Below are 44431 nucleotides of genomic sequence, written 5' to 3'. Positions count from 1 at the left end.
GTCGATCTGGTCGTAAGCCATAAACTGGGCGGCGCCCTTCAGCGAGAGCACCTTGGTAATTGCCGCCGTCAGCGTCGTCTTACCGTGGTCGACGTGGCCGATGGTGCCGACGTTAATATGCGGTTTCGTCCGCTCGAATTTTTGCTTGGCCATGGATTTCTTGCTCCTTAAGACAATGCGCGAAAAGATGCCGCTCGTGCCAACAGGACTGGCACGAGCAGCCGGACGAGCTTCGCGCTCAGCTCGCCGCTATAGTCGGCTGGAGCCTACGACGGGACTTGAACCCGTGACCTCGTCTTTACCAAAGACGTGCTCTACCGACTGAGCTACGTAGGCATACACGAATAGAGTTGCGCTAGCGCTTCTCTATTCGATTGTGGTGGGCCGGGCAGGATTCGAACCTGCGAAGGCGTAAGCCAGCGATTTTACAGACCGCCCCGTTTGGCCACTTCGGTACCGACCCATTTCGTTGCGATGGAGCCGACGCAGGGACTTGAACCCTGAACCGGCGGTTTACAAAACCGCTGCTCTGCCAATTGAGCTACGCCGGCGCGTACCGACAGCGTCGAGCCATCGCTCAGCGCAGTGCATTCTAGCACAATCTGCGGTTTTGTGCAAATGGGATTCGGTTCGCAGTTCCGCTGCGCTTCAACAAGGGCAAAACGCCGTTGGCGGGCCATTTGCCGGCCAGCAGCTTGTGCGCTATGATGAATTGCATCGATAAGCAAAGGGCACGGGAGCGAAGCGATGCAATGGCTGCGGCGATTGTTTGGGCAGGCGGAAGAGGCCCCTTTTCTGTTGCTGCACGCGCGCTGCGCGCGGTGTGGCGCAGTGGTGCAGACACGCATTAATCTTTACAATGATTTGTCGGTCGAATATGATGATCGCGAAGAGCCAGCCGGCTATTGGATCCGCAAGGAACTGATGGACGACCGCTGTTTCCGGCTGATGACCGCTGAGTTGCGGTTTGACCGCCGGCGCCGCCTCATGAGCCAAGAGGTTATCGGCGGTCAGATTATTACCGCTGAAGAGTATGCAGCGGCGCGAAAACAAACGAACGGTTAGCATCCTAGCTCAGCAATGACAGCCGATAAGAGCAGCAGAGCAGTCCTGCGACATTTGTCTAGCAAGCGCCAGAAACCTCACTTATGCCTCGGCTTGTCGCTGCAACAGATCGGCACGCACCGGATGGAAGATGTCAAAGAAGGTTGCATCCTCTTCCATCACTGCTTCGTGCTCGACCCCACCGGGAATATGGACAATGTCGAGTGGGCCGAGTTCACGCCATTCTTCACCTACCCGAAAGCGCAAACGTCCGGTGACGACCAACGTCATCTGCTCGTGGGGATGGCTGTGGGCCGGCGCGACCGCCCCTTTGGGCGCATCGATCCGCACCGCCATCAATTCATTGCCGGCAAATGGACGCAGTGTCATCGCACCGATCATGAAACTCTTGATATCGGCGGTCTGGGCAGTAAGCATCGCATATCTCCTTTCAAGCTGATCAATCCCATCTTACCGTTGCTGCCGCATGAACGCAAGCCGGAGCGGGCCAGCAGAGATGTTATACTGAGGGGGCAAGGCGGCGTATGGCCCTTCGCCAGAGGACGTAGCGGCGCTGTGTCCGTGCAGGGGATACGCTTTGATGACAACCTAAGGAGAACCGTATGCGCCACGAGGATGCAGGTTGGCGAGAAACGCAACGGATCCGGTTGGACGTGAATAATGTGTTCGGGCCGAACGGTCTTACTCCGGCGGAGTTGGAGGCCGCAGCGGCGCGGGCTGCCGAGGCGATCGCGGCGGTGCAGCGCCGGCGCGAGGAACTTGGTTGGCCGTTGTTACCCGAACAAGACGTAACGCCGTTCGAACAGTTTGCCGCCGCGCACCGCGACCGGATCGACACGTTTGTGGTGCTGGGAATTGGCGGCTCGGCGCTAGGCAATATCGCGGTGCAGACCGCTATCAACGGGCCGTTTTACAATCTCTTGCCGCGCGAACAGCGCGGTTGGCCGCAGTTGCTGGTGTTGGATAATTCCGACCCGGAACTGAACGCCAGCGCGCTCCGTATGCTTGATCTACGGCGCACGATGTTTAACGTGATTAGCAAGAGCGGCACCACCGCCGAGACGATGGCTTCGTTCCTGTACTTTCGGCAGGCGCTGGTTGAGACGGTTGGCGAAGAAAAGCTCGGCGATCACATCGTGCTGACTACCGACCCCAGCAGCGGTTTCTTGCGCCAGATTGGGCAACGCGAGGGGTGGACAATGTTCGACTTGCCGCCGAAAGTGGGTGGGCGCTTCTCGGTGTTGACCGCGGTTGGTTTGCTCTCGGCAGCGATGACGGGGGTCAATCTCCGTGAGCTGTTGGCCGGCGCGGCTTACGGAGGCGAACGAGCGGCTAATCCTGATCCATTGCGCAACCCGGCAGCATTGGGTGCGCTGGTCAACTACCTTTGCTTCCGCAAAGGCAAGCCGATTGTGGTGATGATGCCCTACGCCAACCGGCTACGCGATGTGGCCGATTGGTTTGCCCAGTTGTGGGCCGAGAGTTTAGGGAAAGCGGTTGACCGGCAAGGAAAGCCAGCACGAGTCGGGCAGACACCGGTCAAGGCGCTTGGCGCAACCGATCAGCATTCGCAAGTTCAGCTTTATATGGAAGGGCCATATGACAAGCTGATTAACTTCATCGCGGTCGAACGGTATGCTGACGATGCACCAATTCCGACAGCGTATGCTGATTTGGAAGGGGTGAGTTATCTGGGTGGACACACCATGGCCGAGCTGATCCAAGCCGAGCAGCAGGCCACAGCGATTGCGTTGAGCGAGGCCGGCCAGCCGAATATGACCCACATCTTCCCTGAGATCAACGCCTTTACGCTCGGCCAGTTCATCATGTTGATGGAGATGCAGACGGCGATTGCCGGCGAGTTATACGATATCAACGCCTTCGACCAGCCCGGCGTTGAGGCAGGCAAGATCAACACGTATGCGTTGTTAGGCCGGCGCGGGTTTGAAGAGCGGCGGGTCGCGATCGCGGCGCGGGCGCAAGCGTTAGATTCGCGGTGGGTGGTGTGATCGTAGAGCCGCATGGCTGTGCGGCTCCGCACGACCGTGCGGCTCCACCACCCAATCACAAGGATATGATTATGTCCACATGGTTCTCACCCCCATTGTGGGTATCATCAGCGGTATGCGCCGTGATCGGCTTGATCGGCGGCAGCGCCTTCTGGTGGGCATCACGGGCATGGAGCATCTTCATCGCCGCGTTTTTGTGGGCGCTAATCGGGACGGTGGGCACCGTAATCGGGCGCAGTGCCAGCGAACGGCTGCGCTATGGCGATTGGAAGCATGCCACCCGGCTGGCACCGGTGCAGACCATTGTGCCTATGGGCGGATTTCTGGGTGTTGCCTTACTGACCGGCGCGCCATTGAATGCCGACCAGATTGTGGTCGTGTGCGGGATTGTGCTGGCGCTGGCGGTGCTGTTTTGGATTGGGTTACCGCTCACCTCGCCGTTTCGGGAACGGAAGTAAGCGGAGCGCCAAGGTCGCAGAGCGCGCACAGACTTGAACCCCACGGCACAATGACAGCAGGGGCGACAAGGCTAGGCAGGCATCCCGCTGATAGGGAGGATTGCTGCGGGTGCATAGCGCCTTCACAATGACAAGAGACTCCCTGCGCACAAATACAGAGAGGCATCGTGATGGATCACCCACCCCCATTACCAATCTACCCTCTCACCGAATTAGCCGCCTTGCGCGCCGAATGGCGCGCTGCCGACTTGAAGGTAGTGCTAACGAATGGGGTGTTTGATCTGTTGCATATCGGTCATGTGAACTATCTAACGGCAGCGCGCGAGCTAGGTGATCGGCTGATCGTAGCGATTAACAGCGACGAATCCACCCAACAGCTCAAAGGACCGCTGCGCCCGATTGTACCGGCAGCGGAACGCGCCGCGATCATCGCTGCGTTGCGCTGCGTTGACGCAGTGACGATCTTTGCCGAACGCACTGCTGAGGCAGTGGTAGCGGCGCTCGCGCCTGATGTGTACGTGAAGGGCGGTGATTACGGGCACGGCGCTGCCATCGACGAAGCCCGCTTGCCGGAAGCGCGAATTGCACGCGAACGCGGCGGCGAGGTGCGGTTATTGCCGTTTCATGATGGTCACGCCACAACCCGGTTGATCGAACGGATTGTGGCGCGGTACGGCAGCAGGGTGTAGCGACAAATGTGGAAAGCCACGGATTGACCCGGATCGGGATGGATGTAATGTGTGATCCGTGAATATCCGTCACATCCGTGCCCATCCGTGACCCATGCACCAGCCATTAGTCACCGATCAGCACAAACTCGGAAAAGATAGGGCACAGATCAGCCAAGAACGATTTTGGCCCCCTTACCTCAACCCTATTCAGACAATCTGAATCTGCAAATTCGCTGCCCGTTCAGCAAAACGCGAAATATCAAACAGGCTTGCGTTTTGAGCTTGGCCCGATCCGTGATTACCAATGAATGTTGCAGCATCGGCGAGGCACCAGCCTAGGAACGAAACAGCCACTCCTGCAACGGTGGTAACGTTCAAACGACCACTTGGAGCAGCCATAGCGGTGAAGGTATTAGCCTGCACAATCACATTCCGGCTCAGTGTTAGGTTCGCTACTCCCTCGATAACGTTGCCATCAAGCAACAGACGCGCGCACACATCATCGTTCAAAGCAAAGGTTGCCTCACCGTCAGATTGACGCAAGATATCTTCTAATAACGCAAACCCAATGCTCAATCTAACCAGATGGTTGCTACGAAGCTGAACGGTACCCATATAGGCTGTATTGATCGCCATCCGCGAGCCGCCCGGTGCGTTGGGTTGTCGATCGAGCTGGAGCAGATTGGCGACGCGTGACGCAACCAGTTCAACCGGCGCGGGCATGCCATACAGGCTAACGACGCCGTCAATGCGATTGTGTTCGAGCACCACCATATCGTCCTCGTCGAGCAGATCGACGATCGCGCCGAGGTTCTCTTCGTCGACGGCGCGCCGCTGATGAAGCATAAGCGCGGTGCCGGGACGAGATTTGACCGCAGCGGCGCGCAGATCGAACAGGATGTCGATCAGCGCAACGGTGTTGGCTTCGGCTTGATTGAGGGCAAATTCCAGCTTGCGGAGTTGGAGGAACTCGGCAAGGGGAGATGACCCTATCATTTCCCGGAGGGGAGCTTGCAATTCGCGGAGCAAAAGCGCGCGTTGATCAAGCGTCAGTTGGGCTAGTTCCACCGCGGCCTTGACCGCCGGCTCGCGCCATTCCGGCGCAAGTGCCAATCGCTCATCGGCGAAGAGATCGGCGAGCAGCGTGATTTGGGCTTTAGCGAACAGATTGTGCAACGGCCGGAAGGTGCGCTCGGGCACTGCCGCGGTGAAGGTATTGCCGCTCAGCCGCACATCGTCGCCGCCGGTGATAGCAACGAGAGCACTGCCATCAATGAATTGCGCTTGGTTGAGCCGGCCCGGCAGAGTGAGGCCACTGATCGCGCAATCGGCAATGATCACCCGCAGGCAACGATCAAACGAGAGGGCCGCCGTCCCGGCTTCTGGGATGAAGGCGATGTCGAGCGTGAGATTACGCAGCACAACCGAATCAAGTCCGCTCAGGAATAGCGGGCCGCCGAGGCGCACACTAGTGGCCGGGCCACAGCCTTTGATTTCGAGTACGAACGGATCGTTAGCGAGCGCCGGCTCGAGACGGATACTCCCGGCAGCGTGACGGCCAGCGCGCAAGCAGAGACAGATGCGGCGTTCGCCACGAGCGAGCAGCTCTTTGAGAGCCGTTTCGAGATTGGGAAAATCGCCGCCGTCGCCGATGCTCACGCAACAGCCGCCGCCACGGGGCCGCTGGCAAAGGATGTCAAGCGCCTCTTGGACGGTGCGGGCATTGGCCAGATCGGGACACATGCCGGGATCATAGGCGACATGGCTGGCGCGGCTGAGGTTGGCGTTGAAGAAGACGCGCGGCAAGACCGGTTCGCCGGCGCTATCAAGGAACGGCTTGCCATCGATCTCGACCAAGAAGGCTTCGACACGCTGGTTCTGGACAGTGGGACCAAGTTGCCACTGGCACGCGTAAATACCGTTTGTGCCGGCAGTCACATCAACACTCTTGCCGGTGACACCGCCAGCAGAGAGCTGGCCGGCAGCAGTTTGAGGCACCATCCGAAAGCGCACGCGAGCCGTGTTCACCGGTTGCTGGCCGTTGGTAACAGCCACTTGCAGCGGTTGGGTGAGGGTCGCGCCGGGCAGCGCCTCTTGACCATCGCCACCGATGGCATAGAACTGGATCAGCTCCGTCAGAGGCGGAAAGAGCCGGCGACAATCGTTGCGTTTCGTCCATCCGCTACCATTAAAGTCGAGCAGAGCTAATTTGCAATAGGCGTGGTGGATGCCGTGCGGACGCTGCGGCACCGGTTGGTTGCCAGAGCGCGGCCACTCGATATCGCCGGTGATGGCGCGGGCCGGAATGAGCCAGTAGTCGCCGGGGCGGAACGTACCGTTCTTGAGCCGGATCTGCACCCCTTGTTCGAGGTCGGTCCACGTCGCCGCATTAGTGGTAACGATCACCTCGCCGGTATCGGCAGGCATATCCCAACGACGCAGTTTGGGGTTGGGACCGAACGTGCTATACGCGATCGTTTGCCCGCCCGGATCGATAGTGACAACATTGCCTTCAACTTGCAGCAACTTGACCAGCAGACCCGATTCGCTCCACTTGTCACGCGCATCGTCGGTTAGCTCGACCCACTGGTTGGGTGCGAGGCCCAACACCTCGTCGCGACCAATGCTAGCGACAGTCAAGCGATTGGGATTAAGCGGATCTTGCCCGATCCAGCCAACTGCTACCGAACCATTTTCGCGCGACCACTTGAGCGCGATGCGGGTAGCTGAAACGATCCGATGCACTTCAACGCGGTAGAGCTGATTTTCTAGCCCGCGAAAGCCGGCTTGGGCCGGTACGACGCAGGGATCATTGACGGCCGGATCAGGCTCGGCGCGGGCTTCGAGCATGCCGCTGCTCCCGACCAGTAACGCATCCCACGCCGCATTGGGCGAGGCGCAATCGAGGGTGGCACCGGGATCGCCGACGCGCAACAGCTTAACCTGTGCCATCACCTGCAAGCGGGTCGTGGTGTCGGGACCGCCGAGGGCAACTTCGCGGAGGTTGGCGTCTTCGAGCGCGGTCACGTGGCGCTCCCAGACATCAAGGTAGGCAAGGTAAACCCCGGCAGGCAGCGTTGCATTGGCGGCCAAACTAGCCACCTGCGTTAGGGTTGTGACGGGCAGATCAGGTTGAGCGGTGATAGCGACCGTCTGCTCGTTCTCGACGCGGATGCCGGCGACGTAGTAGCGACCGGCGGTGATGTTGAGCATGCTGCCGGCGACAACAATGTCGAAGCCGGCTTGGCCCTGCGGGCCACCACACAGACCGATCAAATCAGCGCGAGCCACGCGCTCATCGTTGAGTTCGATCGCGATTTGCTCGTTCCAATCAGCATCGAGGGCGACACGCCCCTGTTGGTTGAGCACGCTACTGTAGTGTCTCGTGCGGTCGAATGTCCATCGGGTGAAATCACCGCGCATACAAAGCTCCTTTAGGGTAGAGGCACAAACGAGGCAGAGAGGCAAAGCGGGCAACGGCGCGAAGGGTGATAACGTAACGGTGCAAAGGGCGCAGAGGGTTTTGTTGGGTGATAAAAGAAGCCATACTCACACCTTTACGGTTTCACATCGTTAGCCTGAAATGGCGGCGCAGTCTGGCGTCACGAGGTGAACAAGACTCCGGCTTCAAGGCCCACCCGCAGGTACTCGGTAAGGGCAAGGCGCACGTTGGCGAGACGTTGGGTCTGTTGCACGAGATGAAATACACCTAATTCACCGCCGTCTTCAGTGCCTTGGGTGATGGCAGTGGGGCACGAGTGAGCCAGTTGCATGTAGGCAGGATGGCCGAACTGGGTGCTGGTGCAGGAGGGTGTAACTGAGAGGATCACGGCATTGCGCTGGGCGGCGGTGAGGGCAGCGATGGGCCGGTTACGAGCAGCGGCGAATGCAGCGAGGGCGAGATCGGGTTGGCAGCGAAAGCGGCGCGGCACCCGCGAGCCTGCGGCAAGGAAGCTGAAGCGGGTGCAACCGATCTGGTGGCGTGCAACCAGCACGCGACCGAACATGATGCTTTCAGAGATGAGATCGATCTGGCGCACGCGGACTTCACCGCGCACTGTGCAGCGAATAACACTTGCCGGTGGCCCAATCCTCTCGCCATTGGAGGCCGCGCAGGCGGGTACGGCCGGCGCGAAGGCGTCGAGGATTGAATCGCTGGCCATCAGACCGTCCGAATCTTCCGCCAGATGCACCGCGCCACTGATGCTCCGGGCCAGTTCGAGGCGCAGATCAGGATTGGGCGCGGCAGCGTGGATGCTGGGCCGGTTGGGAAACTGGGGGCTACCGGTAACGTCGAGGCGCCAGCCGGGCACGAGGGTGCAATGGCGGATGACCAACCGTTCGAGGCTACCGGCGGCTAGATCGATCCCGCCCTCGATCCAGCAGCCATCGAGCGTGAGTGACGCCCGATCGCCGTTACCGGTGACGCGCAGGTGATCGGCGAGGCGGATGAGCGGACGCCGGCCATCGGCGGCTTGAATCACGAGCGCCCGGCCGGGGGTCATGGTGATCGCTAGATCTTCGGCGTAGGTGGCACTGTCGAGTACGGTGATCACGCCGGTGGTCACAGATGAAGCTTGCCACGCCGCAATGGCCGCGGAAAGCGTGGTATGATCGCCGCCGCTCCGTTGGGCAACGGTGAGGGCAAGATCGTTAGGAGCAGCAATGGCGAGCGTTGCGCGGCGGGAACAGGGACCACCACCAATGTCAGCAGAGAAGCCGTAGGTGTAACTGACTATCAGATCAGAAGGCACGACGCCAGCGGGGAAGGCAAGCCGGCCACGCTGCGGATCAACCGCGACGCGGATTGGCAGCGACTGGCCAGCGTAGGTCTTGCTGGTTGGCGGGTGCCGCCAATCACCGAGATCGCAGATCAGGATCTCGGCGGCGGGGATCGGGACAAACTGGCCGGTACCGTCGGGAACGGCGATCTGGAAGGCAGGACGGGCAGGATCGAGATAGATGCTCTTTACTGGATGACCGGCGGCAATGCCGGCGCGCACCGCTTCGAGATCGTCGTACAATGCACGGCGACGCAATGGCAAAGGGAGATCGGGTTCGACGGCAAGCTGGGTAATTTCGATTTCGGTGCGTGGACGATTAAAGAGCGGAATGTCGTTGCCGAGCGGGCTAAAGAAGTAACGGCCATCGGGCGGATCGCTGGCCGGCTGGGGCGAGACGCCTTGCACAACATACGGTTGGAGTCGGCAGACAAACAGACCAACGTTAGAGATGTTGTAGCGACCGCGACCAGAAGCGATCCGACGCACTTCAGCGGTATGGTTGACGGTTTCGAGCGGGCCGCCAGTCAATGCGAGCGCGTTCGCGTTGCGCAACGAGGCGGTGGCCGGGCTATGCAGACGCACGTGGTTGAGATGCTGGGTGGTTGCCAGCCGCTCGAAATACTCAACAACGCGGCAAGGCCACCCGGTAACATCGCGGGCCAACTGTTTGAGCACCGGCGCAGTGCCTTTGCGGCGGCGGTAGCGCAGGGTATTGGCAACATAAGCGCGCTGGCTGAAATCGACCACTTCAGACAACTGGCGCAAATGGCGCACACCGAGCAGATCGCCAATGTAGGGAACCACCCACTCGGCGCAAGTCTCGATGAACCAGTCCGCGTATAGATCGGCAATATCGGTTTCGATCCGGGCCAACTCCTCACCGATGATTGTAAGCAGCGCGCGTAGCGGCTCGCCGCGCTCGGCATCACGGGCGCGGTAGAGGGCCGGCAGGAGTTCATACAGACGGTCGCGGGGCGATGGGTTCATAGGATTCCTTTGGGGGATTCACCCCCAGACCCTCTCTCCCACGGGGTGGAAGGAGAGGCACTGCTGAGCCAGCGGATCAGATAATACCGGCACTCATAGCGACACCACCTCAACAGCATGCATCACCAACTCGATTCCGGCTGGATCGAGCAGCAGCAACTCGGCTGGGATAATGGCATGGCCCGCAGGGCGCGCTGGCGAGGCGGCCAGCAAGGTGGGATGCGAACCGGTGCGCCCGCTGGCATAGGCCAGTTGGTCGAGATCGATAGCAATCACCCCGGCCACTGGCTGCATCACGGCGATCACTTCAGCGGCAGTGACCGGTTGGGCAAAATCGCGCTGGGTGAAGGAGAAGGCCGCGAACAGGGCTTGCGCGATAGCCGCTTCCACATCGTGAGCGAGATAGCGCGCGTCGTGACGAACGGTCGCCTTGAGCCGAAAGGTCAGCGGGATGAAACTGGCGAGTTCGACGGTCACCGTAGGATCGCGCACGGCATCGATCGCGTTCCGCAGACTGGCGAAAAGCGGATCGGATGGCGCAATCGGGTTGCCGCTGGCGCTGGCGACGGTAAGATGGACAACAAGTTGCTCGCTGCGGCGAAACGCTTGCGCCTGCGCCTTGCCGATGCCGGCGAAAGCCTCAGCAAAATCGGTAAAATCCTGCAACGAGACGATGCGATCGAGGGTCGATACCGTCTGCGGCGCGTTAGTGCGCGCGCTATCGAGCGTCTCGGGGTCTGCAGCCCCGCCGGCAGCGAGCGGGTTGGTCACACTGCGCGCGCCGGGAGGGCGGGTTTTGAGCAGGGCAAGCGCGCCGGCGCCCACTTCACTAGCCATACCGATCCCGAAGCGATAGGTCGCGGTGACATTTTCGGCGCCGGTTGGCAGGCGCGCACCATGCATACCATCGCCGAACTGGATGGTCGCCGAACTATCGTCGTTAAGGCGCACGATGTAGGCTTCGTCGTGAGGGCCGGCGAGATAGAGCGACGGCACTTCGCGCCATGCCACACCATTGACGCGCACGGTGAGAGTCGAGACGACACCAGACGGTGTACTGGCCGAGATGAAGGTCAACAGTGACTTCTTGAGCGTAAAGCAGTGACTTCTTGAGCGTAAAGCGTTGATGGGTCTGACTACCATCACCACTGCCGATCGGGGTCAGCGGCACGGTTTCGCCGTGGGTTGCGACCACGACGTTGGCGTAGATTAGCGTGGTCGAACGGATGAAGCGCGTTGCGCCCAACCCCTGATCGCGCAATACGATGGTGGTAAAGCCGGGATTGGAGTAAACTGCCTCGATGAAGACAACCACTGAGAGGGGCTGTTCGTCATCCTCGTTAACCTTACCGCTAACGATCAACGGCTGGCCCTTGACCAAATCTCGCACCGCCCCGGCAATCTCGATCTGATTGCCGGTGACCGGATCGGGAATTGGCTCTTCGGCCAGCGGCAACGGCTCGCTCTCGGCCAACACCACTGTCTCGCGGCGCTGAAAGCGGGCGATATTCTCATCTGTATCGACGGTCACGCGGGTGACCTGCCCAGAAAGACCAAAATTGGCGACGCCAACCGTCTCGTTGCGAGTAACGCGGTAAAGTTCGGCGTAGCCGGGAGTAAGCAGTGCCAACCAACTCCCCGCCACGATCTTGGGATAGGCAGCATCGAGTTCGATCTGACGTTGGCGACCATCAATCGCAAAGCCGGGCCACTCGTTCGACGCCCTAGCACCACCATACGCTCGCTGCACCTCTGCCGACATCAACCGCCAATCAGGGGCATTGAAGCCAAAGCGACGCGCGCTGCGGCGCAACGCAAAGGCCTGCGGCTGAGCCGCCGGCAGCATAGACGGGCGGTTCGAGCCGAGGCCGGGTTCCCATGTGACGACGGTATAGCCCCCGGTAGCGTCAGGATAGGTCTTGACCGACAGCACGCGGCGCAGGTCCCAACGTTCGTTGCCGGGATCGCGCTCGCGTTCGGCGCCAACCAGCAGCAGATAATCACCCACCTGCAAGCGCGTCTCGACGCCAGCCAAATAGAGCGTCGTCGCCCCCTTGCTCAGGTCTTGGGGCCGAGTTGGGCGCGGGCGCAGCGCATTCCACGCCTTGCGTGCGACAAACTCGACGTTAGTCTCGAAGGTCTGTGGCAGCTCGCCCTGTTTGGCCGGGATGCTCTGGACTTGGGTACCGGCAGGAATAACCGTCTGCGCTGGCGAGGCAGACGTATCGTCGAGGGTAAAAGCAAGATAGACCGAGGCCGCTACACCGGGTTTGAGTTCGTAGCCGATCGCGCGAGCCAACTGCAAGACTGAGAAGCGTTCGGTCGCGGTGCGGAGAAAGCCCTCGTTGGCGATCCGTTCTTGATAGAAGGTCAGCACATCAGCCAGCGTCGCGGCAGCGTCGAGCAAGGCGAGCGAAGGATCGGCGGCGGCGCGAGTAGCCAGCGCGGCGAGCGGACGCTGGCCGGTCGAGGTCACCTGTTGCGATAAGCGCGCCGCCATTCGGCGCAGAAACGAGCGGTGCGCGCCGAGCCGGTAGCGCAGTGCAGGTTGGCCGGGCGGGTTGGCATGCGGCGAGGGTGATGGCTCACGCTCGTCGCAACCGCACGGGGATGGTTTGGGATTGGTCATGAGCCGCCCTCCATAATGAACTCGATCCGGCCATGTTCAGGCCGGTTGGGGTTGTTATCACAGCGGATAATCTCGCGCTGGCCAACGTCAAGCTGGCCATTGGCCAACTCGCCGCGCGGCATTTTCCCCCAGCGCTGGAAACGTACCCGCGTTCCCGCTGTATCGATCCAGCGCACGCCGGGAATGGCCATCGCGGTGGCGATAAGGTGGCTAAGGTAGAGGGATTGGCCAAAGGTGAAGTTGTCGGGATGGAAGAACTGACGGGTACTGAAGCGTTCGAGCAGCGCAGCCTTGACATTGGCGGCGAAATAGCCAGCCTCGACGCAGACAACAAACGCCAGATCAAGCGGCACATAGATCGGCCCGTCAATCTCGATATCTTGCCCGGCCATGCGGTAACGTTCAAGGAAAGCGCGCAACTCAGTTTCAAACGCCGCATCAACCGGCAAGCCGCTACGCCGGTCAATGGTGATAAAAATCGTGTACCAGCTTCCCGTCCAACGGCGGGTAGCAACCGCGCGCTGCACGGATGGATGGCGTTCGGCCATTGTTGCGTAATCAGCGGGCGTCACTGCCCGTTCTTGGCGGCGAAAGGCGTGCGGCGCATACTGGCGAATCGCCTCAGGCGACTCTGGATCGCTCCCACCGAGGGCCGGCAGTGGGTTCCGCACACCGCGAATGCCGCTCTCGTTGGTAACGATGTGCGCCAGCGCATCAGCGCCGATATTGCCGGCTGACCCGCCGCCCACCCGATAGCGCGCCGCCAACGCCTCGCCTGCCGCCGGCGCGCGCCCAGTACGACCGTCGCCAAAGCGCAGGTACAAGCGACCGTCGTTCTCAAGTTCACCGACAAATTCGGGTTGGAAGCGATTACTGCTAAGTAGATCAGGCACGGGTCGCCACAAACCAGAGGCACTCGTGAGTGCGACGACGGGCAGAGTCCGCCCGGGTTCGGCGGAGCTCACCAACCGTGAGGCCGGGGTTGTGCGATCGACTGGCTCGAATGGCGCGGCAAAGGTCACGCCAACTTGCGCCAACGCGGGTCGGTAGCGAAGCGGATCGACCACCGGCGGCAACGTCTCGGCAGGGAGGGTCGCGCCGTGATCGGCCAGCACAATATTACCGAGCGCCACGCTCGCCGCTTGGCGCAGCTCACCACTCTCATCACGATCATCAGGCGGCACAGAGACAACGGTCAAATCGAGGATAAAAGGCAACGCATCGTCATCCATCCACTCGATTTCGGTCACAGCTAGCGGGTTGTTAGATGGCGGATCGGCAAACTGACCGCCGAGTGGATCGGTCGTCGCGATGACACGGGTCAGGCGCACAGCGTAGCGGCGAGTTGGATCAGCATCGGCGCGATAGCCGGTTTGCGGGTGGCGTTGCTCGATAAAAACCAGCACATCGCCGGGGCGAAGCGTGGCGCTGAGATCGCCGCGTAGCGTAGCGCGGGTACTGCCGGCAGGCAGACAACACTCTTCATCGCCCCAGAGGTAGAAGTCGATCTGGTTAAGCGCCGGATCAAGGTGCGCGCGATGCATTGTCTCAAAGACGAGCGGCTGCTGTTGGCGAGCAAGGGCCAGTTCGGTTGAGTTAGGCAGCAAACGGAGCGGCGCACCACCCACCTTGGTGAGCATGGGGGTACGGGCCGACAGCGTGAACGGTGCATCAACCTGCACCTGTACCCACACCCGCGCATTCGCGCCATCGTGGGGCGCATAATCGAGCAGGCGCGCATGGCGGCGCAACGACACCCGGCGGCGAGCTGTGCCGAGGTAGGCTTCAGTGGCGACTGCATCTTGATAGTAGCTGAGATAATCGCCAATGTAGGCCAACCCCTCAACAATCGCCACGCCGAGATCGGCCGGATTGCGTTCGCGCCAATCGGGTGAGACGGTCGCAAGCCGGTCGAAGAGCAATTGGCGCAAACTGGCGTAATCGCGGGCCAGATAATCGATTGGCGGCGACTCATCACTCTCTGGCGGGCAATCAACAGCCGGAGCGCAATCAAATTCGCTCGGACACTCAACCTTGAACGAGAACTCAATGCTGCTGAGGATGGGATCAAAGCCGGCGGGCGGGATCGGATCGGTGGGCGAACGGACAAGGCGCAGCGTGTAGGCTGAAAAGTCACCGGCCTGATTGACCCGCACCACTAAGGTGCGATCAGCCGCAGCCAGACCGTTGTAAAATGTCCGCTCGGCATTGGTGATACGCCCGGCGGCAATATCGGCGGGGCCGGCATCGGCGGCGCGCAAGACCCAGATCGCTTGAATGCCAGCGACACGCACACCGCCGGTTATCTGCACATTGGCCACGCTGAGACCCAACGGTGCCGACTTGATCATCTGCACCAGCAGCGTCTGTTGCGGTGGCGCGCCAGCCGGAGCGTCGCGGTCGAGCACTTCGAGCAGATCGATCCCGTTGAGCGGGATCGCAGCAGTACTCAGCACTTGTGCCCGGCGCGGATTTGCGCAGCGGAATTGGATACTCATAGCGTTACCCTGTTATGCTGTGGCGCTCTCACCCCGTCCCTCTCCTCGCAGAGCAGGGAGAGGGGGAATAGCCTTTTTCCCGGCCAGAGAGCTGCCCTCGCTGTGACCATCGTTCAACTTGCCAGTTCAACCACCCGGCGCTGCTGAGTACGCTGCACCACATACTGCACCGTCACCCGCAACGTTGCCTCCTCGGCCTCGATCGTTACCGACTCAACCCGGATCAACTCGCCGAGATACTCTTGCAACGCGCCTTGCACCAAAAACTCCAGCGCTGCGGCCAGTTCGGGGCTATTCGGCGCAAAGAGCAACTGGCGCAAACCAGCACCGAAACGAGGTCGGTTCACCCGCTCGCCGGGAGCAGTGAAGAGCAATTGTTCGATCATTTGGCGAATGTGGGCCTCGTCATCGGCGCGCGCCGTGCGCCCGCCACCGTCAATCGCATAAGGAAACGCGATCTGCATCATTGCCCCCTGACCCGGATCTGGGTCATCACAACATTGACCGGCGTGCCATTTGGCACACAGGTAGCTTGGCTATCTTGCAACAACACAGGTTGCCCGCCGGCACGCACCCGAGTCGCGCCCGTCGTCCATTGAGCGGTTACGCAAGGCATCGGATTCGTGCCGGTAGTGAAAGGGCAACCGGCAACTGTATGCGGCGCGCTGAGCGTCACCACCGGTTGGCCACCCACCCGCACCCGTGGATTGGGCGCAGTGGCTTGGGCCTGACCGCCATGCGCACAAAGGATAGTCGCGCCAACGTGGAGCAGAAAGCCGGCCATCACGTCACCTCCAACGCACCGTCGTTGAGCGAAATCTGCGGCCCGCTCAGCTTGATCGAACCGCCTTGGCCGTTATTAATCTCGATACCTGTCGCGGTAATCGCAATCTTGGCCCCGGTCGCCGTCTCTATCGTAATCCCGCCAACTCCCGGCAGTTCGTTGATCGTGATCGTGCTGGTATTCGTCTTGAGCACCTTCATCTCAGCGACTGCCGGCGCAGCCGGCGCTTCACCGGTGCCCCAGAAACAACCGCTCCAGATCGGATAATCGGGATCGCCGCCTTCAAACTCAACCCAAACATTAGCGCCGGTGGGCGGGATGAGGAACAAACCCACGCCATTGCCGGCAAAGGGCACGCACGGCATCGCCCAACTAGCCCGGCCCTCACCAAGCACGGCGGGCACGCTTACTTGTACGCGGCCCTGTTGCAACGGATCGAGATTATGCTCGACTTTACCGCGATACTTCCCGAAAAACTGGCTCATGGCAACACCACCGGTACCGTTGAACCCAGCCCCTCACGGGTAAGGGTAAAGTTCTGTTTGAACCCGTCACGGCTAATTTGATGCTTCACCTGTTTGACGTAGTAGAGACCATCGTAACTAAAGCCGGCACCGCGCAGACCAACCAACCCGCGCGCCTGCAAAAGGCTGCCGTAGCGTGCAGTATCGAGTTCACCTTCAACGGTCAGCACATCGCTAGAGGCGTCGGTGGCGGCTTGCGCTTGGGCCAGCGCCTGCATCGCATTCAGGCCGGCGCCGCGAAAGATCGTGCTGCGGGCAAACGACCCTAGCGCCGGCAGGCTGGCGAGCGGCGGGCGAAGACTGGCGAACGAGCGCACCGGAATGTTTTGGCCGGTCGTGCGATCTTGCACCTGCCCGGCCAGCGTGGTCGCGGTGAGCGGATCGTGCTGGAAGTTGATCGAAGTAGCATTCGTGGCCGGCCCCATATTGACGGTCAGCGCCCGTTGCGGCACCCCGATGCGCACTGGCGGCCCCCAGTAGGCAGTGTTAGTGAGCGGCGCAGGACCGGGAGCGACGTAGAAGACGTAAGCAAAGCGTTCGGCCATTTGGCGCAGATAAGCCAGATCGGTCGCCTGTTGCACCGGTGTGCGCTCGATTGGCAACGGCATATCAACGGTTGGCGGCGGAATGACCAGCGGAATGAGACCATACTGGGCATAGCTGGCGATAATCTTGAGCGCGATCACCGCTTCGGATTGGGCTGGATGCTCAACCGACTTCTCTTCCCGATCCATCGCTACACTCACATCCTCGCCGGTGATGGTTAGAGTCGCCGAACCGGGTTGGTCGCCGGGTTGCAGTTGCTGGTTGGTAATCAGACCATCCATCACCACCTGCGGCAACGCGCCAAACCAGACAATGAGCACCACCCGATTGCCGACACGCAACAGCGGCCCAGCGAGCAAGGCATAATCGAGCAGATCGCCACGTTCGCGGCCAAGTTGAAAGACCATCTGAAACCCAGAGCGCCCCTCGTCGCGGTGCGTCACCTCGGCGCTGGCGAGTGCAGCGAGCAGCGATGGCGGCGCCGGCACAGGAATGGTCGGGCCGATCAAGATGGTCAAGCGAGTACTGAGCAGGGTCATTGCGTTCTACCCTTCAAAGGTTGGCACTGCTATCCGCAGCAACTGACCAATCTCAGCGGTGAGATCAAACGGATTCATAGCGTCGTTGGCGTCGCAGATGCGCCAAAACTGTTCGGAGTCGCCAAACGCACGATCTGCGATCAGGTCGAGCCGGTCGCCGCCGGTGACTTCGACGTCGGCCAGCAACGGCATCGCGGCGCCGGCAGGCAACAATCGGCGCCGCAGATAGACAATCTGGCGACCATCGGCAGTCGTGAGGGTAGCGGTTGCGATCCGGTAGTAGCGGCTATTAGGATGCAGCACAGCAGTGCCCCTTTCGTGCAGGTGAGCAGTTACAGCAACTTCGCCCCGGCACCGGCAGCGTCGAGCGAGCCGGTGCGGGCAATGGCCGCCATCGTTTCTTTGACGATCTGGTGGGCGAGGAAGAGATGATAGCCGGGGTTGGCTGCCGGCAGGTCGTTGTAGCTCAGTACACGCAGCCCAAGCGACACCTTAGCCCGGATTGGGTTAAGCTGCGGATCATACGCCTCTTCGGTAATGCTGAACTCGGTCAGGCGCACCGGCAGCACCCGCTTTGGCCCCCAGATAAAGAGCGTAAAAGGCGCTTGCGGCGGCAGAATCTCGATTGTGCCGGCGTTGAGTAGGGCAGTATTGGCGATCACTAGCGCGCTCTTAGGATAGATCAACACCTCGAGCGCCGCCAGTTGCGGATGCAAGCCGATGGCCGCCACACCTTGTTCAAGCTGGTCGGTAGCATCGAGTTCGCTATCGAGCTTGATCGTCTCGACCGGTGCGCCCTTGATACGCAGCGCATCAGCCCCCTCGCCGCCGGTTTGCGCTTCGAGCGTGCGCGACAACGTATCGGGGTTGTATTGGAAGACAATCACCGCCGGCTTGGGGTTGGGCAGATCGAAACTGACCAGTGCGCCTTTGAGCAGGCGGGGTGAACGGGGAAACGTGGTCATAGAGTCTCCTCGGCCAACTACGGGCAGCGCAACACTGCGCCGCGAAACGGATCGATTGCATCTTGGGCCGTCTGCGCATCGGCTTGCCATTGCTGTTGCAATGCGGCGACGCGCTCCTGCGCCTGTTGCATCGCATCGCCGGCATCGCTGCCGGTGACGGTGAAGTTCACGCTGCGAAAGCGCTGCTCGAGCGTCGCCCGCCATTGTTGACCAATCCGGCGATGTTCGGCCTCGTGCGCGTCGAGCGTGGCGCGCATCGCGTTCCACGCTGCTACCTCAGCGGCACGGTTGGAGCGTTCGGTCGGGTTCCATTCCGGGCGATCAATCGGGCAATCGACCATCACCGTCGCAGTAGGCATGCCGCGCGCTGTTATCCGCACTTGTCCATTGCGCAGGGTCTCGCTACGGGTCTGCACACCGCCGGTGAAGGCGTAGGTGCAGCGGGTTTCAGCCCACTCCGGGGCATACGGCGAATTGGCGTCCAGCCAATCAACCACCTCGTTGCAGCGCAACGATCCGGGCACACGGTAGCACTGGAGCAGTGGTTGGGCTGGCACGGGCAACGGGCGCAGCGGGCCAAGCACAGGCGCGCCGGCTGTGGCCCGTTGGTCAGCCTCGGCTTCGAGCGCAGCGGCGCTGCGCCCCTGCGCGCCTTCGGCCTGTTGTACGACATGCGCCAGTTCGTGCGCCAGCAGGCGTTGCCCGGCAGCGGTGTACGGCGCGTACTGACCGGCGCCGAAGTGGATGTGCTGGCCAACGGTATACGCCGCTGCGCCGAGGTGGGCCGCCAGCGCCGCCGAAGCAGCATCGCGATAGATGCGCACATCGCGCAGGTCATAGCCGAAACGCGGCTCGAAGCGCGCGCGGGTGGCAGGGTCGAGAGAGTGGGGAACGCGACTCACACTGGCTCGCAGCGGTTGATCAAGGTGGGATTGGAGTTGGTGAATAAGTGTGGGCATACGCCTATCCTCTAGAAGATTCTTCATCACGTTGGATAAAGAGATCGCGCGATCTCTCCGGCTGTCCACCGCCAACTAACCCTTCGCGCCGCGCTTGGCCGATGGTAAAAGCCAAACGCTGGCGTGGATCGAACGTCTGCTGAAAGATGACTTGATCACGGCCATCGCTAGTACGACGACCAACCGTTGCTGTGATCGCTTGAGGGATGCGTTCAAAGACCGGCGCCACAGTGAGTTGCTGCAACGGTGTCAAACTGCTAATCCCGGTTTCGCTCATCAAACGTGCAAACGCATTGCCGCCGTAACTAGCATTAATATCGGCGTAGATCGCCTCACCGACATCAACGTGCGTCTGCACTCGTGCTTCAAAAGCACTAAACCAACTGCGATTCATCCGCGCTTCCATCGGCACTAAGTTACGCCAACTACCATCGCCGCCATAGCGACTAGCAATGAGGTGACCAGCATCAAAACTGGCATTGATGGTGACACCTTGGGTTTGCAAATCGGTAATTGCTCGATTAAGCGGCCTTGACACACGGGCTTGATCTTCAGGTTCACGGTGCGCTTTCTTACCAAGCCAGCCATGCGCGCGCCGCGCCCGATCACCTTGCGGGTTGTACTGAATGTGGCCCGGCGCGAAATCACGTGGCACACTGCTAGCCCAAACCATCACACCTGACAACGCCGCAATGAGTTGGTCGAGCTGGCGTTGGATATTCTGCTCTGTTGGCAGACCCGGCCCGGCAACACCTTGCGCCTGTGCCGCGCGGTTAGCTGCCTGAGTCTGCTGCGTTTCGACCGTGGCAGACAGTTGGCGAGCCTGTGCAAGCTGCTGGCTAAGACGTGTTTTGTTGGGGCTATCAGGCAACGCCTGAATCCGCTGCGCCAAATCGTTAGCGAAACGGTCAAAGTCTTGTTCATTGCTGGCCACCGACATAACTGCTCGCCGGTTGACAATACGCACGTAGAGGTGGTGTTGGCCGGCAGCGGTGAAGGGAACTGTCAATGCTCCTACCTCCCACGTCAGCGCAGTTTCCGCTGCCGCCCGACGCTCAGCCCCGCTCCCGCTGAACATGTTCCGCACCCGGTCGATCAGGCGGTCGATGGCGCGATCAACCATCCCGCGCACCCGCTCGATGATCTGGCGCACGTTGTTGCCCACGTTGCCCAAACCGAGCAGGCGGGCCAGCAGATCTATCGCCAGCGGCAGCAGACGGGCCAGCGTCTCTTCGACCCGCTGTGCCGCCGGTTGGATGATGCCGCGGGCAATGTCGCCGATCGCGTTGACCACCGTCTGCACCACTTCGATGATCCGCGCCAGTTGATCACGCAAAAACGTGAACAGGTTATAAGCGGCCAAAATCAGATTGACAATGGCGCCGACCGGGTTGAACATTGTGGCAAGACGGGTGATCGCCGCTATGACAATCCGTTCGAGCAGAAAACGCTTGATCCCTTCGAGCACCATTTCGCGCAGACTGGCCAGATCATCGCGGATCCGCTGCCAGAGCGCATCCCAGCCGCCTTCGATCAGCGTGCGTAGGTAACCGGCGACAACCTCGATTACGGCGACGGCCCGCTCGCCGATTAGGCGCACCGCCCGCGTGCGTAATCGTTCCCACGTCAGCCCAAGGATCTGCTGGATCAGGCTCAGCACCCCCATCAGGTCGAACCGCTCGGGCAACGTGATCCCCGCCCCACCGAGCGAACCGGTTAACCAGCCGATGATGCCAGCTTGCAGATGGGTGAGGATGTTATCAGCGAAGCGGCGCACTCCATCGAGGAAGGCATCGACCAGATGGCCGACAAACTTGCCCGGATCGGCGAGAATGAGCTGGAAGGTCTCTTGTGCTCGCCCGATGAACTGGTAGAAGGTGGCGGGATCAATCCCGGCCACCTTCAGCACCGCTTCGAGCGCCATGCGCGCCAGCGCCGCCCAATCGCCGGTGAGCGCCGCTTGCACGGCAGCCAGCGCCAGTTGCACTGCTGCCTGATAGATGTTGATGATCGCATTCAGCCCGGCGCGCAGTCCTTCGACCAGCGCGGCGATGCCGGCTTTGAGACCCTCGGCGGCGGCGGTGACCACACGCTGCGCGAAGGCCACTGCGTTGTCGATGGCGGCATTGAGCCGCGCTGCCAGTTCGGGGAAAATGCTGCCGATGAGAGTATCGACCAGCCCTTTCAGCAATTCGCCGAAGGCGGCAATCAGGCCATTGACAAAGGCGGCAGCGGCGTCAATGATCCGCATCGCCAGCGCCTTAGCCGCATCGAGAATCGCGTTGACCGCGCGCCGCACAGCGTCGAAGATGGCACCGATCGCTCTGGTGAGGGCGGCGAAAGCATCGCGCACGAAGTTGACCGCCCGATCCCACCAGCTCTGCTCTGCGGCTTCGCGTTCGGATCGTTGCCGTTCGGCTGCGGCTTCCCGCTCGCCATCGGCTACCTCGGCGCGGGCATCACGCTCCGCTGCTGTGTAGTGCTGCTCGATCTGGGATTCGTCGGCGCGCACCCGCTCGTCGATCTCGCGCCTGTGGGCAGTGCGCTCGGCAGTCGCCTGTTGCTCGATGTCGCCCACTGCCGCCTGCTGCGCTGCCAGCGTCTCTTGCCGCGCGTCCTGTATCTGCGCACGGGCTTCGATCACGCCGGCTCGTTGCTGCTCATCAGCCTGCGCCGATTGCGCTTGCGCCTGCGCTTGCGCTGCGGCCACCGCCTCGGCCCGCTGCTGATCGCGTTCGGCGCTCGCTGCATCCACCTGCGTTCGCGCTTCAGCCAGACTCGCCTCCATTGCCGACTGGTGCTGCTGATCGAAGGTGATCTGAACCTCCGGCGGCAGGTCTAGCTCAAGATACGCCTGCGGTTCGGCAGGCATTGCCGGCGCGGCGATCTCCGGCTGCGCCAGTTCACCTACTGGGTACGCTGCATCGAGTGCGACCGGTTGGGCCTGTTCCGGCCCCGGCCCGTTGATCACCGCCTGCGCCGCCTCGTCGCGCATCTGGCGCGACTGCGTGATCCCTTTGGTGATCTGTTCGTCAAGTTGCGCCGGGTCGGCCCCCTCGGTTAACGGCACGCGCGGCAGTGCCCCGGGTGAGGTCGCAACACTGGCATCGCTGGTTTGCACTGCGCGCAGTTGCGTGGCAAGGCTGGCGGCGCGATCATCGGCCTCGCCGCTCAGCAGCCGCGACACATCGGCAGTGACGCGGTCGTTGGCAGTGTAGCGACCGGGATCGGGCGTTGGCGGCAGTTCAACCCGCGGCACTGCTCCTTCAACATCTAGGTCGAGCGGGCGGGCATCTGGCGGGGCAACGGCCAGCGGCGGCGGGGTTTCGACCTGCGTGTTGAGTTCGGCATGCAGATCGGGCAGTTCGGCGCTAAACGCGGCTTGTTCTTCTTTTGCCAGCCGGTTGGTCTCGCTGCCCAATGTTGCAGCGTGTTGAGCCTTTATCGTCGGCGGCGCAGCGGCAAAGGCTACCATCAAGGTTTCCGGCCCTTCAGCAGCAGCCAGCGCCGCTGCGGCCTGCGCCTGCTCAGCCTCGCGGGCCGCGACATCTGCTTCGCTCACGCCGGGCGCTGATGGTGGCGGCAGCTCGCACGGCGGTTGATCTGGTTCGATGGCTGGTGGCACCGTGGATGGAACTGGCGACAGAGCTGACACCGGTCGCGGAGTTTCGGGCGCTGGCGCCGCTGGGCGGTGCTTGCGTTCGGCGGTGCGACGGAAGGTCTCAGCCGCCGGTTCGTTGGTGGGCGGGGCCGGGGTCGCAGCGCGGCGCAAGGCTACCGCTGCCGGCGGTAAAGTCGTGGTCACGACCAAGGGCGGCACGAGCGGGGTAGCAGTCACGCGCTGCGCCTGTGCAGTCAGCAGCGTCGCCTCGTGCTCGGCGGGTGCGGTGGCGGGGACAATTGGCGCCTCGTGCTGAACAGCGCCATCTTCTGACCACCCCGTTCCCGCACCCCCAATCGCTGCTTCACCGGGTTGCGGGCTGGCGTCTAATGCTCCACTCCTCATCTGCAACACATGCACCACCTCGTGGGCAACCACCTCCAGTGGCGGGTGTGGATCAGCGAGGAAGATGGCCCCCTGATGGGTGAGCGCCTCGGCGTGCAAGAAGGTCAGCGCCGCTTGCGCCAGCGGCCCGGCATAGACAGCAATCTGGTCGAGCCGACGGCTAAACCGCGCCTCAAGAGTAGCCCGGTAGGGTAGCGCGACCGCCGGTTGCGCGGCGGCCTGCGCTAGCAAGGCCGGAACATCGGCAGCGCGGGCCGGTGCAGGGGCGCGGGTTGGTTTGCGTATGGCAATTTTGATCATAGCTGTTTTGTTCACAGAGGTTGGGATGGTAGCCTCTCTGGCTCGCAACCGGTCGATGTTCAAGGGCGATGTGGTGCGACCGTTCAGATGCCCTCCGCACCCCGCTCATGTCAACCGACACTTCCCCACGCCATCTACCACCACCCCCGATAGAGTACCAGTGCGATCTGCTGGCCGATCTGCTCAGGCCGCATCCCCGGCGCTAACCGAAACGCGCCGCCGTTAAGCGTCGCGACGATCCGATCGCTATTCAGGCCCTCCGGCATGCCCTCTTCCGTCAGCAACCGGCTCAACTCGGCAACCAACGCCGCTTTGACACGCTCGCGGTTGAGCGGCTCAAAGCCGATCAGGGCTATTTCATCTATCTGAATCTCAATCTCAACCGACATTGCCCACCCTTTCCGGCCTATCCGTGCGTCAATCCCCCCCACCCGCGCAATTCCGTCTCGGTCAGCGGTTTGTCTAATTTGGCGTATTCGCTGTGCGCCGCGCTCAAGAGATGGCGCATCGTCACCGATTCGCCGGCATCAGCGGCCAGAAAAGCGGCATTCAAGGCGATGCCGCGAATGTTGCCACCAGCTAGATTCAGTTGCGCTAGCCGCGCCCAATCCAGCTCGGCCAGCGGTGTAGCGGGCGGAAAGACCCGCTGCCAGATGCGCCGGCGTTGCGCTGCGTCGGGAAATGGGAAGTTCACGATAAAACGAATTCGGCGCAAGAACGCGGTATCAATCGCTTGCTTCATGTTGGTGGTAAGAATGGCCAAGCCGCGGTACGCCTCCATCCGCTGCAAGAGGTAGCTCACTTCAAGGTTAGCGTACCGATCGTGACTGTCTCTCACTTCGCTGCGGCGGCCAAACAGCGCATCGGCTTCGTCGAACAGCAGAATCGCGCCCCCGCCTTCGGCAGCATCGAAGATGCGGCGCAGATTCTTTTCGGTTTCGCCGATATACTTACTCACCACTGCACTAAGGTCAATGCGATAGAGATCGAGCCGCAGTTCGTTGGCTAACACCTCGGCAGCTAACGTCTTGCCGGTGCCGCTCGGCCCGGCAAAGAGCGCGCTAATCCCCAACCCGCGTTCACCGCGCAGGCCAAAGCCCCACTGCTCGTACACCCGATCCCGCTGGCGCACATGCGCTACCATCTGGCGCAGCGTTGCGATGTGCTCGTCCGGTAATACGAGATCGTCCCAACTCACCACCGTCTCGATCCGCTGTGCCAACCCATCGAGACGGAGACGGGCCTGCGCGCGGCAGGCTCCCCACCAATCAGCAGCCTGATCAGTAGAGACCGCTAATCCGGCAGCGCGAATGGCGTTAGCATTGAGGGTAAACTGCTCCAGCAGCGGTTCGAGTTGGCCGTTGAGAGCTAGACCTCGTTCACCCAGTATCTGTTGCCAGAGCGATCGTTGCTCGGTTCGATCGGGTTGTGGTACATCAAACCGTACAATCAGCCGATCGCCGGACGGCAACGGATCGGCGCTCGCCAACAACACCATGCCCTGTACCCGTTCCAGCCAGCCAAGCCACGCCCGCGACGTTTCGCCATCGTCCACTGCAATCAGCGCCAGCGCGCCGCTCAGCGCCGCTTCCCGTTCCCACAGGCGGGCCAACAACTCTTGCTCGGCAGGGCCGGCAGGCACATCCTCGGCCCGCAACAGATACACTACCCGCCCCAGTCGCTCGCCTGTCGCTGCGGCAATCGCCTGCCGGCTGAACGAATCGCTGCCGCAGATCTGCACCGGCGGCGGTGCAGGTTGCTCTTCCCACAGGGTTGCAATCCGTTCCACGAGTTGCCGATGCGAGGCCGGCAGCGCCGCTGCCGGTTCTAGCAGACGTACCAGCGGCTGCAGGCGCCGGTCGAGCGTCGCCACACCGAGCAGGTAGTGCAATACTCGCTCGTCAATCCGTAACGGCGCAGTCGCGAGCGGCTCACCCTCGGCCACCTCGATCAACCGCCAGTGGCGCAACGGCGCAGTCGGCGTTACCGCGCTCCAGTGAGCAGCGGGTAACACTGCCAGCGCCAGCCCGATGGTCGGACGGTAACGCTGCGGATCACCCTGCGCCGCCGTACAGAGCGCCGCCACGCTACTATCGAGTTCCACAGCCGCGCAGAACAGCAGCAGTTCGGTCTCGAACTCGGTCAAGCCAAAGATGATGCGCAGCTGCTCAAGCGCCGGCAGCGCGGGCATAGCAACGCGGGCTGCCGCCAATGCCTGTTCGGCTGCACGCAACCGTGCCTCATTGCCCTTCCCGACCAGCCGCTGCTTCGTCACGTCGAGCGCTGCATTGAGGTAGCGCTGGTTGGCTGTCACCCAATCGATTGCCGTGGCCGTGCTCATGGGATGACCACCGTTGGCCCGCTAAATCCGCTTCCGCTTACGTCAAGTTGACTCTCTGCCCCATCTACCTGCACCCGTACCAAATAGGTGCCCGCCAGCACAATGTCTGTCGTGATCGTGAGCGTCGCATCAGTATCGTTGGGTGGAAGCGCAGGCACGCGCGCCGGCAGCGGCAACGCGAACGAGCGCGGTGGCCGATTGGCCGGCGGCGATGTTTCGTCGAGCAAGAGCGTCACCCGCTGCTGTTTGCCCACCGGCGGCGTGAGGGTGAGGGTGAGCGTGACATTGCCGTCGCCATCACGTGGGCCGGCGGTAGCGCTAATCATAGGGGACAAGATGAACGCCGCCACATTCGATTCGCCCCCACGGTGCGGGGTGGGTGGCGTGCCGAGTTGCAACCGGTGAACGACCTGCACCGCCTGTACGCCGGCCCGTAAGCTCGCCGGCAACGCGACGATGATCTGGGTATCAGTCATCTGAGCCGGCAGTAGCGCCACTTCAGTCTCGCCAATCCGGATCACGACATCTTCACCGCGTAACTGTTGGCCACGGATCACCAGTCGGTAACCGGGCAAGATCGGCTGCTGGAAGCTCACCGGATCGGTTGCGGTGGCTTGCGCGCCAAGTTGGGTGATACGCGGCTGGCGGAAAGGCAGCACATACAGATTGCGCCGGCGCACCGGCAGCGCCTGCCTAGTTGGTCGCCGACTTTCGATCAAGACCACCGATGCTTGATAGGCCACGGTGGGACGGTACGGCGATTGCACGCTTGACCAGATTTGCGAGACCTGTTCGAGGCTCAGCGGTTCGGGAGTGATTTTGATCTGTTCGATTTGATCGGCCAAATCAGATGCTACCAGACTGGCGCGAGCCGATCCCGGCAAGGCAACGCCGCTGACCGGCGCAGGCGGGGCGAGCGCAATGCGGATGGCATCGCGGGCTAGCGCTGGCGTCTCGTGCAAGAGCTGCATCGCATAGCCCAGCAACAGTTCAGCCAGATAGTCTTGGTCGGTGTAGGCGGTCAACAAATAGTGCAGATCGAGTGCTAACGGCGGATCGCTGATCAAATCGCCGCGCCCCGAACGCGACGGTAAACCGTGGTTGCGCCAGCCGGGGTTGTAGCTCAGGTGGTAGAGAAAGAGGTTGAGTTGGCCGCTGTTGGGGGTGAAGGCGGCGAGGGCCTGCGCCGGCGCCACAACACTCACCGTCACATCACCGAGCGCGCCGGTGAGGTCGTGATCGATCAGACCGTCTTGCAACAGATCACGCAAAACAGCAGTGACTGCGGCAATCGCGAGCGCGTTGCTCATCGCGTTCCTCCCTCACGCCGGCGCAGATATTCGTCAAGGCTGAGCTTCGGGGTCGGCGGTTGCAGTCGTGAGCGTGACGGCGACGATGGCGTTGGACGGAATGGCCATACCGCAATACGAACTGGTACGTGTGGTTGCAGTCGTGAGCGTGACGGCGACGATGGCGTTGGTACGGCACGCACCTCCACCCGCCCAATTGTCACGGTGATGCGCGGCGGATGGGTTGGCGCTACCGGTTTACGCGCTATAACCGGCGTCGGCGCAACAGGGTGCCGGGTGGCCGGCGCTACCGGTGGTTCGCGCGGCGTATCTGGAGCGCTGGCCGGCTGGAACGAAATGGCAGGCGCTGGCGGCATCGCAGGCAGTACAGCGGCAACCTCCGGCAACCGTAGCTGATCAACGACGCTGGTCGGCTCCGGCAACCCGCGCAAATCGACGAAACGTGCTATACCTGCCGGCGCAGTGCGCTCGCCGTTCGCTTCGCTAGGGCCACGATCCGGCGAGCTAGGCGCTGGCGCATCAGAGTACGACGTAGGGATAGACCGCATCTCGCTGCCGATAATTGGCGGTTGCCCCCATGCCGGCGGCGGAGCTACCGGCAACGGCGGCGCCTCCCGGCGTTCAACCGGCACGATCGCGCTGGCGGGTGACGCAGGTGATGACTCCACCCGCTGCACCGCCGACGGTGATCCCGGTACAGCCCGATCATCCACCCGCACTGGCGTCACCTCGCCACTAAGTGGCGCAACCGGCTCGAACCGGGCCGGCAGGCGCGGTTGCACCGCACCGGCTAGGTGCTCGCCGAAACTGCGCGCCAACAGATTAGCTAGCGGATCGTTCATCATTCACCAATTGCAAATACAACGCGCGCCGTTGCGGGCTTAGCGCCAGAATCTCGCGCTCATGCCACCCATACGCCCGCGCCAGCGTATGGACATCACGTAACAACTGTCGCGCCCACCAATCTAGTTCTTGCCAGACAAATCCCGCTATATCGAACGGCGTGGCCCACGTGTGGCCACAATCAGGGCAAGCCAACTCGATCTGCAGATCGAGCAGCGGGTCAGCCGCCGCCATCGCGGTTGCCGCTGCCGCCAATACCTCATCAGACAGCACAGCCGGCGCATCGATCAAACAGCGTTCAATCAAGCGGCGGGTTGCAGCCGGGCCGGGTGGCAACGCCAGCAGATCGGCGCTAGCCGGCAGGCGAACGGCGAGTTGTTGGCCGCCAACGTCAAGTGATTGCACTGCTGTCGTCGGCGCTAACGCGCGCAAAGCCGTCGTCGCTAACGTAAACTCTAACCGGGTCGTGCAGGCCGGGCACATTGCAACACACTCCATCTGCACCCCAAACAGCCATTCCCGCACCAACAACAGCAGCGCATCGCGCGCGCCTACCGGCAACTCAGCGACGGCTGTCTCTGGGAACAACGGCGCTAACAGCGCCAGTGCCCGCACCAGCGGCGGTTGCGCCGCGCCTGCCTCCCAAATATCGAGCAACATCGCTGCGGAAATGGCCATCGCTCACCTCGTGAACACAACAGTGCCAAGCGCGGCGTTGGGCGCTGAATCAGCGTGCCAATTCCCCGCCTCACTGCGGCTCGGTGAAGCTTGGCTCGTCTGGCTCGCCAATATCGTAATCGCGCTCCCAACCCTCGTTCTCCAATTTGATGCTCTGGATCGCGACTGCATTGGCATTGGCGTCGAGTTCAGGCAGCGCCTGATACTCCGATACCCAACAGCGGTACACTTTATAGGCAATCGCCAACTGGCCAGCTTCGTTATAGACCTCGATAATGATGTCTTTGCGAAAATCCTTCAGCGAGACTTCGGCCCCCAGTCCAGAACCGTAATTCCAAACCTTATTCGCCCACTTCTCGAACTCGGTATCGTGCGTCACGCCCCGCTCGAGCGTAATTGGCTCGAATTTGATCCGCCCCGGCGACTTGCGAATGCTGCTCGAATCGCCTCCTTCGCGATGCTCGACCACCTCAGTGGTGCGCTTCAACGCCGACACCTTGCTAACCCCAGCCACATACCGGCCATCCCACTTGATCCGGAACTTAAAGTTCTTGTACGGATCGAACCGCTGCGCATTCACGCTAAACTGAGCCATACCCTATCTCCCTCGTCTGGGCGCAACAAATTACGTCCCCTCTGTCCTTACTCCACCTGCCCGGCCAACTGCTGAATCTTGATAATCACAAACTCAGCCGGCTTGAGCGGCGCAAAGCCGACGACAATGTTGACCACACCCATATTGATGTCGGTCTGGGTTGTTGTCTCACGGTCGCACTTCACCAGATAGGCTTCGCGCGGTGAACGGCCCTGAAACGCGCCTTGCCGGAAGAGGGTCTGCATAAACGCGCCCACGTTCAGCCTGATCTGCGCCCAAAGCGGCTCATCGTTCGGCTCAAAGACCACCCATTGCAGGCTCCGGTAGAGCGTCTCTTCGATAAACAGCGCCAACCGGCGTACCGGGATGTACTTCCATTCCGAAGCCAACTGATCGGCTCCACGATAGGTACGCGCCCCCCAGACCACATTGCCGCTCACCGGGAAAGTGCGCAGACAATTGACACCAAGCGGGTTGAGTTGGCCCTGTTCGCCATCGGTCAAGTTCACCGCCAACGCCCGCACGCCAAACAGCGTTGCGTCCTGCCCTGCCGGCGCCTTCCACACCCCGCGCTGAGCGTCGGTGCGGGCAAAGATACCGGCCACCGCGCCACACGGCGCAAACTCTTCCAGCCGGTTCTCGCGCAACGGATCAGGAATGCGTACCCGTGGAAAATAGATCGCCGCGTGATCATCACGCGCCACTGCCGCGCTAAATGTGCCGATCCCTCCCACCGCAGTGGCGATGCTCCGCCAACTCGATGGCGCATCAACAATCAGAAACGCCCGCTCGTCGCGGCAAAAACGCAGCGCCGCCGTCCATACCGCCTCGCTCACATCATTCTCGCGGGTAACCGGCGGAATACAGAGCAGATTAAAGAGATCGGCTTTGCGCAAGGCATACATGCCGGTCTTGGCATCAAAATCGCCCAAATACTGAGTGTGACTCAACACACTTCCATCAGTACCATTCGCCGCCGGCAGAACATCGGCCACGACCGCTGGCCGCACCGTCGGAAAGGCACCGGGATGCGGATCGGGGATGCGCAGCAGCAGCGACTCTTGCGCTAGCACCGTCCCTACATAGCGCGACGCAGTCGGATCGATCGACACATTGCGAAACGTCTCGCGCCGCGCCGCCTGCACTGGGTTCGTCCCCGGAATAATCTCGACAACCATCAAGTTAAACTCATCGAGTTGCAATGGTTCGCGAGTCGCGTGATCAATGCTGATCCGCAGATTATTGCCCCATGCGCCTTCGTTGCTCGCATCCAGCGTTAGATTATCGGTTCCGCTCGCGGGCGACAGATTGAAGCGAGCCGCAGTCGCGCCATTAATGAGGCGCACAATGAGTGCATCGGTGCCGCCGTTGAGAAAGAAATGCTGCACCGCATAACTCATCGTGCTCGCTTCCCATAACCCGCCAAAGAGCCGCTCGTAATCACCAAAATTTTGGATCCGCACCGGATCATTCACCGGCCCGCGCCGCGCCCGCCCGACAAAAGCGGTAATCGACGTCGCCACCCCGGTGATTGTGCGCACACCGCTTGGCACTTCCTCAATGTAGACACCCGGATACGACAAAGTGACCGGCATACTGTTGCTCCTTGCGATAGCCCGAAACGCTCGCTCGTTCGCCACCATGTGATGATGGCGGCGTCACCTGCTTGTGAGGACGCATCATGCCGCCGTTGGCAGTGGCAGCTTACGCTGCATCACGCCCGATCAGCACCTCAACCGTAACCGGCTGCGTCGTTGGATTGGAAAAGACAACATCGAGATGAGCCGCACCTAGCAACGCCACTGCCCCGGCGCCGATCAACAGATGCGGGCCATCGAGCGTGATTGCACTACCGCCATCGACGGTATAGGTCAATGGTGGCGTGGCGTCATACCGGCTCGCCGAAATCAAGACAAAGCGCACCGTCCCGCCGCCCGACGGCGCGACAAAATTGGCTTGGCCCGGCGTGGAGCCGCTAGCCGCTGCAATCTGCACTTGGCCCTTCAGATAGACATCAACCGGCAGCGTCTGAGATTCAGTCTTCCGCGGCCCCCCGGCCACAGCCACGCTCAGCGTCCACTGAATACTTTCCGGCATATGCAACCCTCCTCGCACACACGTCACGGCGGACAACAAGGCATCGGCGGGCACTGCCTGAAAGTATCAGGCGGATATCAACTAGGCTGGAGTATGACCGAGAAAAGGGTGAGTGAGGGAGGTAGTGAGAGAGGATTGCCAATAGCGAAATTTCTCGGCGTCTAGATCGCTCTTACATTATATGTATGCTGTCAAGACATAAATAATATCAACCTATCAAATGTAACGGCATGCGCCTTATTTCAAAGAACGCAACCTCAGCGCCCTTTTTGCCGCCAACATCGTGATATCATTGCGCGTCACGTAGGGGCATCGCGCTGCCATATTCCGTGCGGCGACGGTATCTCCTCCGAATGCGAGAGCAATGCGCTCAGGCATCCTTCCCGCTGAAGCGGGAGATTGCGGTGGACGTTACCCGCCCTCGCAACGACAGCAGGGGAGCGTCCCTCGCCACAAAGCCGGGCCTCGTCACTCCTCGCGCCCCGTGGTCAGCGTAGATCTGTGCCTCCCTCTCCCGCTGGGGGAGGACTGAGGCGGGGGCTATGCCCAACGCAGGTGCTCCGCCCCTCCTCACTATGAAGCCGAGCCACACCACCCGCTCGCCCGACCCGCTCCCTGCGGACAGAGAGGCGATGTGCCTCCCGCCCCTCGCGGGTTCAAGGGCGGACAGAACGTATAAGCGGAGATGAGGTTGACGGCCTTGAGATGCGCCGGCTCACGCTCACCCTTAGCCCTTCTCCCACTGGCGCGGGCAAGGGGAGCGTGGTGCCGGGTTTTGAGGCATCTAGCAGGAAACGGTTGTACTTAACCGAATGTTCCGCTCGTCCCTCAACGTTACGGAGAGGGAGGCTATTGCATTCCGTGTGAGCGATGCCTGTCCCGTTTACCCAGCACGGCTCCCCTTCTCCTGCCGTAAGGTGGGAGAAGGAACGGGGGGAAGAGGGCCATCAACCCGCACAGCGGGCCTCGCAAGCATAGCCCACCCCTGAAGGGCTGAGTTCCTAGCCCAGCAGTAAACGACTGTTCTAGATCATACACACTGCCCGCACGCTCGCAACGACAGCAGAGGAGCACACGCTCGCAATGACAGCAGAGCTGTGACCGCTCAACACCCCACCCACCCCACCTGCCCAACAGTTATTCACCACCCGACAGTTGAAAATGGAACCTTTACCCTAGCGATTTTGTGACAAAAACCACAATTTTATTCAAAATTTGTGCGTTTCATCACAATCGTTTGTTATCAAATCAGACGCTCTATCCAACCAAATTTGTACTTTTTTACCCAGTATTACTGTGCAGCGAATGGACAAAATGTGGTAAGATAGAAATCGGAGGTTTCAACCTTCGAGGCAATCACTAAATGTACAAGTTCGACCACGTTTTTAAAAGGAGCAATCAGCAATGCCCCGCCGACACGCTGTCCGGCCGGCCAATCTGCCGGCTATTGAGCCGACAACTGCTGCGGAGGAAGCAACGACGCTGCCCCCGACCGAAGATCCGATGGCCGTACTACGCTACGAGCCGCTCCCCGATCTCGACCCAGAACAGGCGCGCCGGCTGCTAGCCACCCCTGCCGAGCAGCCTGTGGTCGAGACGAAGAAGCTGCCGGCTCGTCTCCGCCCCAAGACCACCAAGCACAAAGGGATTACCCGCATTGATCACCCGGCTAAGCGCACCTTTGGCTATTTTGTGCGCGTGACGTGGAACAAGCAGCGCCGTAGCAAGTTTTTCTCGGATTCGGTATATGGCGACCGGCTCGCCGCTTTGGCTGCCGCGATCGAATGGCGCAACGCTACCGAGCGCGAGCTAGGTAAGCCACGCACCGAGCGGCAAGTGATTGGCGTTTCCCGCACCAGCACTGGCATTGTTGGCGTGCGCCGCACCATTAAAGATGGCCGTGAGGTCTACGAGGCGACGTGGCGCGACGGCAACCGCATCCGCCGCACCTCGTACTCGATCGCCAAACACGGTGAGCGCCTCGCCCTCGCTCTTGCCCGCCGCGCCCGCGAGAAGTATGAGCGGATGCGCCAGCGCACCCCCACCGGCGACTGATCGCGCGCGTCTTTGTTGATTGCTTCCCAGACCTCTGCGCCTTGTAGTGGCGCAGAGGTTCTGTTTACGCTGGCAACTGTTACTAGAACGCAACCAATTTACTGGGTGGCAAATCACAAATCTGTCTTATAATAATGAACAGATCTAGCGCAACCAGAAGGAGAGAGTCGTGCGTTCTGAGGTCGAACTTGCCAGTGCTACTCACGGCATCGGGGAAGATGTGAGGATTGACGTTGGTAGCCGTCTGCGCGCCTTGCGCGAGCAGCGCCGAATGTCAATCCGCGCGCTGGCCGAAGCGAGCGGGTTGGCTGTAAATACGCTCAGCCTGATCGAAAATGGTCGTACCTCACCGAGCGTCAGCACCCTCCAGCGCCTCGCAATGACGCTGCAAGTGCCGATCAGCGCCTTTTTTACGCCTGACGTGCCTCAACAGCGCGTCGTCTTCACCCCCGCCGGTCAGACGACTGCGACCCTCTTTCCGCACGGCGCACTCACCGATTTAGCGCCCGGTTTGGCCAATCGCACCCTTGAACCGCTGTTGCTCACGCTCAATCCCGGCGCTGGCAGCGGTCCCGAGGCAATCGTCCATACCGGCCAAGAGTTTGTGTTTGGGTTGAGCGGCCAGATCTTGTATACCGTCGCCGATCACACCTACACGATCGGTCCCGGTGATAGCCTGTTGTTCGAGGCAGGGTTGCCCCACCGCTGGCATAATCCCGGCCATGCCCCGGCGCAGGCATTGTTGGTCTTGTGCCCGCTCGAATTACCACGCAGCGCTCTCGAGCGCCACGGTCGTTTTTAAGCGAAGGAGTTGGTGGTGTGCAGATCAGAACCTTGCATCTGAGTGAAGATGGCGTTAGCCGTACTGATGACGCGATCACTTTGATCCGCCATGCACCCGGCCAGATTACGCTTAACAATCGAGAGGTATTGGCGATCCGCCCACTCGACCGCTGCACGCTGGCACTTGAGCTGCTCGGCGAAACGCGCTATCTGGCTTCAGCCGATTATTGGCACGCCCCCTTCGGTCCGCGCAATGCCGAAGCGCGTGAGGCTGGCTGTCTGCTCGGCCATCTCGATAGCCTTGCGATCGCGGCTCATCGGGTGCTCGACACCGTCACCGGCCTTGATCAGCTTCCGCCTGAAGCGCGCGTCGCCCTTGACGACCTACGCACTGCGCTGAACGATCTGAAGGTGACGATACCGCGGTAATTTCAGATGAAGCTGCCCGGCCTTCCCAGAGCCTGCATCGGCAAGCCTTTGGATGAAGGCGGTTTGCTACCCTTATTCCTCTGCCCCATTTTTCCGCATGCGCGAAGAGAGCCGAGGTATAAGGGCAGTAATAGCATCAGGATGAGGTCATGCTTGTCGCACCAAACTGCGCTCCCCTACGAGCCGCGTGAGACGTGGACCGCCGGCTCGCTCATCACGATTCTGCCGGTGTTGAGCCACGTGGACGTGCGACTTGACAAGTGGTGAAGGTGGTCTTCTGACTATTCACAAACCGTGTCGAGCCACACTGACGTCCGACTTGACAAGAGGGCTACTCTGGGATCAGTGGCGGCGGCAGCAAGCCTGACACCTCTAACCCGATTTTCCAGCGTGCTAGCACGACCAACAACAATAGTGCCACCAGAAACCCAGCTATGCCCGGTAAGGCCAATTGCCGAATATGCCGCACTCGCCCGCTGAGGCCGGCGAAGGCGCTGACCGGTAAGGCTACGGCAAAGGTCATCACCCCCGTCACCCCGATCACGCTCAACAAGACCAGCGGCCATGCCAATACTGCTTGGTTGGCGGCAATTGCTGCCATTACCAACCCCAATGCGCCAATCACGATCCCCAGATCGCGCCAGCTCCCGATTGGCGCCTGCTCGGCAGCCAACCGATCGGGCGGCAGAAAGGTATGATTGGCGACCAATAATAGCCCTACCGCCAATGCCGCGCCAAACCCCAGCCCGGTCACAAGGCGCAGATCGTTACGTGGCGGGTAGGCTGGCAAAAAACCCAGCTCGGCAACGGTTGAATTCAGCCCATCAATCCCCATCACCGCCATCAGCCCAATTAGCGTCAAGCCGATTGGCAGCGGCGGCAACCTCCCAGCCCGCATCCGGCCCAAGGCTGCCATCACTCCCAGCGTAACCATCAGCCCAAGGTAGATGCCGCTATCGCGGGCGCACAGCGGAAATTGCACTCCACCTGAGATCAGATTGTGGCTCTGCGCGCAGATGCCATGCACCGCAAAGAAGAGCCGTCGCTCCCAATCCAATACCGTTGCAATCGTCGGGAGCAACGCGAAAAGGATGATTAAACCAAGCCCTACAACCGGCCCGCGCCAATCGAGTCTGCGCTGGGCTGTCGTGGTTGAAGCCATAACGCCCTCTCGCCCTCATCTCTCCAACTCAATAATCGCTGCCCTAGCTTGCCCATTGGCCACTGTTAACCTCGCCACTGACAACCCTGCCCCTCGCGGCGCACCGGCAGTTCCCGGATTGAGAAAGAGCACCCCATTGTACATTTCATACAATGGCCGGTGGCTATGGCCAAAAATATAGACCTGCGGCGCCCGGTTATCAACCGTCTTCGGTAACGATTGCACAAGATGGCGGGGCTGGCCACCAATGTGGGTCATATAGATCACAACACCCTCGCGCTCGATCCAGCGGTGCGCCGGATAAGCGCGGGCCAGCGCCGTTCCCTCATCAGTGTTGCCATGAATGGCTAGCACCGGCGCGATGATCGCGAGCCGGTTGAGGATAGTTTCATGGCCAATATCGCCGGCGTGCAAGATCAACTCAACTCCGGCTAATGCTGTTAGCGCCGCCGGCGCCAGCCGACCATGCGTATCCGAAACGACGCCAATCTCCATGGATTCCCCTCACCTGTTGTAGCCGACCCGCCTTGCGTGCGTCAAACGCCGGTACCCCTCACGCACGCCTACCCTCGCGTGCAATGCCGATAGCGAGCGCATCTTTCCGCCCACTCACAGCAGCCCACGCCTAGCCCGCCGTTTGCCAACGGCTCAGTTCCGCAATTAATTCAACCACTCCCGTTTCAATTCGGCGAAACGCCTCATCGGCGGGCAAGAACGGCACGTCAGGCGTTTGCCAGTAACGGATTCGCTCCACCCACACTGGAAAACGTTGCTGCATCAGCGGACGATGCTCGCGCTCATCCAAGGCAATCGCCACGGTCGCTCGCCGCAGATCGGGTTCGGTCAAGGCCATTGGTGGCCGGATTTCGGATGGCGGCGGAAAGCCGCGTTGTTGTAATTGCACAAGAACGTTGGGCCAGATCGGCCCCCGATTGGTAGCCGAGAGCCGCAAACCGCGCGAATCAGCTTGCCAGCCTGATACCCGCATGGCGTTGAACAACAGTTCGGCGTAGCGGCTGCGGTAGTAGTTGCCGGTACAGATAAAAAGAACAGTACGCATTGGTCGCCTTTGCCTCGTGATCAGGCCGCTTCCGATCATTGCGAGCGCAGTTTTAGCATGCAACCCAAACCGGCATTGTCGCCTTGCGTTATGATGCTTCCACCCTAGCCTTCAACCGGTATGGCACATATGCGCGCTCGCATGGCGGCCCATCAGTAGCATACAACGTTTGGGCCGTCACATCCATGATGATCGACGCCACCGTTTCGTAATACTCATCGGGCGGATCGGCGGGATCAATGTGGAAACAGACCGAATAGGGATGGCGATCATGGTCGCGCAATGTTGCTTGTACGCTCGCCAGCGATTGCGGACGCGGCGCTAACAGCTCTTGTAAACGCGCTTGCCGCCACTGAGAATGCGGCACCCGCTCGATCGCGCGTTCGACAATGCCCAAACTAGTCGGATCGTAAAAATGGTTCGAGTGGATCAGGCAACCGTTGGCGCAATTGCTCAGCGCGATGGCATCCGGCGCCGCTTCGATATTGACTACCTGATCGGGCGTTTGGGCGATCAGGAAATTGGCCGAACCGGCCCGCGCTTCCGCCGTGATCACCGCCTGCGCATCAGCCAACGTGCGCGCGCGCAAGATTTCGTAACAGCGCACGTGAAATGGTCGCCGCAGACTCGCCCAATCGTCAGCAGTGCTACTCAGACCGTTAATTAAGAGCGCCAGCCCAGCCGAATTCAAACCAATTTTGCCGCCAAAAATGCCGGCTTCAGTAAACGCAAGTGTGCGATGGCCATCGGGTTCGTTCGTTCGCACAATTGCGCCACGCACGCCGGTGATCCAGTCCCAGTTTTCACCAACCAGCAGATGGCCATCCGTCGTCTCGGTTGGCAGCAAGGCAAAGGCAGTACAACCATCGGGCTTACCATTGATACGATCATACTCACGGAAGTACTGGTAAAACAGTTCATACCGCACATTGAGCGCCGCAATCGCTGCCAGCTCCATGCCCGCGCCATCAGCAATCCCGCGCATTCCGGCGGCATAGTCCGGGTTCTGCCCGGCAATTGCGTCCGCATACCGCAGAGCGCGCTGCCACACCTCGGCTAACGGTATACGCAATTCGCGCTCGAAGCGCGCGGTATAAATGCGCAGGTTGGCAGCAATCGCCGCGCGCAAGACGCGCCCGTGCCGCCAACCCTGTGTGTAGGCATCACCTGCCAACTCAACCAATGGCAACCCTCTCACGTCAGCTCCTCGATCTGCTCACACCGGCGTAGGATGATCCACACCGCCCCCCGTTGAAAGCCTAACCGTTGATTAATCTGCCACATTGGCTGATTGATGCTGTCGTTGTCGGTGCGAATCCCGGTCACACCCATCGCTTGGGCATACGCAATCGTACACAGCTTCAGCGCCAGTGCAATCCCGCGCCCGCGGTAGTCGCGCCGCACCGCTGTAAAGCCTACTTCCAGATCGGTTTCGTTATCAACCGTCTCGAGTGTGCTGATCCCGACCACTTGCCCATCTGCAATCGCCGCAAAACTGCCTTCCCACACCGCGCCATGTTCAGGTTGGTAGAGCTTGATCCATTGTTCGTAGGGCGGTATGGCGACCGGAAATGCTGATGGCACATCGCAGGTTGTGTGCTGTTCGAACTCATACAACTTACGCCAAAAGCCGGCATCGGCAGTAGCTAGCGCTGCAAAGCTGTGGATTTCAATCTGCTGCGCCGTTACCCGCTCAAGCGCACCACTGAAGGGAGCAGGATCAAAGCTCGCCACATCAAGTCGTGAGAGCCACACCCGCCGGTCTTCCTGAAAACCGCGCCGCACGGCAAAGGCGAACCCAGCCCGCCAATCTTCGCGCACTTTTGCCAACACGTAGCGCGGCTGCAACGCCTGCCAAGCCTGCTGCACGTGTTGCCAGAGCGCCGCACCTAACCCGCGCCCCTGATACGCCGGATGTACGCAGACCAACGTCTCAATATGGTACGGATCGGCGCACCACGTTGGCTGATAATATTCGGCATAACCCGCCGCAACGCCATCAAGCTCGCCGATCACTCGGTAGAGCGCCAATTGCGGATTATGCAACTTATCGCGCACTTGCCATTCGGTTGTATTGAGCGGCGCGTCCGGCACCAAGGCGCCGTACACTGTCGCCATTACATGATAATCGGTTGCGGTAGGTTGAGAAGGTCGAATTGTAATCATACATAATACTGGTATACGTAGGGGTATTGCGCTGCAATGTCCTTACCTTGCGTCGCAATGTCCCTGTTCCCCTCACGACACATCCTTCACAAATTCGATCCACGCCGGTTGTTTCACGAACCCCAACGTTTCGTTGATGCTCAACATCGCCCGGTTGGTGGTGGCGTTATAGGTGCGCACCTCACGGTAGCCAGCAGTTTTGGCGAAGATCAACGCATGCACCTTCAGAGCCAGCGCCAACCCCCGCCGCCGGTAGCGCCGGCGGGTTGCGGTGATGCCGGTCATCAACACATCCGGCTCGGCATGCTTCCAAAGCTGGCTCACCGCCGCAATCTCATCACCGTTGAGCGCCAAGAAATAACCCTCCGGGTAGAGGTGTGGATTGTCAAACACCGTTCGTTCCCACGTCGCCATTTCAACCGGCGTGAACGGTTCGGGTTGCGGCACATCAGCCCGCATTTCGATCGTCGCCTCGTACAGGCGCTGGCGCGCATCTGGCTGGCGCTGCAACCACTCCGCCAAGTTGCAAATAGTAAACCCCTGCGCAACGGCGCGCGCCGGCGCATCAGCAACCGGAGCCGGGTCAAACGTGCGCAAGTCAAGCCGCGATTCCCACGTGCGCATCTCTTCACGAAAGCCGCGCTTGGCAAGAAATTGCATACTGCGCGCCTGATCCTCGCGGCAGTTGCTTCGCACCTGCAATGGCTGATGCCGTTCGACCAGCTCGCGCATCAGTTCATCATAACAATAGCTGCCGATCCCTTGCCCCTGCCATTCAGGTAGCACCGCGATGCTGATAAAGAATTTACGCGGGTGATACATCCACGGAGCATGGAAGTATTCGGCTGCCGCCACAATGGTCGTACCAACTTCAACAAGCCAGCGCACTAGCGTGCAATGCGCCGGACGCGAAGCATCCCAGTGTTGAATATCTTCTACCGTCTCGCTGTAATCGGGCAAAATTGCTTGTGCAATCGCTGCCAGCGCAGCATAGTCGGCTGTCGAACCATTAAACGGTCGCAGACGAAAACTCTTTGCAATACTGCCTGTCATCGCCAACATCCTCCTCGATAGAGCTGCGCTACGTTTATCGTAACCGATTACAAGGCGTATACCATCAGCCCATAGGCGCAATATGATGCTATAATTAGTGTGGTAGGCTCACACGACTATATGTTCCACCCCCTCATTATCACAAGTTCAACAACTTTGTATTATGCCTATCCACGCCTTGATTTTCGATTTCGACGGCCTGATGGTCGATACAGAAACGCCGGCCTTGCAGAGCTGGCAAGAGATCTATGCCGAATACGGCGTCACCCTGAGCGTTCACGATTGGGCGGCGACGTTAGGGGCAAACGCTGGCTTCGACGCCCACGCCCATCTAGTCTGCTTGCTCCGTAAGCGCGACCCCTTGCTAGCCGAGCGCGTCATCACCGAGCGCACGGCGATTCTAGCCCGCCGGCAAGCCCGCAAGGATGCGCTCAGCGCTGATCAGCCACTCTTGCCCGGTGTCGCCGAGTTGCTGGCCGAAGCACGTGCTGCCAGCCTGCCGTGCGCCGTTGCCAGCAGCAGCAGCCGGCGCTGGGTCGAAGGATGGCTGCGGCGCCTCGACGTATACCACGCCTTTGCCACAGTTGTGACCGCCGATGATGTCGTCGCCACCAAACCGGCGCCAGATCTTTTTCTCACCGCCGCGGCCCGGCTCGGCCTGCCGCCCGCCGCCTGCCTCGTACTGGAAGACTCGCCAAACGGCATCCGCGCCGCCCGTGCCGCCGGCTGCCCGGTCGTCGCCATCCCCGGCGCCATTTCGCGGCAGGTACCATTACCACCTGCCGATCTGACCTTGCCGAGCCTCGCTCATACCAGCCTTGCTGCGCTGCGCCAGCGGTTTGGGTAGAGAGCGGGCCAAGCATGGGTTGTCAGAGAAACAGTAAGGGCGGGTTTGATACCCGCCCTACCTGTGCCGATCAGACCAGTTGCGTCAATACCACCTACGGCAACGGCCCGGCTTGCGGCGGCCAGCCCCGGGCTATATAGTCACCCATTGTAATCACAAACAAAATCATCAGCCACACAAATGCACCCGCCGCATAGATCTGCGTCATCCGGCTGCTGATCTTGACGTGCATAAAATAGAGCACAATCAATACCGTCTTGGCAATCGCGATCGACATCGCAATGGTCACTGCTAGCCAACCCGGCATCTCGATCAGGTTCTTCTCTACCCACCACGCGGCGACGGTCAACACCATCAACACCATCAGCGCCGCAAAGACGCGGTAATAGGTTCCCCGTGAAATATGGGTATGCTTATCGCTGTGGTGATGCGCATGAGCATGTGTATGCTGTTCAGCCATCGTGCCCTCCTAAACCAGATAGAACAGTGGGAAGAGAAACACCCAGATGATGTCGATCAAGTGCCAATAGAGACCGCCAATCTCAACCGGCGTGAAGTAGGTCGGCGAGAAGCGGTCGCGCAAGGCCATGACCAAGATCGTCGTCATCACCCCCAGACCAATAATCATGTGGATCGCGTGCAGACCGGTTGCACTGAAGTAGAGCAAGAAAAAGAGCTGGTGGCCAGATTGCATTGTCACCGTCTTAGCTGCGCCGTGCCCGCCGCTCGCTGAGCCATGCTCATCGGGGAAATGGAATCCGCGGCCCGGCACCAAACACTCGTGGCTCTCGTGCAAATCGCTGCCAGTGATCCAACTGATCGGATCCTTCGCGCCGGCGCAATGGGCAAACTTCTCGCTGTACTCATACCCCTTAATCACAAGGAAGGTCAAGCCCAGCACAATCGTCAGCACCAGCATCGTGATCAGCCGCCGCTTCTTCCCCTCTTCAGCGGCATTCACCGCCAACGCCACTGTCAACGAACTCACCAGCAGCACAACCGTGTTGACGGTAGCGAGCGGGGTATTGAGCATTGCCGCCGCTTCCTCCCACGCCTCCGGGAAAGCCCAGCGGTAGGCGATGTAGGCCATAAAGATACCACCGAAGAGCATAATTTCGGTGACAAGGAAGGCCCACATGCCTAGTGTGGCTGCCTCTTTCTGCTGCTCCGGCGTCTCGAACTGGTGTTGCAGCTCGGGACCGTGCGTATGCGTATGCGCTTCTTCGTGAGTGATGGTTGCCAACGCTCTCTCCTCTGCGTCCAATCGCTACTGCGTTTTCTCTGCCCTTCCAATGTGACGCCAGAATGTCCGAACTATGGAGCGACATTGCTCCAGAATGTCGCTCCACGGCACCGCCAGCGCAATTTACAGCGGCGAACCGGGCCGCCACGCCGCCGCATCACGCTCAGCCGCTTCGGGCGGATAAGCATACGCCTCTTCGGTCACAATCGGCGTCTTGTCAAAATTGAACGTCGGCGGTGGCGAGGAGGTCTTCCATTCAAGACCGGTCGCACCCCACGGATTATTGCCGGCAATCGCCCCCTTCCACAATGAAATACCGAGGTAAATCAGCGGCACAATGAACCCGATGGCAAGAATGCTTGCCCCTGCCGTGCTCATCACGTGCAGGACTTGGAATTCTGGTGGATAGACGTGGTAACGGCGCGGCATACCCAGATAGCCAAGGATGAACTGCGGGAAGAAGGTCATGTTAAAGCCAACGAAAATGATCAGGGCGGCAATACTGCCCCATATCTCGTTATACATCCGACCAGTCATCTTAGGCCACCAGAAATGGATGCCGCCCAGATAGGCCATAATCGTGCCACCCACCATCACATAGTGGAAGTGAGCCACGACAAAATAGGTGTCAGTCACGTGCAGGTCAATCGCAGTGACTCCGAGGAAAATACCGGTCAGACCACCGATCACGAACAGGCCGATAAAGCCGAGCGCGTAGAGCATCGGTGTCCGGTAACTGATCGACCCCTTGTAAAGTGTCGCCGTCCAGTTAAAGACCTTAATCGCCGACGGGATCGCCACCAGCATCGTGATGAACGAGAAGATCAGCCCAGCGTAAACCGACTGGCTGCTGACAAACATGTGGTGACCCCAGACGAGGAAGCCGAGAATGGCGATGGCAAGGCTCGAAAACGCGATAAACTCGTAGCCAAAGATACGCTTGCGCGAGAAGGTGCTGATCAACTCACTGATCACACCCATCGCCGGCAAAATCATAATGTAGACGGCCGGATGCGAGTAGAACCAGAAGAGATGCTGAAAGAGCAATGGGTCGCCGCCAAGCGCCGGGTCGTAAATCCCTACGCCCCACAACCGCTCAACCACTACCAGCAGCAGCGCAATCCCCAACACCGGCGTGGCCAGAATCTGGATGATGCTAGTCGCGTAGTTGGCCCAAATAAAGAGTGGCAGGCGGAACCACGTCAAGCCGGGGGCGCGCATCTTGTGGATGGTAACGATAAAGTTCAAACCGGTCAGAATGGACGAAAAGCCCATAATGAACGCACCGGTAATCGTCATCACCACATTCGAGTTGGAATAGGTCGAGCTAAACGGCGTGTAGAACGTCCAGCCGGTATCAACACCGCCAAAGACAGATGCGATCAAGGCGAATACGCCACCGATCATGTAGAGGTACCAGCTCAGCAGATTCAGACGCGGGAAAGCTAGATCGCGCGCCCCAATCATAAGCGGCACCAAGAAGTTTCCTAACACCGCTGGAATCGCCGGGATTAGGAAGAAAAAGACCATGATAATGCCGTGCAGGGTAAACGCCCGATTATAAACATCGGAAGACATCAGGTCACCCTGCGGAGTAATCAACTCAACCCGTACCAGTGTCGCGGCAAGACCACCAAGGAGAAAGAAGAAATTGATCGACAACAGGTAAAGGATCGCGATCCGCTTGTGATCGACTGTCAACAACCACGACTTCAGCCATTCGGCAAATGTGCGTGATCGATCGTGGATGTAGCTCGTTTGTGGAAGCGAAAGTGTGCTCATAGTCTTAGTTCCCCGTGGCGTTGAGAGACTTAATGTACTCGATCAACTGCTTCAGCTCATCCTCACTCAGTTGCCCTTCAAATGACGGCATCATCGGTGCATAGCCATCAGCAACCTTTGCATTGGGGTTAAGAATTGACTCGCGCAGATATTCCTCATCAGCCGCAACCGTTGAGCCATCAGCTAACGGTCTGGTCATACCATACAGACCGTGCAGATCCGGGCCTACGCCACCACCAGCCGGGTGACAACTCATACACCCA

At 60.5% G+C, this 44431-nt stretch carries 41 protein-coding genes and 3 tRNA genes; 8 read left to right on the top strand and 36 right to left on the bottom strand.

Features of this window, described 5'->3' with window-relative positions; genetic code table 11:
* The 4 genes from Q1A59_RS06505 to Q1A59_RS06490 all read right to left on the bottom strand — a co-directional run.
* Window positions 1–153 (bottom strand): GTP-binding protein (locus tag Q1A59_RS06505; protein ID WP_299644460.1); only part of this gene is annotated, 153 nt, incomplete at its 3' end.
* Between the two features lie 107 nt (window positions 154–260).
* A tRNA-Thr gene (locus Q1A59_RS06500) sits at window positions 261–336 on the bottom strand.
* Window positions 337–377: 41 nt separating this feature from the next.
* Window positions 378–463: transfer RNA gene (locus tag Q1A59_RS06495), tRNA-Tyr, on the bottom strand.
* 12 nt (window positions 464–475) lie between these two features.
* Window positions 476–551: transfer RNA gene (locus Q1A59_RS06490), tRNA-Thr, on the bottom strand.
* A gap of 196 nt (window positions 552–747) precedes the next feature.
* On the opposite strand from Q1A59_RS06490, the gene Q1A59_RS06485 reads away from it, so the two are divergent.
* The gene (locus Q1A59_RS06485) at window positions 748–1065 is read left to right on the top strand and encodes a hypothetical protein (protein WP_299644457.1); all 318 of its coding nucleotides are present in this window, start codon (window positions 748–750) and stop codon (window positions 1063–1065) included.
* An 81-nt stretch (window positions 1066–1146) separates the two neighbouring features.
* On the opposite strand, the gene Q1A59_RS06480 is transcribed toward Q1A59_RS06485, so the two are convergent.
* Window positions 1147–1482, bottom strand: coding sequence for a cupin domain-containing protein (locus Q1A59_RS06480; protein ID WP_298405782.1), 336 nt, complete (start codon window positions 1480–1482; stop codon window positions 1147–1149).
* Between the two features lie 185 nt (window positions 1483–1667).
* On the opposite strand from Q1A59_RS06480, the gene Q1A59_RS06475 reads away from it, so the two are divergent.
* From Q1A59_RS06475 to Q1A59_RS06465, 3 genes are all read left to right on the top strand, one after another.
* Window positions 1668–3074, top strand: a complete 1407-nt coding sequence (locus Q1A59_RS06475) for a glucose-6-phosphate isomerase (RefSeq protein ID WP_298405780.1) — start codon at window positions 1668–1670, stop codon at window positions 3072–3074.
* 71 nt (window positions 3075–3145) lie between these two features.
* A complete protein-coding gene (locus tag Q1A59_RS06470; RefSeq protein ID WP_298405778.1) occupies window positions 3146–3532 on the top strand; it encodes a hypothetical protein in 387 nt (128 codons plus the stop codon).
* Between the two features lie 170 nt (window positions 3533–3702).
* On the top strand, window positions 3703–4221 hold the full coding sequence (locus tag Q1A59_RS06465; protein ID WP_298405776.1) for an adenylyltransferase/cytidyltransferase family protein: 519 nt from the start codon (window positions 3703–3705) through the stop codon (window positions 4219–4221).
* 189 nt (window positions 4222–4410) lie between these two features.
* Here the strand turns inward: Q1A59_RS06465 and Q1A59_RS06460 are convergent, their stop codons facing one another.
* From Q1A59_RS06460 to Q1A59_RS06360, 21 genes are all read right to left on the bottom strand, one after another.
* Window positions 4411–7626, bottom strand: a complete 3216-nt coding sequence (locus tag Q1A59_RS06460; RefSeq protein ID WP_298405774.1) for a DUF6519 domain-containing protein — start codon at window positions 7624–7626, stop codon at window positions 4411–4413.
* A gap of 179 nt (window positions 7627–7805) precedes the next feature.
* The gene (locus tag Q1A59_RS06455; protein ID WP_299644451.1) at window positions 7806–9974 is read right to left on the bottom strand and encodes a phage tail protein; all 2169 of its coding nucleotides are present in this window, start codon (window positions 9972–9974) and stop codon (window positions 7806–7808) included.
* A 93-nt stretch (window positions 9975–10067) separates the two neighbouring features.
* Window positions 10068–10985: a putative baseplate assembly protein gene (locus Q1A59_RS06450; protein ID WP_299644448.1), complete on the bottom strand. Its 918-nt coding sequence runs from the start codon at window positions 10983–10985 to the stop codon at window positions 10068–10070.
* Complete coding sequence (locus Q1A59_RS06445; RefSeq protein ID WP_299644445.1) at window positions 10915–12603, bottom strand: hypothetical protein; 1689 nt, start codon at window positions 12601–12603, stop codon at window positions 10915–10917. Before Q1A59_RS06445 ends, Q1A59_RS06450 begins: the two co-directional genes overlap by 71 nt.
* A complete protein-coding gene (locus Q1A59_RS06440) occupies window positions 12600–15101 on the bottom strand; it encodes a putative baseplate assembly protein (protein WP_298482786.1) in 2502 nt (833 codons plus the stop codon). The genes Q1A59_RS06445 and Q1A59_RS06440 overlap by 4 nt, the downstream gene beginning before the upstream one ends.
* A gap of 113 nt (window positions 15102–15214) precedes the next feature.
* Window positions 15215–15565, bottom strand: a complete 351-nt coding sequence (locus Q1A59_RS06435) for a GPW/gp25 family protein (protein WP_298482784.1) — start codon at window positions 15563–15565, stop codon at window positions 15215–15217.
* Window positions 15565–15885, bottom strand: coding sequence for a hypothetical protein (locus Q1A59_RS06430; protein WP_298405762.1), 321 nt, complete (start codon window positions 15883–15885; stop codon window positions 15565–15567). The genes Q1A59_RS06435 and Q1A59_RS06430 overlap by 1 nt, the downstream gene beginning before the upstream one ends.
* Complete coding sequence (locus Q1A59_RS06425) at window positions 15885–16370, bottom strand: phage baseplate assembly protein V (protein WP_299644440.1); 486 nt, start codon at window positions 16368–16370, stop codon at window positions 15885–15887. Before Q1A59_RS06425 ends, Q1A59_RS06430 begins: the two co-directional genes overlap by 1 nt.
* On the bottom strand, window positions 16367–17494 hold the full coding sequence (locus Q1A59_RS06420) for a hypothetical protein (protein WP_298405758.1): 1128 nt from the start codon (window positions 17492–17494) through the stop codon (window positions 16367–16369). The genes Q1A59_RS06425 and Q1A59_RS06420 overlap by 4 nt, the downstream gene beginning before the upstream one ends.
* A 6-nt stretch (window positions 17495–17500) precedes the next feature.
* Window positions 17501–17797, bottom strand: a complete 297-nt coding sequence (locus Q1A59_RS06415) for a hypothetical protein (RefSeq protein WP_298405756.1) — start codon at window positions 17795–17797, stop codon at window positions 17501–17503.
* Between the two features lie 29 nt (window positions 17798–17826).
* Window positions 17827–18459: a hypothetical protein gene (locus Q1A59_RS06410; protein ID WP_298405754.1), complete on the bottom strand. Its 633-nt coding sequence runs from the start codon at window positions 18457–18459 to the stop codon at window positions 17827–17829.
* Window positions 18460–18476: 17 nt separating this feature from the next.
* Window positions 18477–19418 carry a DUF4157 domain-containing protein gene (locus Q1A59_RS06405; protein WP_298490397.1) on the bottom strand — a complete coding sequence of 314 codons (942 nt, stop codon included), beginning with the start codon at window positions 19416–19418 and terminating at the stop codon, window positions 18477–18479.
* A gap of 4 nt (window positions 19419–19422) precedes the next feature.
* Window positions 19423–23724, bottom strand: coding sequence for a DNA/RNA non-specific endonuclease (locus Q1A59_RS06400; protein ID WP_299644435.1), 4302 nt, complete (start codon window positions 23722–23724; stop codon window positions 19423–19425).
* 134 nt (window positions 23725–23858) lie between these two features.
* On the bottom strand, window positions 23859–24113 hold the full coding sequence (locus Q1A59_RS06395; protein WP_298482590.1) for a hypothetical protein: 255 nt from the start codon (window positions 24111–24113) through the stop codon (window positions 23859–23861).
* Between the two features lie 17 nt (window positions 24114–24130).
* Window positions 24131–26065: an ATP-binding protein gene (locus Q1A59_RS06390; RefSeq protein WP_299644432.1), complete on the bottom strand. Its 1935-nt coding sequence runs from the start codon at window positions 26063–26065 to the stop codon at window positions 24131–24133.
* Window positions 26062–27375 (bottom strand): DUF4255 domain-containing protein, encoded by a 1314-nt coding sequence (locus Q1A59_RS06385; RefSeq protein ID WP_299644430.1) that lies wholly within the window; start codon window positions 27373–27375, stop codon window positions 26062–26064. The genes Q1A59_RS06390 and Q1A59_RS06385 overlap by 4 nt, the downstream gene beginning before the upstream one ends.
* Window positions 27372–28220: a hypothetical protein gene (locus tag Q1A59_RS06380; RefSeq protein ID WP_299644427.1), complete on the bottom strand. Its 849-nt coding sequence runs from the start codon at window positions 28218–28220 to the stop codon at window positions 27372–27374. Before Q1A59_RS06380 ends, Q1A59_RS06385 begins: the two co-directional genes overlap by 4 nt.
* Window positions 28198–28896 carry a hypothetical protein gene (locus Q1A59_RS06375; RefSeq protein WP_299644424.1) on the bottom strand — a complete coding sequence of 233 codons (699 nt, stop codon included), beginning with the start codon at window positions 28894–28896 and terminating at the stop codon, window positions 28198–28200. Before Q1A59_RS06375 ends, Q1A59_RS06380 begins: the two co-directional genes overlap by 23 nt.
* Before the next feature lie 70 nt (window positions 28897–28966).
* The gene (locus Q1A59_RS06370; RefSeq protein ID WP_298407979.1) at window positions 28967–29491 is read right to left on the bottom strand and encodes a phage tail protein; all 525 of its coding nucleotides are present in this window, start codon (window positions 29489–29491) and stop codon (window positions 28967–28969) included.
* A gap of 47 nt (window positions 29492–29538) precedes the next feature.
* On the bottom strand, window positions 29539–31086 hold the full coding sequence (locus tag Q1A59_RS06365) for a phage tail sheath subtilisin-like domain-containing protein (RefSeq protein ID WP_298407976.1): 1548 nt from the start codon (window positions 31084–31086) through the stop codon (window positions 29539–29541).
* A 109-nt stretch (window positions 31087–31195) separates the two neighbouring features.
* Window positions 31196–31588, bottom strand: coding sequence for a hypothetical protein (locus tag Q1A59_RS06360; protein ID WP_298482585.1), 393 nt, complete (start codon window positions 31586–31588; stop codon window positions 31196–31198).
* Window positions 31589–32992: 1404 nt separating this feature from the next.
* Here Q1A59_RS06360 and Q1A59_RS06355 point away from each other — a divergent pair.
* From Q1A59_RS06355 to Q1A59_RS06345, 3 genes are all read left to right on the top strand, one after another.
* On the top strand, window positions 32993–33643 hold the full coding sequence (locus Q1A59_RS06355) for an AP2/ERF family transcription factor (RefSeq protein ID WP_299644420.1): 651 nt from the start codon (window positions 32993–32995) through the stop codon (window positions 33641–33643).
* 169 nt (window positions 33644–33812) lie between these two features.
* Complete coding sequence (locus Q1A59_RS06350; protein ID WP_298407971.1) at window positions 33813–34445, top strand: cupin domain-containing protein; 633 nt, start codon at window positions 33813–33815, stop codon at window positions 34443–34445.
* A 17-nt stretch (window positions 34446–34462) separates the two neighbouring features.
* Window positions 34463–34855, top strand: coding sequence for a hypothetical protein (locus Q1A59_RS06345; protein ID WP_298407959.1), 393 nt, complete (start codon window positions 34463–34465; stop codon window positions 34853–34855).
* 331 nt (window positions 34856–35186) lie between these two features.
* Here Q1A59_RS06345 and Q1A59_RS06340 read toward each other — a convergent pair whose 3' ends face one another.
* From Q1A59_RS06340 to Q1A59_RS06315, 6 genes are all read right to left on the bottom strand, one after another.
* Window positions 35187–36017 carry a DUF2085 domain-containing protein gene (locus Q1A59_RS06340; protein WP_298407946.1) on the bottom strand — a complete coding sequence of 277 codons (831 nt, stop codon included), beginning with the start codon at window positions 36015–36017 and terminating at the stop codon, window positions 35187–35189.
* Window positions 36018–36032: 15 nt separating this feature from the next.
* Window positions 36033–36512: a metallophosphoesterase family protein gene (locus Q1A59_RS06335; protein ID WP_298407932.1), complete on the bottom strand. Its 480-nt coding sequence runs from the start codon at window positions 36510–36512 to the stop codon at window positions 36033–36035.
* A gap of 130 nt (window positions 36513–36642) precedes the next feature.
* Entirely contained in the window at window positions 36643–37077 is a 435-nt protein-coding gene (locus tag Q1A59_RS06330) for a low molecular weight phosphatase family protein (protein WP_299644415.1), read from the bottom strand.
* 88 nt (window positions 37078–37165) lie between these two features.
* Window positions 37166–38275, bottom strand: a complete 1110-nt coding sequence (locus Q1A59_RS06325; RefSeq protein ID WP_298407911.1) for a C45 family peptidase — start codon at window positions 38273–38275, stop codon at window positions 37166–37168.
* On the bottom strand, window positions 38272–39243 hold the full coding sequence (locus Q1A59_RS06320) for a GNAT family N-acetyltransferase (protein WP_298407903.1): 972 nt from the start codon (window positions 39241–39243) through the stop codon (window positions 38272–38274). Before Q1A59_RS06320 ends, Q1A59_RS06325 begins: the two co-directional genes overlap by 4 nt.
* Window positions 39244–39315: 72 nt before the next feature.
* The gene (locus Q1A59_RS06315; protein WP_298407887.1) at window positions 39316–40296 is read right to left on the bottom strand and encodes a GNAT family N-acetyltransferase; all 981 of its coding nucleotides are present in this window, start codon (window positions 40294–40296) and stop codon (window positions 39316–39318) included.
* A gap of 163 nt (window positions 40297–40459) precedes the next feature.
* On the opposite strand from Q1A59_RS06315, the gene Q1A59_RS06310 reads away from it, so the two are divergent.
* The gene (locus Q1A59_RS06310; RefSeq protein WP_299644410.1) at window positions 40460–41143 is read left to right on the top strand and encodes an HAD family hydrolase; all 684 of its coding nucleotides are present in this window, start codon (window positions 40460–40462) and stop codon (window positions 41141–41143) included.
* Window positions 41144–41237: 94 nt separating this feature from the next.
* Here the strand turns inward: Q1A59_RS06310 and Q1A59_RS06305 are convergent, their stop codons facing one another.
* The 4 genes from Q1A59_RS06305 to Q1A59_RS06290 form a co-directional block, all read right to left on the bottom strand.
* On the bottom strand, window positions 41238–41603 hold the full coding sequence (locus Q1A59_RS06305) for a cytochrome C oxidase subunit IV family protein (RefSeq protein WP_298407865.1): 366 nt from the start codon (window positions 41601–41603) through the stop codon (window positions 41238–41240).
* A 9-nt stretch (window positions 41604–41612) separates the two neighbouring features.
* A complete protein-coding gene (locus Q1A59_RS06300; protein ID WP_298482581.1) occupies window positions 41613–42386 on the bottom strand; it encodes a cytochrome c oxidase subunit 3 family protein in 774 nt (257 codons plus the stop codon).
* A 123-nt stretch (window positions 42387–42509) separates the two neighbouring features.
* Complete coding sequence (gene ctaD, locus Q1A59_RS06295; RefSeq protein ID WP_298407820.1) at window positions 42510–44168, bottom strand: cytochrome c oxidase subunit I; 1659 nt, start codon at window positions 44166–44168, stop codon at window positions 42510–42512.
* A gap of 4 nt (window positions 44169–44172) precedes the next feature.
* Window positions 44173–44431 (bottom strand): cytochrome c family protein (locus Q1A59_RS06290; RefSeq protein ID WP_298482578.1); only part of this gene is annotated, 259 nt, incomplete at its 5' end.

The organism is uncultured Chloroflexus sp. (genome assembly GCF_937951745.1).
In the GTDB taxonomy this organism is placed as follows: domain Bacteria; phylum Chloroflexota; class Chloroflexia; order Chloroflexales; family Chloroflexaceae; genus Chloroflexus.
The sequence above is the reverse complement of the archived record's forward strand: the minus strand, read 5'-3'. Positions and strand labels throughout refer to the sequence as shown.

Bases quoted from the DNA above. Each gene is read 5' to 3' on its own strand.
- Q1A59_RS06410 (WP_298405754.1), bottom strand. From the start codon at position 18,459: ATGACCACGTTTCCCCGTTCACCCCGCCTGCTCAAAGGCGCACTGGTC.
- Q1A59_RS06470 (WP_298405778.1), top strand. From the start codon at position 3,146: ATGTCCACATGGTTCTCACCCCCATTGTGGGTATCATCAGCGGTATGC.
- Q1A59_RS06385 (WP_299644430.1), bottom strand. From the start codon at position 27,375: ATGAGCAACGCGCTCGCGATTGCCGCAGTCACTGCTGTTTTGCGTGAT.
- Q1A59_RS06320 (WP_298407903.1), bottom strand. From the start codon at position 39,243: ATGATTACAATTCGACCTTCTCAACCTACCGCAACCGATTATCATGTA.
- Q1A59_RS06400 (WP_299644435.1), bottom strand. From the start codon at position 23,724: ATGATCAAAATTGCCATACGCAAACCAACCCGCGCCCCTGCACCGGCC.
- Q1A59_RS06335 (WP_298407932.1), bottom strand. From the start codon at position 36,512: ATGGAGATTGGCGTCGTTTCGGATACGCATGGTCGGCTGGCGCCGGCG.
- Q1A59_RS06475 (WP_298405780.1), top strand. From the start codon at position 1,668: ATGCGCCACGAGGATGCAGGTTGGCGAGAAACGCAACGGATCCGGTTG.
- Q1A59_RS06310 (WP_299644410.1), top strand. From the start codon at position 40,460: ATGCCTATCCACGCCTTGATTTTCGATTTCGACGGCCTGATGGTCGAT.
- Q1A59_RS06405 (WP_298490397.1), bottom strand. From the start codon at position 19,418: ATGCCCACACTTATTCACCAACTCCAATCCCACCTTGATCAACCGCTG.
- Q1A59_RS06330 (WP_299644415.1), bottom strand. From the start codon at position 37,077: ATGCGTACTGTTCTTTTTATCTGTACCGGCAACTACTACCGCAGCCGC.
- Q1A59_RS06445 (WP_299644445.1), bottom strand. From the start codon at position 12,603: ATGACCAATCCCAAACCATCCCCGTGCGGTTGCGACGAGCGTGAGCCA.
- Q1A59_RS06465 (WP_298405776.1), top strand. From the start codon at position 3,703: ATGGATCACCCACCCCCATTACCAATCTACCCTCTCACCGAATTAGCC.
- Q1A59_RS06425 (WP_299644440.1), bottom strand. From the start codon at position 16,370: ATGAGCCAGTTTTTCGGGAAGTATCGCGGTAAAGTCGAGCATAATCTC.
- Q1A59_RS06460 (WP_298405774.1), bottom strand. From the start codon at position 7,626: ATGCGCGGTGATTTCACCCGATGGACATTCGACCGCACGAGACACTAC.
- ctaD (WP_298407820.1), bottom strand. From the start codon at position 44,168: ATGAGCACACTTTCGCTTCCACAAACGAGCTACATCCACGATCGATCA.
- Q1A59_RS06480 (WP_298405782.1), bottom strand. From the start codon at position 1,482: ATGCTTACTGCCCAGACCGCCGATATCAAGAGTTTCATGATCGGTGCG.
- Q1A59_RS06435 (WP_298482784.1), bottom strand. From the start codon at position 15,565: ATGCAGATCGCGTTTCCTTATGCGATTGACGGTGGCGGGCGCACGGCG.
- Q1A59_RS06365 (WP_298407976.1), bottom strand. From the start codon at position 31,086: ATGCCGGTCACTTTGTCGTATCCGGGTGTCTACATTGAGGAAGTGCCA.
- Q1A59_RS06485 (WP_299644457.1), top strand. From the start codon at position 748: ATGCAATGGCTGCGGCGATTGTTTGGGCAGGCGGAAGAGGCCCCTTTT.
- Q1A59_RS06455 (WP_299644451.1), bottom strand. From the start codon at position 9,974: ATGAACCCATCGCCCCGCGACCGTCTGTATGAACTCCTGCCGGCCCTC.
- Q1A59_RS06380 (WP_299644427.1), bottom strand. From the start codon at position 28,220: ATGATGAACGATCCGCTAGCTAATCTGTTGGCGCGCAGTTTCGGCGAG.
- Q1A59_RS06315 (WP_298407887.1), bottom strand. From the start codon at position 40,296: ATGACAGGCAGTATTGCAAAGAGTTTTCGTCTGCGACCGTTTAATGGT.
- Q1A59_RS06430 (WP_298405762.1), bottom strand. From the start codon at position 15,885: ATGGCCGGCTTTCTGCTCCACGTTGGCGCGACTATCCTTTGTGCGCAT.
- Q1A59_RS06370 (WP_298407979.1), bottom strand. From the start codon at position 29,491: ATGGCTCAGTTTAGCGTGAATGCGCAGCGGTTCGATCCGTACAAGAAC.
- Q1A59_RS06395 (WP_298482590.1), bottom strand. From the start codon at position 24,113: ATGTCGGTTGAGATTGAGATTCAGATAGATGAAATAGCCCTGATCGGC.
- Q1A59_RS06355 (WP_299644420.1), top strand. From the start codon at position 32,993: ATGCCCCGCCGACACGCTGTCCGGCCGGCCAATCTGCCGGCTATTGAG.
- Q1A59_RS06390 (WP_299644432.1), bottom strand. From the start codon at position 26,065: ATGAGCACGGCCACGGCAATCGATTGGGTGACAGCCAACCAGCGCTAC.
- Q1A59_RS06340 (WP_298407946.1), bottom strand. From the start codon at position 36,017: ATGGCTTCAACCACGACAGCCCAGCGCAGACTCGATTGGCGCGGGCCG.
- Q1A59_RS06360 (WP_298482585.1), bottom strand. From the start codon at position 31,588: ATGCCGGAAAGTATTCAGTGGACGCTGAGCGTGGCTGTGGCCGGGGGG.
- Q1A59_RS06375 (WP_299644424.1), bottom strand. From the start codon at position 28,896: ATGGCCATTTCCGCAGCGATGTTGCTCGATATTTGGGAGGCAGGCGCG.
- Q1A59_RS06305 (WP_298407865.1), bottom strand. From the start codon at position 41,603: ATGGCTGAACAGCATACACATGCTCATGCGCATCACCACAGCGATAAG.
- Q1A59_RS06440 (WP_298482786.1), bottom strand. From the start codon at position 15,101: ATGAGTATCCAATTCCGCTGCGCAAATCCGCGCCGGGCACAAGTGCTG.
- Q1A59_RS06420 (WP_298405758.1), bottom strand. From the start codon at position 17,494: ATGACCCTGCTCAGTACTCGCTTGACCATCTTGATCGGCCCGACCATT.